Annotated in this window: 45 protein-coding genes, 1 tRNA gene, 2 other RNA genes, 3 pseudogenes and 1 riboswitch; of the genes and pseudogenes, 24 read left to right on the plus strand and 27 right to left on the minus strand. The window is 66.4% G+C overall.

What is annotated here, in order from left to right; translation table 11 throughout:
• The 3 genes and pseudogenes from B447_RS16510 to B447_RS16520 all read left to right on the plus strand — a co-directional run.
• A pseudogene (locus B447_RS16510) lies at positions 1 to 541 on the plus strand (DNA primase); the annotation flags it as partial.
• Between the two features lie 48 nt (positions 542 to 589).
• Entirely contained in the window at positions 590 to 2,587 is a 1,998-nt protein-coding gene (gene rpoD / locus B447_RS16515; protein ID WP_002924650.1) for an RNA polymerase sigma factor RpoD, read from the plus strand.
• A gap of 16 nt (positions 2,588 to 2,603) precedes the next feature.
• Positions 2,604 to 2,682, plus strand: a tRNA-Ile gene (locus B447_RS16520).
• Between the two features lie 211 nt (positions 2,683 to 2,893).
• On the opposite strand, the gene ssrA is transcribed toward B447_RS16520, so the two are convergent.
• Positions 2,894 to 3,221, minus strand: a transfer-messenger RNA (tmRNA) gene (ssrA, locus tag B447_RS22290).
• A 180-nt stretch (positions 3,222 to 3,401) separates the two neighbouring features.
• Here ssrA and B447_RS16525 point away from each other — a divergent pair.
• Both B447_RS16525 and B447_RS16530 read left to right on the plus strand, forming a co-directional pair.
• Positions 3,402 to 4,646, plus strand: coding sequence for a nitronate monooxygenase (locus B447_RS16525; RefSeq protein ID WP_002924652.1), 1,245 nt, complete (start codon positions 3,402 to 3,404; stop codon positions 4,644 to 4,646).
• 86 nt (positions 4,647 to 4,732) lie between these two features.
• Positions 4,733 to 5,812, plus strand: a complete 1,080-nt coding sequence (locus B447_RS16530; protein ID WP_002942966.1) for an HD domain-containing phosphohydrolase — start codon at positions 4,733 to 4,735, stop codon at positions 5,810 to 5,812.
• Positions 5,813 to 5,843: 31 nt separating this feature from the next.
• Here the strand turns inward: B447_RS16530 and gloA are convergent, their stop codons facing one another.
• Genes gloA through ffh form a run of 5 tightly spaced genes read right to left on the minus strand, consistent with a single transcriptional unit; the run spans position 5,844 to position 9,961 of the window.
• On the minus strand, positions 5,844 to 6,230 hold the full coding sequence (gene gloA / locus B447_RS16535) for a lactoylglutathione lyase (protein ID WP_002924655.1): 387 nt from the start codon (positions 6,228 to 6,230) through the stop codon (positions 5,844 to 5,846).
• A gap of 29 nt (positions 6,231 to 6,259) precedes the next feature.
• Positions 6,260 to 7,039, minus strand: a complete 780-nt coding sequence (locus tag B447_RS16540) for a M48 family metallopeptidase (RefSeq protein WP_002942968.1) — start codon at positions 7,037 to 7,039, stop codon at positions 6,260 to 6,262.
• Positions 7,040 to 7,047: 8 nt separating this feature from the next.
• Positions 7,048 to 7,797 (minus strand): competence/damage-inducible protein A, encoded by a 750-nt coding sequence (locus B447_RS16545; RefSeq protein ID WP_002924659.1) that lies wholly within the window; start codon positions 7,795 to 7,797, stop codon positions 7,048 to 7,050.
• Complete coding sequence (locus tag B447_RS16550; RefSeq protein ID WP_002942970.1) at positions 7,794 to 8,579, minus strand: EI24 domain-containing protein; 786 nt, start codon at positions 8,577 to 8,579, stop codon at positions 7,794 to 7,796. Before B447_RS16550 ends, B447_RS16545 begins: the two co-directional genes overlap by 4 nt.
• An 11-nt stretch (positions 8,580 to 8,590) precedes the next feature.
• On the minus strand, positions 8,591 to 9,961 hold the full coding sequence (gene ffh / locus B447_RS16555) for a signal recognition particle protein (RefSeq protein ID WP_002924663.1): 1,371 nt from the start codon (positions 9,959 to 9,961) through the stop codon (positions 8,591 to 8,593).
• Between the two features lie 48 nt (positions 9,962 to 10,009).
• Here ffh and B447_RS16560 point away from each other — a divergent pair, with 48 nt between their 5' ends.
• The 11 genes from B447_RS16560 to B447_RS16610 all read left to right on the plus strand — a co-directional run bounded on the left by B447_RS16560 (position 10,010) and on the right by B447_RS16610 (position 21,665).
• On the plus strand, positions 10,010 to 10,843 hold the full coding sequence (locus B447_RS16560) for a cytochrome C assembly family protein (RefSeq protein ID WP_002924665.1): 834 nt from the start codon (positions 10,010 to 10,012) through the stop codon (positions 10,841 to 10,843).
• Between the two features lie 77 nt (positions 10,844 to 10,920).
• Positions 10,921 to 12,213, plus strand: coding sequence for an HlyC/CorC family transporter (locus B447_RS16565; protein WP_037983036.1), 1,293 nt, complete (start codon positions 10,921 to 10,923; stop codon positions 12,211 to 12,213).
• Between the two features lie 76 nt (positions 12,214 to 12,289).
• A complete protein-coding gene (gene pilB / locus B447_RS16570) occupies positions 12,290 to 14,008 on the plus strand; it encodes a type IV-A pilus assembly ATPase PilB (protein ID WP_002942984.1) in 1,719 nt (572 codons plus the stop codon).
• 19 nt (positions 14,009 to 14,027) lie between these two features.
• Positions 14,028 to 15,260 carry a type II secretion system F family protein gene (locus tag B447_RS16575; protein WP_002942986.1) on the plus strand — a complete coding sequence of 411 codons (1,233 nt, stop codon included), beginning with the start codon at positions 14,028 to 14,030 and terminating at the stop codon, positions 15,258 to 15,260.
• Entirely contained in the window at positions 15,261 to 16,112 is an 852-nt protein-coding gene (locus B447_RS16580) for a prepilin peptidase (RefSeq protein WP_002942988.1), read from the plus strand.
• A 129-nt stretch (positions 16,113 to 16,241) separates the two neighbouring features.
• Positions 16,242 to 16,505: an FmdB family zinc ribbon protein gene (locus B447_RS16585; protein ID WP_002942990.1), complete on the plus strand. Its 264-nt coding sequence runs from the start codon at positions 16,242 to 16,244 to the stop codon at positions 16,503 to 16,505.
• Between the two features lie 40 nt (positions 16,506 to 16,545).
• A complete protein-coding gene (locus B447_RS16590; protein ID WP_002924678.1) occupies positions 16,546 to 17,172 on the plus strand; it encodes a DUF502 domain-containing protein in 627 nt (208 codons plus the stop codon).
• Between the two features lie 94 nt (positions 17,173 to 17,266).
• Entirely contained in the window at positions 17,267 to 19,066 is a 1,800-nt protein-coding gene (gene aspS / locus B447_RS16595; protein WP_002942993.1) for an aspartate--tRNA ligase, read from the plus strand.
• Between the two features lie 150 nt (positions 19,067 to 19,216).
• A complete protein-coding gene (locus B447_RS16600; RefSeq protein WP_002942994.1) occupies positions 19,217 to 20,863 on the plus strand; it encodes a tetratricopeptide repeat-containing response regulator in 1,647 nt (548 codons plus the stop codon).
• A gap of 56 nt (positions 20,864 to 20,919) precedes the next feature.
• Positions 20,920 to 21,282: a ribonuclease domain-containing protein gene (locus tag B447_RS16605; protein ID WP_002924683.1), complete on the plus strand. Its 363-nt coding sequence runs from the start codon at positions 20,920 to 20,922 to the stop codon at positions 21,280 to 21,282.
• On the plus strand, positions 21,279 to 21,665 hold the full coding sequence (locus B447_RS16610; protein ID WP_002942997.1) for a barstar family protein: 387 nt from the start codon (positions 21,279 to 21,281) through the stop codon (positions 21,663 to 21,665). Before B447_RS16605 ends, B447_RS16610 begins: the two co-directional genes overlap by 4 nt.
• On the opposite strand, the gene B447_RS22295 is transcribed toward B447_RS16610, so the two are convergent.
• Positions 21,604 to 21,957 (minus strand): cysteine-rich CWC family protein, encoded by a 354-nt coding sequence (locus B447_RS22295; protein ID WP_332306969.1) that lies wholly within the window; start codon positions 21,955 to 21,957, stop codon positions 21,604 to 21,606. The two genes, B447_RS16610 and B447_RS22295, sit on opposite strands and share 62 nt — an antisense overlap.
• Positions 21,958 to 21,977: 20 nt before the next feature.
• Here B447_RS22295 and B447_RS16615 point away from each other — a divergent pair, with 20 nt between their 5' ends.
• On the plus strand, positions 21,978 to 22,415 hold the full coding sequence (locus B447_RS16615; protein ID WP_002924685.1) for an Hsp20/alpha crystallin family protein: 438 nt from the start codon (positions 21,978 to 21,980) through the stop codon (positions 22,413 to 22,415).
• A 72-nt stretch (positions 22,416 to 22,487) separates the two neighbouring features.
• Here the strand turns inward: B447_RS16615 and argB are convergent, their stop codons facing one another.
• The gene (argB, locus tag B447_RS16620; protein ID WP_002924686.1) at positions 22,488 to 23,390 is read right to left on the minus strand and encodes an acetylglutamate kinase; all 903 of its coding nucleotides are present in this window, start codon (positions 23,388 to 23,390) and stop codon (positions 22,488 to 22,490) included.
• A gap of 212 nt (positions 23,391 to 23,602) precedes the next feature.
• Between argB and B447_RS16625 the strand changes: the two genes are divergently transcribed.
• On the plus strand, positions 23,603 to 24,505 hold the full coding sequence (locus tag B447_RS16625; protein WP_002943001.1) for a ZIP family metal transporter: 903 nt from the start codon (positions 23,603 to 23,605) through the stop codon (positions 24,503 to 24,505).
• Between the two features lie 60 nt (positions 24,506 to 24,565).
• On the opposite strand, the gene ffs is transcribed toward B447_RS16625, so the two are convergent.
• Positions 24,566 to 24,664, minus strand: an RNA gene (gene ffs, locus B447_RS22300) — signal recognition particle sRNA small type.
• A 207-nt stretch (positions 24,665 to 24,871) separates the two neighbouring features.
• Positions 24,872 to 26,563: an AMP-binding protein gene (locus B447_RS16630; protein ID WP_002943002.1), complete on the minus strand. Its 1,692-nt coding sequence runs from the start codon at positions 26,561 to 26,563 to the stop codon at positions 24,872 to 24,874.
• A 280-nt stretch (positions 26,564 to 26,843) separates the two neighbouring features.
• Here B447_RS16630 and B447_RS16635 point away from each other — a divergent pair, with 280 nt between their 5' ends.
• From B447_RS16635 to cls, 4 genes are all read left to right on the plus strand, one after another.
• Positions 26,844 to 27,686: a nitroreductase family protein gene (locus B447_RS16635; protein WP_002943004.1), complete on the plus strand. Its 843-nt coding sequence runs from the start codon at positions 26,844 to 26,846 to the stop codon at positions 27,684 to 27,686.
• A gap of 29 nt (positions 27,687 to 27,715) precedes the next feature.
• Positions 27,716 to 29,131 carry a hypothetical protein gene (locus tag B447_RS16640; protein WP_002943005.1) on the plus strand — a complete coding sequence of 472 codons (1,416 nt, stop codon included), beginning with the start codon at positions 27,716 to 27,718 and terminating at the stop codon, positions 29,129 to 29,131.
• Positions 29,132 to 29,254: 123 nt separating this feature from the next.
• A complete protein-coding gene (locus B447_RS16645) occupies positions 29,255 to 31,963 on the plus strand; it encodes a cation-transporting P-type ATPase (protein WP_037983037.1) in 2,709 nt (902 codons plus the stop codon).
• Between the two features lie 181 nt (positions 31,964 to 32,144).
• The gene (gene cls, locus B447_RS16650) at positions 32,145 to 33,578 is read left to right on the plus strand and encodes a cardiolipin synthase (RefSeq protein ID WP_002943007.1); all 1,434 of its coding nucleotides are present in this window, start codon (positions 32,145 to 32,147) and stop codon (positions 33,576 to 33,578) included.
• On the opposite strand, the gene B447_RS16655 is transcribed toward cls, so the two are convergent.
• The 15 genes and pseudogenes from B447_RS16655 to bluB all read right to left on the minus strand — a co-directional run bounded on the left by B447_RS16655 (position 33,559) and on the right by bluB (position 51,036).
• The gene (locus tag B447_RS16655; protein ID WP_083491488.1) at positions 33,559 to 36,270 is read right to left on the minus strand and encodes a nitrate reductase; all 2,712 of its coding nucleotides are present in this window, start codon (positions 36,268 to 36,270) and stop codon (positions 33,559 to 33,561) included. The two genes, cls and B447_RS16655, sit on opposite strands and share 20 nt — an antisense overlap.
• A gap of 70 nt (positions 36,271 to 36,340) precedes the next feature.
• On the minus strand, positions 36,341 to 38,089 hold the full coding sequence (locus B447_RS16660) for a bifunctional protein-serine/threonine kinase/phosphatase (protein ID WP_002943009.1): 1,749 nt from the start codon (positions 38,087 to 38,089) through the stop codon (positions 36,341 to 36,343).
• Positions 38,090 to 38,125: 36 nt separating this feature from the next.
• Entirely contained in the window at positions 38,126 to 39,340 is a 1,215-nt protein-coding gene (locus B447_RS16665) for a nitrate/nitrite transporter (RefSeq protein ID WP_002943011.1), read from the minus strand.
• 276 nt (positions 39,341 to 39,616) lie between these two features.
• Positions 39,617 to 40,846: pseudogene (locus B447_RS16670) on the minus strand (NAD(P)/FAD-dependent oxidoreductase); the annotation flags it as partial.
• 13 nt (positions 40,847 to 40,859) lie between these two features.
• On the minus strand, positions 40,860 to 41,720 hold the full coding sequence (locus B447_RS16675; protein WP_002943013.1) for an ABC transporter ATP-binding protein: 861 nt from the start codon (positions 41,718 to 41,720) through the stop codon (positions 40,860 to 40,862).
• Between the two features lie 7 nt (positions 41,721 to 41,727).
• A complete protein-coding gene (gene ntrB, locus B447_RS16680) occupies positions 41,728 to 42,588 on the minus strand; it encodes a nitrate ABC transporter permease (RefSeq protein WP_002924725.1) in 861 nt (286 codons plus the stop codon).
• Between the two features lie 51 nt (positions 42,589 to 42,639).
• Entirely contained in the window at positions 42,640 to 43,947 is a 1,308-nt protein-coding gene (locus B447_RS16685; RefSeq protein WP_002924726.1) for a CmpA/NrtA family ABC transporter substrate-binding protein, read from the minus strand.
• Between the two features lie 349 nt (positions 43,948 to 44,296).
• Complete coding sequence (locus B447_RS16690; protein ID WP_002943014.1) at positions 44,297 to 45,568, minus strand: nitrate regulatory protein; 1,272 nt, start codon at positions 45,566 to 45,568, stop codon at positions 44,297 to 44,299.
• A gap of 116 nt (positions 45,569 to 45,684) precedes the next feature.
• A complete protein-coding gene (locus tag B447_RS16695; protein WP_002943015.1) occupies positions 45,685 to 46,635 on the minus strand; it encodes a dihydroorotate dehydrogenase in 951 nt (316 codons plus the stop codon).
• 11 nt (positions 46,636 to 46,646) lie between these two features.
• Complete coding sequence (gene serC / locus B447_RS16700) at positions 46,647 to 47,834, minus strand: 3-phosphoserine/phosphohydroxythreonine transaminase (RefSeq protein WP_002943016.1); 1,188 nt, start codon at positions 47,832 to 47,834, stop codon at positions 46,647 to 46,649.
• 19 nt (positions 47,835 to 47,853) lie between these two features.
• On the minus strand, positions 47,854 to 48,357 hold the full coding sequence (locus tag B447_RS16705; protein ID WP_002943017.1) for a hypothetical protein: 504 nt from the start codon (positions 48,355 to 48,357) through the stop codon (positions 47,854 to 47,856).
• Positions 48,358 to 48,464: 107 nt separating this feature from the next.
• Positions 48,465 to 49,682, minus strand: a complete 1,218-nt coding sequence (gene pqqE / locus B447_RS16710) for a pyrroloquinoline quinone biosynthesis protein PqqE (RefSeq protein ID WP_002943018.1) — start codon at positions 49,680 to 49,682, stop codon at positions 48,465 to 48,467.
• A complete protein-coding gene (pqqD, locus tag B447_RS16715) occupies positions 49,651 to 49,950 on the minus strand; it encodes a pyrroloquinoline quinone biosynthesis peptide chaperone PqqD (RefSeq protein WP_002943019.1) in 300 nt (99 codons plus the stop codon). Before pqqD ends, pqqE begins: the two co-directional genes overlap by 32 nt.
• Before the next feature lie 63 nt (positions 49,951 to 50,013).
• Complete coding sequence (gene pqqA, locus B447_RS22760) at positions 50,014 to 50,151, minus strand: pyrroloquinoline quinone precursor peptide PqqA (RefSeq protein ID WP_198291826.1); 138 nt, start codon at positions 50,149 to 50,151, stop codon at positions 50,014 to 50,016.
• A gap of 117 nt (positions 50,152 to 50,268) precedes the next feature.
• A complete protein-coding gene (gene bluB, locus B447_RS16720; RefSeq protein ID WP_002943020.1) occupies positions 50,269 to 51,036 on the minus strand; it encodes a 5,6-dimethylbenzimidazole synthase in 768 nt (255 codons plus the stop codon).
• Between the two features lie 49 nt (positions 51,037 to 51,085).
• Positions 51,086 to 51,278, minus strand: a riboswitch (cobalamin riboswitch).
• A 435-nt stretch (positions 51,279 to 51,713) separates the two neighbouring features.
• On the opposite strand from bluB, the gene nirB reads away from it, so the two are divergent.
• On the plus strand, positions 51,714 to 54,245 hold the full coding sequence (nirB, locus tag B447_RS16725; RefSeq protein ID WP_037983038.1) for a nitrite reductase large subunit NirB: 2,532 nt from the start codon (positions 51,714 to 51,716) through the stop codon (positions 54,243 to 54,245).
• 20 nt (positions 54,246 to 54,265) lie between these two features.
• Complete coding sequence (nirD, locus tag B447_RS16730; protein ID WP_002943022.1) at positions 54,266 to 54,604, plus strand: nitrite reductase small subunit NirD; 339 nt, start codon at positions 54,266 to 54,268, stop codon at positions 54,602 to 54,604.
• 7 nt (positions 54,605 to 54,611) lie between these two features.
• Here the strand turns inward: nirD and rlmB are convergent, their stop codons facing one another.
• Positions 54,612 to 55,364 (minus strand): 23S rRNA (guanosine(2251)-2'-O)-methyltransferase RlmB, encoded by a 753-nt coding sequence (gene rlmB / locus B447_RS16735; RefSeq protein WP_002943023.1) that lies wholly within the window; start codon positions 55,362 to 55,364, stop codon positions 54,612 to 54,614.
• A pseudogene (locus B447_RS22895) lies at positions 55,357 to 55,609 on the minus strand (hypothetical protein); the annotation flags it as partial. The gene rlmB and the pseudogene B447_RS22895, both read right to left, overlap by 8 nt.

Below are 55,609 nucleotides of genomic sequence, written 5' to 3' on the forward strand. Positions count from 1 at the left end.
GACCACCGCCTCGCCTGACGAGCCGAGCGCTGCACCGCCGCGCCCGCGCCGCAACCCGCAGCCCGCCCAGCGTTCGCGACCGCACGGCCGCCGCAAGCCGCCGTCGACGACGGGAACGCTGCTGCGCCTGGTCCTGCAGCACCCGACCTGGGCCGCTCGCCTGCCCGTGAGCCTGGTACCCGACAGCAGCCCCGAAGGCCTTGCACTGATCGCCATCATCGACATGCTGAGCCTGGGCGAACCCATCCCCGCGGGCGGCCTGGGCGCCCTGATAGAGCGCTTCCGCGACACGCCGCACGCCGAAACACTCTCCCGCGTCGCGGCGGAACTCGTCGAATCCGAATTTGACGAAGCCGTGGTCGAGACGCTTTTCGAGGACGCATTGCGCAAGCTGCACGCCGACAGCGTCGGCAATGAGATCGCCGCCCTGCTACAAAGAGATCGTGAATCCGGCCTGGACGCCGCCGGGCGCCACCGGCTCGGCGAACTGCTGATCGAGAAACGGAACCTCGCCAGCAGCGGCAAAGTCTCAGATTTATAGTACAATTTCGGGTTTCTCATTTTCTTACACCCTCACCTGAGGAGTGCTATGGCACGCGAAAAAGCCAAGGATCCGCGCAAGGACGGCGCCACGAAGGGCCGCCCCTCGAAGGCGAAGGACAAGGCATCACCGGTCGTCGAAAGCCCCGCAGCCACCCCGTTGGATGCGGAGGTGCGGCGCACGCGCCTGAAGACCCTGATCACGCTCGGCAAGGAACGTGGCTACCTCACCTACGCCGAGATCAGCGACCACCTGCCCGACGACGTCGCCGACGCCGAACAGATCGAAGGCATCATCGCCACGTTCAACAACATGGGCATCCAGGTCTACGACGAGGCTCCGGCCGCGGAAGACCTGCTCATGTCGGACAGCGTCGCGACCAACGTCGACGAGGACGTCGCCGAAGAGGAGGCCGAGCAGGCACTGTCGTCGGTCGACTCCGAGTTCGGCCGCACCACCGACCCGGTGCGCATGTACATGCGCGAGATGGGCACGGTCGAGCTGCTCACCCGCGAGGGCGAAATCGAGATCGCCAAGCGCATCGAGGACGGCCTCAAGCACATGGTGCAGGCCATCTCCGCCTGCCCCACCACGATCGCCGAGATGCTCGAGATCGTCGACCGCATCGCGCGCGACGAAGCCAAGATCGATGAACTCGTCGACGGTCTGATCGACCCCAACGCCAGCAGCGAAGAAGGCGCGGACGACGACGCCGCAGCCAGCGCCGAGGAGGAGGACGAAGACAGCGAAGACGAGGATGGCGCCGACGACAGCGAGGACGAGGAAGACGATGCCGACAGCGCCGAGCGCGCCAACGCTGCCTCGCTGCTCCAGCTCAAGAACGACGCGCTCGCCCGCTTCGACGTCATCCGCGAACTGTATGCCCGCAAGATGACGGTCCTCGACAAGAAGGACTCGCAGGACAAGGCCTACCTCGAGCTCAAGCAGCAGATCTCGGACGAACTGCTCAACATCCGCTTCACCGCCAAGGCCATCGAGAAGCTATGCGATTCGGTCCGCCACATGGTCGAGCAGGTGCGCAGCCACGAACGCCAGATCCTGCAATTGTGCGTCGACCGCGCCGGCATGCCGCGCCAGCACTTCATCAAGGTCTTCCCCGGCCAGGAAGTGAACCTCGACTGGCTCAAGGACGAGATTGCCTCCGGCAAGAACTACGCCGAAGGCCTCATGCGAATCCACCCGGCGGTGCTCGAGGAGCAGCAAAAGCTCATCGACCTGCAGGACAGGATCGGCATTCCGCTCAAGGAGTTGAAGGACATCAACCGCCAGATGTCCACCGGCGAAGCCAAGATGCGCCGCGCCAAGCGCGAAATGACCGAAGCCAACCTGCGCCTGGTGATCTCGATCGCCAAGAAGTACACCAACCGCGGGCTGCAGTTCCTCGACCTGATCCAGGAAGGCAACATCGGCCTGATGAAGGCGGTCGATAAATTCGAATACCGCCGTGGCTACAAGTTCTCGACCTACGCCACGTGGTGGATCCGCCAGGCCATCACGCGCTCGATCGCCGACCAGGCGCGCACCATCCGCATCCCGGTGCACATGATCGAGACGATCAACAAGATGAACCGCATCAGCCGCCAGATCCTGCAGGAAACCGGGCAGGAACCGGACCCGGCGACGCTGGCCGAGAAGATGGAGATGCCCGAGGAGAAGATCCGCAAGATCATGAAGATCTCCAAGGAGCCGATCTCCATGGAGACGCCGATCGGCGACGACGACGACTCCCATCTGGGCGATTTCATCGAGGACACCGCCACCCTGGCTCCGGCCGAGGCGGCGATGTACTCCGGCCTGCGCGACGCCACCTGCGAGGTGCTCGACTCCCTGACCCAGCGCGAAGCCAAGGTGCTGCGCATGCGTTTCGGCATCGAGATGAACACCGACCACACGCTGGAGGAGGTCGGCAAGCAGTTCGACGTCACCCGCGAGCGTATCCGCCAGATCGAAGCCAAGGCGCTGCGCAAGCTGCGTCACCCGAGCCGCTCGGAGAAGCTGCGCAGCTTCCTCGACAGCGACGCATAGAGATTCCAGTAGCACCGGGCCTCTAGCTCATGCCTGGTTAGAGCAGCGGACTCATAATCCGTTGGTGCTGGGTTCGACTCCCAGGGGGCCCACCAATCGCATCAAGCACTTACGCCAGCCCTTCGGGGCTGGCGTTTTGCTTTTCGGCGCACCATTGCGTCGTTCGCGCGCAGGGCAAGTGCGCCCGTTCGCAATGCCAGCGCACAGACCTGTCGTCGTAACCGCGAATAATCGACACGAAGGGCCGTGATGTCGAAGGCGTCGACACATCGGTCGGCGCCGACGCGAAAAGCCGTGTCGTAGACGTGACGATGGGGACCGAAGTCCCCACCGGCTTTTCTTTGGTAACAAGGCTCAAGCAGCCTCGGCATAGACCTTAAGCGGCCAGTGCGAAACGCTCATCGTTGGCGTTTATGGATTTGCGCGGATTACGTCCGTCGCCTCTCGGGTTGCCTGCTCACCTTTGCCCGCCCTGTCGAAACCAGTACACCCCCACCCAAACGCACTCCCGAATGCCCTTGGGTGGAGGTGAGGGGAATCGAACCCCTGTCCAGAACGCCTCCAGATTGCCGGGATTACAACCATGACCGTGATGGTACGCAGTTCGGCTCACGCATTCAATGCCTGAGCCCGCTCAACGCCTCACGCTTTTGTAAGCGGATGCCACACCCCGCCCGCAGCACGGCGGACGCGGGAAACACGGGCTCGCGGCCAAACCGCCGCTACGTCGCGCATCGGAAGCCTCACGCAACGCTGGGCCCGGAGGCCGGGAAGAGCGATAATGGCGGACTTCCGACAAAGCGGACACGATTCGATGAAGCGCGTAGATGACTTTCGCCTGCGACTGGGCGCCGATGAACTGGTACCGATCATGGTGGGCGGCATGGGCGTGGACATTTCCACAGCCGACCTCGCGCTCGAAACAGCCCGGCTAGGTGGCGTCGGTCACATTTCGGACGCGATGCTCCCGACCGTGTCCGATCGTCGCTACAACACCAAGTACGTCAAGAACAAGCTGCAGCAGTACAAGTTCAACGTTGCCAACGCCGACAAGTCGGTGGTGCAGTTCGATCTTGGCCTGATTGCCGAAGCCACCGCCACCCATGTCGCGCGCACCATGGAACGCAAGCGCGGACCTGGCATGGTGTTCATCAACTGCATGGAGAAGCTGACCATGAACGCGCCCAAGGACACCCTCCGGGTGCGCCTGCGCACGGCCATGGACCACGGCATCGACGGCATCACCCTGGCGGCTGGCCTGCATCTGGGGTCCTTTGCGCTGATCGAGGACCATCCCCGCTTCAAGGACGTCAAGCTCGGCATCATCGTCAGCTCGCTGCGCGCGCTGCAGCTGTTCCTGAAGAAGAGCGCACGCACTGGCCGCATGCCCGACTACGTAGTGGTCGAGGGGCCGCTCGCCGGCGGCCACCTCGGCTTTGGCATGGACTGGGCGCAATACGACCTTGCTGCCATCGTCGCCGAGATCACCGACTGGCTGCGCGAACAGCAGCTCGACATCCCGCTGATCCCGGCCGGCGGCATCTTCACTGGCACGGACGCGGTGAATTTCCTCGAGGCCGGAGCGAGCGCGGTCCAGGTCGCGACTCGCTTCACCGTAACCAAGGAGTGCGGCCTGCCCGACGAGGTCAAGCAGGACTACTTCAAGGCCAAGGAAGACGAGATCGAGGTCAACCAGATCTCGCCCACAGGCTATCCGATGCGGATGCTCAAGAGTAGTCCGGCAATCGGCTCCGGTATCCGCCCCAACTGCGAGGCTTACGGCTACCTGCTCGACTCCAGCGGCAACTGCCAGTACATCGAGGCCTACAACCGCGAGGTGGCTGCTCACCCGGACGCGAAGAAGGTCAAGGTGTTCGACAAGACCTGTCTGTGCACCCACATGCGAAACTTCGACTGCTGGACCTGTGGTCATTACACCTACAGGCTCAAGGACACGTCCTCGCTGGACGACAATGGAGACTACCGCCTGCTCAGTGCCGAGCACGTCTTCAACGACTATCTCTACAGCACTGACAACAGGATCGCGCTGCCGGACTGAGCGTACGCGCGGGCAGTCGCCTCGACGATGCCCGCGGTGCGAACTAATTCCTCGGCGGGACGGCTGTGGAGACCAATACTGCCACCATGGACAGTCGCGAATCCGCTCCGATGAAAGTCGTCGTCGTCGACGACACGCCGCTCAACCTTGTGTTGATGGGCAAGCTCGTCGACCGTCTGCCGGGCACGCAGGCCCACACCTTCGAGCGCCCCATCGAGGCGCTGACCTGGTGCCTCGAGAACGAGGCCGACCTGATCATCGTCGACTACATGATGCCGGCGATGGACGGCGTGGAATTCATCCGCCGCATCCGCGCCAACCGCCGCGCCGACGACCTGCCGATCCTGATGGTCACCGCCAGCCACGAGCGCAGCGTGCGCTACGAAGCGCTCGAATGCGGCGCCAACGACTTTCTCACCAAGCCGATCGACGGGCACGAGTTCGAGCCTCGTGTGCGCAACATGCTCAAGTTGCGCGAGGCGCATCTTGCCACCCGCCAGCGCGCCGAGACCCTGGCAGAGGAGGTGCGCAAAGCCACTGCCGAAATCGTAGACCGCGAACGCGAGACGATCACCCGCCTGTCACGCGCCGCAGAGTTCCGCGACCCCGAAACCGGCGCCCACATCCAGCGCATGTCGCACTACTCAGCGCTCATTGCCGAGCGCCTTGGGCACGGCCACGCATTTGCCCAGGACCTGCTGATGGCAGCACCGATGCACGACGTCGGCAAACTGGGGATCCCCGACACGATCCTGCTCAAGCCGGGGCGGCTGACTACCGATGAATTCGAAGTCATGAAACGCCACCCGCAGATCGGCTACGACATTCTCAAGGAGTCGTCCTCCAGCATCTTGCGCCTGGGCGCCACCATCGCGCTCACTCACCACGAGAAGTTCGACGGCAGCGGCTACCCGCGAGGCCTTGCAGGCGACAGCATCCCCCTCGAAGGGCGCATCGTCGCGGTGGCCGACGTGTTCGACGCACTCACCTCGGAACGCCCCTACAAGCCCGCATGGCCGCTCGCACGAGCGATCGGCCTGTTGCGCGAGGGTCGCGGCAGCCATTTCGATCCCAATTGCGTCGACGTCTTCCTGCAGTCATGGGACGAAGTCCAGCTCATCCGCCAGCGCTTCCAGGACGAGCACGAAAGCGCAGCGGTTGCCTGACCCCCAGCGGGCCCGCAAGAGTCACTCACTCTCAGCTGCGGCGCTCGATCAGCTCGACCTTGTAGCCGTCCGGATCCTCGACGAAGGCGATGACCGTCGTGCCATGCTTCATCGGCCCTGCCTCGCGAACCACCTTGCCGCCGCGCGCACGAATGTCCTCACAGGCCTTGCGCGCATCTTCGACCTCGAGCGCGATGTGGCCATAGGCGTTGCCGAGCTCGTAGCGGTCTACGCCCCAGTTGTGCGTCAGCTCGAGCACCGCGCCGTCCATTTCGTCCTGATAGCCGACGAAGGCGAGCGTGAACTTTCCGTCCGGGTAGTCCTGTCGGCGCAGCAGGCGCATGCCGAGCACTTCGGTGTAGAAGGCAAGGGAGCGATCGAGATCGCCGACGCGCAGCATGGTGTGAAGGATTCGCATGGTTTGTTGTCCTTGTGCTTGGGTTGGGTTCAGTCTTCCTGCATGAGCGGCACCCCCACCGCCGGCGCCTCAGGACCGATGACGGGCAAGGTCGCCGCGGCCCGCCGCAATGCGGCACGCGCCTCGCGCCAGTCCGGATACAGCCGTTCGACGACCGCCCAGAAGCGCGGCGAATGGTTCATCTCGGCCAGGTGGGCCACCTCGTGGGCGACCACATAGTCGATCAGCTCGGGGACGAGGTGTATCAGTCGCCAATGCAGGCGGATGCCGGAGCGCTGGCTACAGCTCCCCCAGCGCGTGCGCGCATTGGACAGTCGCACCGCAGGCACGGCGTGGCCGAGCCTCAGGCAGTACTCCTCGACACGGGCACGATACCAGCCCAGCGCCCGTGCCTGAAGGGCGCGCAGAAGTGCCTTCTGGGTACTGCTGCAGGCGGCCGGCAGCAAAAGCTCCTCGCCACCGCCCTCGCCCACACGCCAGCGCACGCCCCGCCCCGCCACGAGCCGCAAGGTCAGCGGCTTGCCGAGGACGGGAAGTTGCACCCCGTCTGCGATCTCGATGCGCACTTGGGCTGGTGCACCGGCATGCGCCCGCAGCCGGTCGAGCAACCAGCGGCCATGGCCGCGCACGAAGCGCTCGACCTCGCCCAGGGGCATCTGCAATGGCACGGCAACACGCGCACCACGGTGGTCGACCTGCAGCGCCATCGAACGTCGCGCGGAACGTCGCAGCACGAGGGCCACCGGTGTGCCATCGATGACCAGGTGGTACGCCTGGTGCTGCGACGAAGGCGCCGCGACCGCCGCCAATGCCCCGCTCAAGCCTTGTCTTCCCACTCCACGCCACGCGCATCGAGATCGGCCCTGATGCAGGCCATCGCCTCGGCCACGCGTGCCGCCGTGCCCTTCATGCCGAGCTCGATCGATCGCCGCTGACCCTCGGAGGCGATCGTCGGCAGGCTGAACAGCGTCGCATCGGGGAAGTCCGCGGTGATCCTGCGCATCAGGCCGATGAGCTGGCCCTCATAGGCATCCCACACGGTGACGGCCGCCTCGACATAGTCCTCGGCGTGATGCAGGTGGCCATAGTGCGTGTCCAGCACCCACTCGACCATCGGCCAGGCCATCACCGGAAAGCCCGGAGCGAAGTAATGGCGGCGGATCGAGAACCCGGGAATACGGTTGAAGCTGTTGGGGATGATGTCGCTTCCCACGGGGTACACACCCATCTGCAGACGCTCGGCGGTGATCTCGTCACCGAAGCGGGCGCGAATCTCGCGCTCTGCCTCGGGATGAAGGGCGAGATCCAGCCCGAGCGCCGCAGCGGCGGCCTCACGCGTGCGGTCGTCCGGCGTGGCGCCGATGCCGCCGAAGCTGAAAACCACATCGCCGGTGGCGAAGGTCTGGCGCAGGGTGTCGACAAGGCGATCGAGGTCATCTCCCGCGTAACGTGCCCACGACAGCTTGAGCCCGCGCGCGCCGAGCAGTTCGATGAGCTTGGCGAGGTGCTTGTCGCTGCGGCGCCCCGACAGGATCTCGTCACCGATGATGAGTGCGCCAAAGTTCATGACAGCTCCCGCGAACCGGATCCCCGAGCAACTGGCTCGGCATCGAGCACGGTCACGCCGTGCTGCAGCCGATGCTTACGCAGGGTTTCCAGCATGTAATGGACAAAGGCAAGGCCGGCAAAGGCCGGCGCCACCAGGTTGATCACCGGCACATAGGCCAGCAGCGCACTGCCGCCGCCCACCAGCAGCATCTGCGGCCGCCAGTCGGTGCGCAGGCGCAGCATCTCGTCACGGTCGGCATGCAGCATGAGAGCGTCGTAGCCAAACGCACGCTGGTTGAGCCAGCCGGTCAGCACCACCGAGGCGAGCAGGCCGACACCGGGGATCAGCCAGAACGGCAAGGAGACGATCAAGGCCACGAGAAAGAGCACCCCGGCGACGATCGAGTTCCAGGCGCTGCCAAGGTTCGAGCCGCCACGACGCTGCTCGATGTCCGCATAGTCGCTGCGGCCGATGCGCTCGAGCATCAGCGGCAGCGAAATCGTGGCCACCAGCAGCGCCGCTGTCACGTAAATCAGGGGTACGAGGAGCAGCGCAACCGCAAACTTGATCAGCACCAGCATCACCGCCGCCGCTGCCTCGGATGCCGACAGCCAGCTACCGACGAAGGCCCAGCCGCTGACCCAGCCGAACACGCCCTCGGTAACCGGCGTCCACAGCAGCACCGCAAGTACGGACCACAGCACCGTCGCCAGCACGCCCGGCCATACCAGGTGCCAGAAGATGTCCCGCCTCAGCAGGCTGCGGCCAGCGCGGCCGAAGGCAAGCACGATGTCCTTCATGGCGCCTCCACTCAGCGCGGCAGCCCCGGGAAGCCGCCGGGCATCATGCCCTTCATGGCTCGCATCATCTTGCCCATGCCGCCCTTGGAGAACTGCTTCATCACCTTCTGCGTCTGTTCGAACTGGTTGAGCAGGCGGTTGACCTCCTGCACCGTCACACCCGCACCCGCGGCGATGCGACGCTTGCGGCTGGCCTTGAGCAGTTCGGGCTTGCTGCGTTCGAGCGGCGTCATCGAGTTGATGATGCCTTCGATGCGGCTGATCGCCTTTTCCTCTGCACCGCCCTGAAGCTTGTCGGCGGCCGCCGCAAACTGCGCGGGCAGCTTGTCCATCATCGAAGCCAGGCCACCCATCTTGCGCATCTGGGCGATCTGTTCCTTGAAGTCGTTGAGGTCGAAGCCCTTCCCGGTCTTGAGCTTTTGCGCGAAAGCACGGGCCTTTTCCTCGTCGACCCCGCGCCGGGCTTCCTCGACCAGCCCGAGAATGTCGCCCATGCCGAGGATACGGCTGGCCATACGGTCGGGGTGGAAGGGTTCGAGCCCGGAAAGCTTCTCGCCGACACCAGCGAACTTGAGCGGCTTGCCGGTGACGTGGCGCACCGACAGGGCTGCACCGCCGCGCGAATCGCCATCGAGCTTGGTGAGCACGACGCCGGTGAGGGGCAAGGCCTCGTTGAAGGCACGCGCGGTATTGACGGCATCCTGGCCCAGCATGGCGTCGACCACGAACAAGGTCTCGATCGGCGTCACCGCCGCATGCAAGGCCTTGATCTCGGCCATCATCGCCTCATCGACCGCCAGCCGGCCCGCGGTGTCGACGAGGAGGACGTCCATGTGGTGCTTGCGCGCGTGATCGAGCGCGGCAAGCGCAATATCCACCGGCTTCTGCTCGGCCGAAGACGGGAAGAAGCCCACGCCGGCCTGCGCGGCCACGGTCTTCAGCTGCTCGATGGCCGCCGGTCGATAGACGTCCGCCGACACCACCAGCACCTTCTTCTTGTGCTCTTCGTGCAACAGCTTGGCAAGCTTGCCGGTGGTTGTGGTCTTGCCTGCGCCCTGCAGGCCGGCCATCAGCACCACGGCCGGCGGCTGGGTCGACAGGTTCAGGCCCTCGTGGGCCCCGCCCATCAGCGCCTTCAGTTCGTCGTGGACCACGCCCACCAGCGCCTGGCCGGGCGTCAGCGAACCGACGACCTCCTGGCCGACGGCCTTTTCCTTGACGCGGGCGACGAAATCCTTGACCACGGGAAGTGCGACGTCGGCCTCGAGCAGGGCCATGCGCACCTCGCGCATCGCGTCCTGGATGTTGTCTTCGGTCAGGCGGGCCTGGCCGCGCAGCGTCTTGACGACTTTGGACAGGCGTTGAGTGAGATTGTCGAGCATTCTGGGGCAGGCCTTGGGCGCGTGACTTGGAGTAAACTGCAGCTACGTATGCGCACAATTCTACTTCATCTGCTTCCCGCCTCGCTTTATGCCGGCATCGGCGTCCTGTTCTGGCGCCAGTGCATGCTCGGCAAAGCCACCCCCGGCACCCGTCGCGAATGCATGAGCGGCCGAGAACGCGGCCTGCTGCTGCTCGCGCTGCTCGCACACGGCTTCGCCCTGCATGTCGGGATCTTCCCGGGCAACGAGATGCGTTTCGGTTTCGGTGTCGCACTATCGCTGATGGTGTGGCTGGCCGTCTGCTTCTACTGGGTCGAGACCTTGTACACGCGACTCGACGGGCTCCACGCCGTGGTCATGCCGGCGGGCGCGGTGGCCAGCCTGGTGCCGCTAGTCTTCCCCGGCGAGCACGTGCTCACCAACGCGGCATCGCCAGCATTCCGCGCACACTTCGTCGTCGCCATGCTGGCCTACAGCCTGTTTACCCTTGCAGCCTTGCACGCGATGCTGATGGCGGTCGCCGGCCGCCAGTTGCACAACGCACGCTTCAGCCGCCTGCTGTCGGGCTTGCCGCCGCTGCTCACGATGGAGGCCCTGCTGTTCAGGCTCATCAGCATCGCTTTCGTGCTGCTGACGCTGACGCTGGCGAGCGGCGTATTGTTCTCCGAGTCCCTGTTCGGCCAGGCCCTGCGCGTGGATCACAAGACCATCTTCGCGTTCATCTCCTGGCTGCTGTTCGGCAGCCTGCTGGTCGGCCGCCGGCTGTGGGGCTGGCGTGGCCGGATCGCGCTGCGGTGGACGCTCGCTGGCTTCGTGGCCCTCATGCTGGCCTACGTCGGCAGCCGCTTCGTGATCGAGGTCGTACTCAAGAGCCCGTACTGAGCGTCAAGGTCGGCCCCAGGTTGACAGCGTCCTAGCCGGCACCAATACTCGGACGCTTTCCACTCCCTTACCGCTCCGTGTCGGATCTCACCCTGACGTTGCAGGCCGCAGCCCTGGTCGTGCTGCTCGTTCTCTCCGGCTGCTTCTCGATGTCCGAGACGGTCATGATGGCAGCCAACCGCTACCGGCTGCGCTCCCTGGCCAGCCAGGGCAACACCGGCGCCACGCTGGCGCTTGACCTGCTGGCGAAAACGGACCGCCTGCTAGGCGTCATCCTGCTGTTCAACAACCTGGTGAACACCGCCGCCGCAACACTGGTGAGCGTGATCACGCTCGAGTTGTTCGGCAACGAGCGCTGGGCGCTCGGCGTCGCCACCCTGCTCGTCACCTTCGCCATCCTCGTCTTCGCGGAGATCACGCCCAAGGTCATTGGTGCAACCTACGCCGATCGCCTCGCACCCATCGTGGCCTACCCGCTCGCCGGCCTGCTGCGCGCGTTCTATTTCGTGGTGTGGTTCGTCAACCTGTTCTCCCGCGGTCTGCTATGGACGATCCGCCTGCAGCCCAAGGAAGGCGACAACGGTGCGTTATCAATCGATGAACTGCGCGCCATGGTCATCGACTCCGGCCAGTACATACCGCACAAGCACCGCAGCATGCTGGTTAACCTGTTCGACCTCGAGAACATCACGGTCGAGGACGTGATGACGCCGCGCGGCGCCATCGAGGCGATCGACCTCAGCGACCCGGAGGAACAGCTCCGCCGCCAGATTGCCACCAGCTTCCACACCCGCCTCGCGGTGTACGACGGTGACAGCGAGCACGTGATCGGCGTACTCCACCAGCGCCGGTTGCTCAGCGACACACTCCAGGACACCTTCTCGGTGGAGCGCATCCGCGAGCTGCTCACCCGCCCCTACTTCGTTCCCGCCGACACCCCACTCTATTCGCAGATCCAGTTCTTCCAGGAAAACCAGCAGCGCCTGGCCTTCGTTGTCGATGAGTATGGTGAGATCCTCGGCCTGATCACCCTGGAGGACATCATCGAGGAACTCATCGGCAAATTCACCACCAGCATCCCTGATGCCGGCAACCGCATGGCCTGGAGCGAGGAAGGCAACGTGCTGGTGGACGGCTCGGCGAACCTGCGCGAGCTCAACCGCCGCCTCGACCTGGCGCTGCCCACTGACGGTCCCAAGACACTCAACGGGCTGATCATCGAGTACCTTCAGGACATCCCGGAAGCCGGCGTATCGATGAAGATTGCCGACACGCCGATCGAGGTCGTGCAGACCCAGGACCGCATGATCCGCACGGCGCGACTGTTCCGCCCCCTCGCTCCGACACAGGCAGAAAGGAGCGGACCATGACGCTCGACACCTCGCAAACCTTTACAAGGGCGGGTGCGCGGTGCAACATCCGCCGCACTCCGGACAAGAGCATGGCATGGCGGCAGCGACAAAACCGACCCTGAGCGGGTTCGCCAGGGCACTGATACAGCACGGACATCTGCAGGAAGCAGATGCGCAGGCCTGTTCCTCCCATGCCAACGAGGGCAGCAACGCGTTCATCCTCGAGGTCGCCAGCCGCGGCCTGATGAAGTGCGCCGACATGGCGCGCTTTGCGGCCGAGACCTTCGGTTACCCCCTGCTCGACATCGCAGCGGTCGACGCCTCCTCATACGCACGTGACGCAGTCGATCGCAAGCTGATACAGAAGCACCAGATCGCACCTCTGGCCAAACGCCAGAATCGCCTCACGCTGGCTACCGCCGATCCGTCGAACATGCGGGCGCTTGACGAGATCCGCTTCCAGACCGGAATGCAGCTCGACCTCGTGATCGCCGAGGCCGACAAGCTCAAGCGCGTCATCGATGCGCTGGTCGAATCCGCGGCGGACACGCTGCGCGACCTCACGGGTGAAGCCTTCGACATGGACCTGCTGCAGCAGGACACGCCCGCGCAGCAGCAGCGCGACGAGGACGAGGCCTCAGAGGTCGATGACGCCCCCGTCGTCAAGTTCATCCAGAAGGTCCTGATCGACGCAATCAACGAGGGTGCCTCCGACATCCACTTCGAGCCCTACGAGAAGTTCTATCGCATCCGCGTACGCACCGATGGCATCCTGCGCGACATCGCCCAGCCGCCATTGGTACTCAAGGAGAAGATCGCTGCCCGCATCAAGGTGATCTCGCGCCTCGACATCTCCGAGCGACGCGTCCCCCAGGACGGCCGCATGAAGCTGGTTTTGTCAAAGAACAAGGCCATCGACTTTCGCGTATCGACCCTGCCGACACTGCATGGCGAGAAGATCGTCATGCGCATCCTCGACCCGAGCTCGGCGATGCTCGGCATCGATGCGCTCGGCTACGAGCCCGACCAGCGCAAGGCGCTGCTCGCAGCGGTCGAACGCCCCTACGGCATGATCCTCGTCACCGGCCCGACGGGCTCGGGCAAGACCGTGTCGCTCTACACCTGCCTCAACCTGCTCAACAAGCCGGGCGTGAATATCTCCACGGCAGAGGACCCGGCCGAAATCAACCTGCCCGGCATCAACCAGGTCAACGTCAACGAGAAGGCGGGGCTCACCTTTTCGGTCGCACTCAGGGCCTTCCTGCGCCAGGATCCCGATATCATCATGGTCGGTGAAATTCGCGACCTCGAGACCGCGGAGATCTCGATCAAGGCGGCGCAGACCGGCCACCTGGTGATGTCGACCCTGCACACGAACGACGCCCCCACCACGCTCGAGCGACTCAAGAACATGGGCGTGGCGCCGTTCAACATTGCATCGTCGGTGATCCTCATCACGGCACAGCGCCTCGCGCGCCGGCTATGCTCGTGCAAGAAGGCCGCGGACATTCCCTTCGAGGCGCTCATCGAGGCGGGATTCAGCGCCGAGGAACTGGACGGCAGCTGGCAACCCATGGGGCCGGTCGGCTGCGACCGCTGCAAGGGCAGCGGCTACAAGGGGCGCCTGGGCATCTACCAGGTCATGCCGATCAGCGAGGAGATCGCCCACATCATCATGACCGGCGGCAACTCGATGGACATCGCGGCGCAGGCGGAACGCGAAGGCGTGCGCGACCTGCGCAAGTCCGGGCTTCTCAAGGTCAAGCAAGGTATAACCTCGCTCGAAGAAGTCCTGGCGACGACCAACGAATAGAACAAGGACATCCGATCTCATGGCCACAGCAAGCCGGGCACCACGTGCCAAGGGTCCCAAGGAAGACCTGTACACCTGGGAAGGCAAGGACAAGACTGGCAAGGTCGTTCGCGGCGAGATCCGTGCCAACGGCGACGCCATGGTCCAGGCGATGCTGCGCCGCCAGGGCATCCAGGTCAGCAAGGTCAAGAAGCAGAAGATGTCTCGTGGTGGCCGCATCAGCGACAAGGACATCGCGCTCTTCACCCGCCAGCTCGCCACCATGATGAAGTCCGGCGTACCGCTGCTGCAGGCCTTCGATATCGGCATGAAGGGTTCGGCCAACCCGGCGCTTTCGCGCCTGCTCAACGATATCCGCAACGACGTCGAGACCGGCTCCAACCTGTCGCAGGCTTTTGCCAAGCACCCTCAGCATTTCGACAAGCTGTTCTGCAATCTCGTCGCCGCCGGCGAACAGGCGGGCATCCTCGACTCCCTGCTCGACCGCATCGCGACCTACAAGGAAAAGATTCTCGCCATCAAGAGCAAGATCAAGTCGGCGCTGTTCTACCCCGCTGCGGTGGTGGTGGTTGCCGGCCTGGTGATCTCGATCATGATGCTGTTCGTCATTCCCGAGTTCAAGAACGTGTTCGCCGGTTTCGGTGCGGACCTGCCGGCGCCAACGGAGATGGTGATCGCGATCTCGGATGCCTTCGTTGCCTACTGGTATCTCATCTTTGGCGGCCTGTTCGCAGCCATTGCGGCGATCGCCTGGAGCTACAAACGCTCGACGGCCATGCAGATCGCACTGGACAAGGCCATTTTGCGCTTCCCGGTGATCGGCCCCATCATCCGCAAGGCAACGGTCGCACGCTGGACGCGCACGCTGTCGACCATGTTCGCCGCGGGGGTGCCGCTTGTCGAGGCGCTCGATTCGGTGGGCGGCGCCTCGGGCAACCATGTGTATCTGGTTGCGACGCGCGAGATCCAAGCCGAGGTCAGCAGCGGCACCAGCCTGACCATTGCCATGCAGAACGCCGAGGTCTTCCCAACGATGGTGGTCCAGATGGTGTCGATCGGCGAAGAGTCAGGCCAGCTCGATTCGATGCTGAGCAAGGTCGCCGACTTTTTCGAACAGGAGGTGGACGACGCCGTCGCTGGCCTGTCGCAACTGCTCGAACCGTTGATCATGGTATTCCTGGGCACGGTGATCGGCGGCCTGGTCGTCGCGATGTACCTGCCCATCTTCAAGATCGGCGCGGTGGTCGGCTAGATGGAGGCCCTGCTGCAAGACCCGCTCGTATTCGCAGGCCTCGCTGCACTGCTGGGCCTGTTCGTGGGCAGCTTCCTCAACGTCGTCATCCACCGCCTGCCAAAGATGATGGAGCGCGACTGGCATGCCCAGGCGGCGGAATTACGCGGGGAGGCAGCCACTGAAGGCGAGCGCTTCAACCTCGCGACGCCGCGCTCGCGCTGCCCTCATTGCGGCCACCAGATCAGCGCACTCGAGAACATCCCCGTGGTCAGCTACGTCCTGCTGCGTGGCCGCTGCCGACACTGCGGCGCCGGCATCAGCAAGCGCTACCCCATCGTGGAGGCCTGTACGGCGCTGCTGTCGGGCTATGCGGCATGGCACTTCGGATTCGGACTCGCCGCGCTGGGCGCCCTGCTCTTCGTCTGGGCAATGGTCGCGCTCACCTTCATCGACCTCGACACCCAGCTTCTTCCCGACGACATCACACTGCCCCTGCTCTGGCTCGGCCTGGCCTTCAACCTCGCCGGCACCTACACCGAGCTTGCCGATGCCGTGGTGGGCGCCATGGCGGGCTACCTGGTGCTGTGGTCGGTGTTCTGGCTGTTCAAGCTCGCCACGGGCAAGGAGGGCATGGGCTATGGCGACTTCAAGCTGCTCGGCGCGATCGGTGCCTGGCTCGGCTGGCAGGTACTGCCTCTGACCATCCTGCTGTCCTCCCTGGTCGGTGCGGCGGTAGGTATCGTGCTCATCCTGTTCGCCCGCCACGGCCGCAACGTCCCCATCCCTTTCGGCCCCTACCTGGCAGCCGCAGGGCTGATCGCCCTGTTCTGGGGCGAACGGCTCACCAGCCACTACCTGGGTCTGCTCTGAGGCGCCCGCGGCGCGCTTGAAAGACACCGCGGGCACCCCCATATCACCAGCGCGCTGCGGCTTACCCGGCGCGCTTTTTCCTTATGCTGCATTGCGTTAGACTTGCGCACTTGTTTTCGGGAGCTCGTCATGCCCATCTACGAATACCGTTGTCCGAGCTGTGGTTTCCAGAAGGAACACCTGCAGAAAATGAGCGATCAACCGCTGAGCACCTGCCCGTCCTGCGGCAGCCAGGGCTACGCCAAACTGCTCTCCGCAGCCGGCTTCCAGCTCAAGGGTTCGGGCTGGTACGCCACCGACTTCAAGGGCGGCAGCACCGCCCCGGCAGCGACATCCGCGACCGAAACCCCCGCCGCACCGGCCTGTGCCGGCGGTGGCTGCGCCTGCCACTGAGCGCACGCGCTCAAGACAGCGGGATCGATACGGTCACGACGTGAAAAAATACTTCATCACCGGGCTGCTGATCTGGATCCCGCTAGCAATCACCTTCATGGTGCTGGCCTGGATCGTCAGCACCCTCGACGCAATCCTGCTCTGGCTGCCCAACGGCTTCCAGCCGCGCGACTACATGGGCTTCGACGTCCCCGGCGTCGGCGTGGTCGCAAGCCTGCTGATCGTGTTCCTCACCGGACTGGTGGCTGCCAACGTGCTCGGCCAGAAGCTGGTCAAGCTGTGGGAGGCGCTGCTCGCCCGCATCCCGGTGGTGAAGTCGATCTACTACAGCGTCAAACAAGTCTCCGATACCCTGTTTTCCAGCAGCGGCCAGGCCTTCCGCAAGGCCTTGCTGGTGCAGTACCCGCGCCAGGGCGCATGGACGATCGCCTTCCTGACCGGCCAGCCCGGCGGCGATGCGGCCAGGCACCTGGTCGGAGACTACGTCAGCGTCTATGTTCCAACCACGCCCAACCCGACTTCGGGCTTCTTCCTGATGATGCCGCGCGCCGACGTCATCGAGCTCGACATGAGCGTGGATGAAGCGCTCAAGTACATCATCTCCATGGGGGTGGTCGCACCGCCGCCGCGCAGGCCGCAGGCGCGTGCCGCCCTGCTCAACGAATGATGAGCGCGGGATAGGCCCGGAACCCCCCGAAGCGAACACAAGCCATTGAATCGAAGCGGCGCCCTGCGCCGCACAACCTGCCCGGAATCTTCACATGCGAACTCACTACTGCGGCAAAGTCACCGCTGCCGAACTCGACCAGATCGTCACCATCTGCGGTTGGGTGCATCGCCGCCGCGACCACGGCGGCGTGATCTTCATCGACCTGCGCGACCGCGAGGGCCTGGTTCAGGTCGTGTGCGACCCCGACCGCGCCGACATGTTCAAGACTGCCGAATCGGTGCGCAGCGAGTTCGTCCTCAAGATGAGCGGCAAGGTGCGTCGCCGCCCGGCCGGCACCGAGAACGCCAACCTCACTTCGGGCGAGATCGAGGTGCTGTGCCACGACATCGAGGTGCTCAACGCCGCGGCCACGCCGCCCTTCCAGGTCGATGACGACAACCTGTCCGAAACGGTGCGCCTGACCAACCGCGTCATCGACCTGCGCCGCCCGCAGATGCAGAAGAACCTGATGCTGCGCTACAAGACCACGATGGCCTTCCGCCGCTTCCTCGACGCAGCCGGCTTCATCGACGTCGAGACGCCGATGCTCACCAAGAGCACGCCGGAAGGCGCACGCGACTACCTGGTACCGTCGCGGGTGCACCCGGGCCAGTTCTTCGCCCTGCCGCAGTCGCCGCAGCTCTTCAAGCAGTTGCTGATGGTGGCCGGTTACGACCGCTACTACCAGATCGTCAAGTGCTTCCGCGACGAGGACCTGCGCGCCGACCGCCAGCCCGAGTTCACCCAGGTCGACCTCGAGACGTCCTTCATGGACGAGCACGAGATCACCGCCCTGGTAGAAGAGATGATCCGCTTCGTGTTCAAGGAAGCGATGGCGGTCGAGCTGCCCGCGCCCTTCCCGCGCATGACCTATGCCGAGGCGATGCGCCGTTACGGCTCCGACAAGCCCGACCTGCGCGTGACGCTGGAACTCACCGACGTCACCGACGCGGTGCAGGACGTCGCCTTCAAGGTCTTCAGCGGCCCCGCCACCTCGGGCGGCCGCGTGGCGGCCATGCGTGTTCCCGGCGGCAACAGCCTCACCCGCGGCGAAATCGACGAGTACACCAAGTTCGTCGGCATCTACGGCGCCCGCGGCCTGGCCTACATCAAGGTCAACGACGTCACCCAGCCCAACGAGCAGGGCCTGCAGTCGCCGATCGTCAAGAACCTGCACGAGACCGCGCTGCGTACCATCCTCGAGCGCACCGGTGCGCAGTCGGGCGACCTCATCTTCTTTGGCGCCGACAAGACCAAGGTGGTCAACGACGCCATGGGTGCGCTGCGCATCAAGCTCGGCCACGAGAAGGCTTATGTGACGGGCGAAGCCTGGTGCCCGCTGTGGGTGGTCGACTTCCCGATGTTCGAGTACGACGAGGACGACAAGCGCTGGACCGCCTGCCACCACCCCTTCACCAGCCCGAAGGACGAGCACATCGACCTGCTCGAGTCCAACCCTGGAGAGTGCCTGGCCAAGGCCTACGACCTCGCGTTGAACGGCTGGGAAATCGGCGGTGGCTCGGTGCGTATCCACCGCGCCGACGTGCAGGCGCGCGTGTTCGAGGCGCTCAACATCGGCGCCGAGGAGCAGCAGGCCAAATTCGGCTTTCTGCTCGACGCGCTCAAGTACGGCGCGCCCCCGCACGGCGGGCTGGCCTTCGGCCTCGACCGCATCGTCACCATGATGACCGGCGCCGAATCCATCCGTGACGTGATCGCCTTCCCCAAGACCCAGCGCGCCCAGTGCCTGCTCACCGACGCGCCGAGCGGCGTGGACGAGAAGCAGCTGCGCGAACTGCACATCCGCCTGCGCCAGAAGGTGCAGACCGATGTCGAGATCGGCCGCGACTGAGACGACAGGCCGCAACAGCACCACCGGAAGCCCCTGCGGCGAGGAAGTCCCCGATTTCCCGCCGCAGGGGCTTCAGCCTTTGCGTCGGCTGCCGTAATCTATGGTCATTGCACGCTCAATCGTGCCTTTGACCGCGAGACCGAGCACCCCATGCTGCTGCCCCACGAGATCGATGTTCTCGTTGTCGAGAGCCAGGCGACGATGCGCACGCAGCTGCGCACGATGCTGAACTCCATTGGCGTCGAATCACCGCAGTTCGCCGTGTCGGCGACGATGGCGATGCGCAAGCTGCGCGAGCAGCGCTTCGACCTCATCCTGTGCGAGTACAACCTGGGCGATGGCCAGGATGGTCAGCACCTGCTCGAAGACCTGCGCCAGCACGAGATCATCCCGCTCGACACCTTGTTCGTGATGATCACCGGCGAGCGCAACTACGAGCGCGTCACAAGCGCCTGCGAGCTGCTACCCAACGACTACATCCTCAAGCCGCTGACCGCGGAGACGCTTCGCGTGCGGCTGCTGCGCGCACTCGAAAAACGCGATGCCTTCCTGCCCGCGTGGCAACTGATGCGTATCGGCGACCCGGTGGGCGCAATCGAATACTGCCGCATCGCGCGCGACGAACATCCGACGCTTCTGGTGGATTTCATGCGGCTGGAGGCAGAACTGCACGCCAGCATCGGCCAGGTCGCGGAGGCCGAATCGCGCTACCGCGAGATCCTGTCCGCACGCAGCATCCCCTGGGCGGTGCTCGGCCTCGCCCGCATGCTGCTGCTCAGGAAGGCCTACATCGAGGCCGAGCACGTGCTCGACGAGGTTCTCGCCCGTCACGAGCGCTTCATCGAGGCCTACGAACTGCTCGCGCGCCTCTACGAGGAAACCGGCCGTCCGGAACAAGCCTGCACGACCCTCGAGAAGGCGACCAGCCTGTCGCCCTACCGCAGCCGCCGCCTGCGCCAGTTGGGTACCCTTGCACTATCGACCGGTGATGCGGCAAGCGCGGAGCGCAACCTGGCCGAGGTCGTTCAGCGCGGCAAGTACTCGGAGTTCCGCGACCCCGAGGATCACATCCGCCTGCTCCAGGCCCAGCTCGCACAGCAGAAGGTGGATGATGCTCGCAGCACGCTGAGCGACCTCGAACGCAACATGGGCAGGCAGGCCAAGGGCGAGCTGTGCGCCGCCGTTGGCAACGCCCTGCTGCACGCGCATCAGCAGGACAAGGCCGCCGCCCGCCAGGCGATGGTCAGCGCCCTGCGCCACGGCGACCGTATTCGCGAGCTGTCGGTCGGATTGCGCCAGGACCTGATCAGTTCCTGCCTCGACCAGCAGCTCGACGACCAGGGCAGCGCCCTGCTCGCCGACCTGATGCGCACCTCGGCCGACGATCGCACGCTCGAGACGACGCGCGCGGCCTTGAAGGCACGTGGCCTCGACCAGCTCTCCCGTGAAATCGAGGCTCAGATCCAGGCCGAGGTGAAGTCGCTTGTCACCACGGGCGCAGAAAAAGCCCACGCGGGTGATTACGAAGGCGCGGTGAGCGAGATGATGAACGCCGCCCGCAAGATGCCGGGCAATCCGCATGTGCTGTTCAATGCCGCCCTCGCGCTACTGCGCCACATCGAGCACCGCGGCTGGAATGATGCATTCGCCGTCCAGGCCCGCAACCTCATTCAGCGTGCCCAGCGCCTGTCCCCCGCGAATCCGCGCCTGGCGGCCATCACCGCCTTCATGCACGAACTGATCAAGCGCTACGGCATCCGCCCCGAGCGCGTGATGCAGAAGACGCGCACCGCCTGACCCCCTTTTCTTTGCCCCTTTCCTTACCCCTTTTGCTGCCCCATCAGGTAACCCGGATGCTGATTCGTCGCTTGCTCCTGCTGCTTGGCCTGCTCGGCCTGCTCACCGCCTGCTCACCCGCCGACTCTCGCAGCACCCTGCCCTCGCACGCAGGACTGCCAGCGGAGGCAATCGAGACGCTTGCCCTGATTCAGCGCGGCGGCCCCTTCCCGTATCGCAAGGATGGCACCACCTTCCAGAATCGCGAGCGCCTGCTCCCCATCAAGCCACGCGGCTACTATCGCGAATACACGGTCCCCACGCCCGGCGCACGCGATCGCGGCGCGCGCCGCATCGTCACCGGCGGCGATCCACCCGAAGTGTTCTACTACACCGCCGACCACTACCGCAGTTTCCGCCAGATCGAAGCACTGCCATGACAGCCGACGCCCCACGCTTCAACGCCGCCGATGCGGCCCTCGAATGCCGCATCGACCTCAACGACTGCAGGGACAAGGCAACGCTGCTCGCACGCCTCGCCAGCGCGCTGCAGTTCCCGGACTGGTTCGGTCACAACTGGGATGCACTGGCAGATTGCCTGACCGACCTTTCATGGTTGCCGGCACCCGGCTATCGAATCATCCTCACCCACGCCGAGGCACTGCGTGCGGCCGACCCCGAAACGCTGGCGACCGCGGTGGAGGTCCTCGACACCGCCGCCGCGTGGTGGGCCGAAGAAGGCATCACCTTCGAAGTGGTGTTCAGCGATCTTGCGCCGGAGTCGCCGCCGCCCCACCCTGCAGCGCCCGCTTCTGATCGATGAGCTCAGCAAGGCAACGCGGGCAGTAGCACCCCAAGGCCGGATCAACGGAGCCCACAGAAGGCACCGCGAATGCCGACGGAAAGGCTGCACACCAGCATGCAGCCTCGCCCGCCTGCATGCCGCAGGTGAACGTCGCAGCGCAGCGCGGACAGCGGTTGGTCGAAAGTGCAGGCTTTGAATTCATGCTCGAAGCGCCTTTGGATAGTGGCTTGCAACTGGGGGACTCGCCGGTCTTGAAATGCGATCGCGAGCACCTATATTCGTGTTGAGGCCGGGATCGACCGGCAAACATCGAACACAGGAGATCGCGCCATGAGCAACAACCTCACCCGCCGTCCCGACCCGCTGGAGGACTTCTTCCGTGGCTTCTTCGTTCGCCCGGTCGACTTCGGCGGCAGCAACGTCGCCAACGTGAGTGCCGACGCCCCGCAGATGCGGGTCGACGTCCGGGAGAACACCGACGCCTACGAGGTCCATGCCGAACTGCCGGGAATGAAGAAGGAAGACATCCACGTTCATATCGACGGCCCTGTGGTGTCGATCAGTGCCGAGCGCAAGCAGGAGAAGGAAGTCAAGGACGGCGAGAAGGTGCTGCGCACCGAACGCTACTTCGGCAAGGTCTCGCGCAGCTTCCAGCTTGGCCAGGAGATCGACGAAGCCAAGGCTTCGGCCCGGTTCAACGATGGTGTGCTCGAACTCAAGCTGCCGAAGAAGGCCGAGGCGCAGGCCAAGCGGCTGACCATCGACTGAGTATCGCGGCGTCTCGCGTAAGGTAACGGCGGCCAAGGCCGCCGTTTTTCTTGCTGACCTGGAAGCGAGCGCTTACTTGCTCTTGATCATCGTGCCGACGCCGTGGTCGGTCAGGATCTCGAGCAACAGGCAATGCTCCACGCGGCCGTCGATGATGTGCACCGACTTCACGCCGTTGCGCGCCGCATCCAGCGCCGAACCGATCTTTGGCAACATGCCGCCCGACAGCGTACCGTCGGCCACCAGATCGTCGATCTGGCGCGGCGTCAGCCCGGTGAGCAAGTTGCCCGCCTTGTCGAGCACGCCGGGGGTGTTGGTGAGCAGCACCAGCTTCTCCGCCTTGAGGATCTCGGCCAGCTTGCCCGCGACCACGTCAGCGTTGATGTTGTAGGTCTCGCCCTCCTCACCGACACCGATCGGCGCGATGACGGGGATGAAGTCGCCCTGGTCCAGGAAGGCGATGAGGCTGGGATCGATGCCGGTGATCTCACCCACCTGGCCTACATCGATCAGGTCTCCCTCGGGCGCATCCTTCTTCTGCATCAGCAGCTTCTTGGCACGGATGAAGCCGGCGTCCTTGCCAGTCAGGCCCACAGCCTTGCCACCGTGCTTGTTGATCAGGTTCACGATCTCCTTGTTGACCTGACCGCCCAACACCATCTCCACCACTTCCATGGTCTCGGCATCGGTCACGCGCATGCCCTGGATGAACTCGCCCTTCTTGCCGACACGGGCAAGCAGGTTCTCGATCTGCGGGCCGCCCCCGTGCACCACGACCGGGTTCAGACCGACCAGCTTGAGCAACACGACGTCGCGCGCGAAGCAGTCCTTGAGGTGAGGGTCGGTCATCGCGTTGCCACCGTACTTGATGACGATGGTCTTGTCGAAGAAGCGCTTGATGTAGGGCAGGGCCTCGGCCAGGATCTCGGCCTTGCGGGCGGGGGTTACGTCTTGCTGGAGGGCGGTCTGGGTCATCGGGAAACTCCTTGAGCGAACAGCCGGATTCTAGTGGCCCGCCGTGCGAACCGAAAGCAGCACGTAACCGCAGTGCACAAATCGAGTCGCCACGCCCCTCCGCATACCCTGAAGTAATCGACAAATTGAAATCATTTAATTGGAGCTATTAACGCAGCAATTCCATACTGATTCTGTGTGGGGCGTTCACCGCCTCGTGGAGGAGCCCGATCATGGTCGACAAAGTTGCCCGCCTGCATTTCCAGCCTGCCAGCCCGGCCGGCGCGTTGCGCGCGCTCAGTGGCTGGCTCATCGCCCTCACCGGCCTTGCCCTGATCGTCGCCCAGTTCGTGCGCAGCATCGAAGGCTTCGAACTCCCGGTGTCCGGTGCCGTCTCCGGTGGCGCGATGGCCGCAGCCGCCACTGCGCTCGGCGCCGCACCGCTGCTGGTGGTGCGGCGCATCGGCGCCAGCGTGCAGGGCATCCTGCTTGGCTTCGGGGCTGGTGTGATGCTTGCGGCCAGTATCTTCTCGTTGCTGCTGCCTGCCTTCGAGGCTGCCCAGGCGCAAACCGGGTCGGCGCTCAGCGCCATCACCCTGGTCGCGTTCGGCGTGCTGCTCGGCGCTGGCGGGCTGCTGGCGATGGACCGCGCCCTGCCCCACACCCATGCCCCCGAAGGCCGCCGCAGCGCCGGCGCGGTGTGGCTGTTCGTGTTCGCGATCGCGGTGCACAACGTCCCCGAGGGCATGGCCATCGGCGTGGCCGCAGGCCTCAATGGCAGTGGAGTCGGTTCGGGCGACGCAGTGGCCGCAGGGATCTCGTTGCAGAACGTCCCCGAAGGTCTGATCGTGGCAATCGCCCTGGTCTCGGCCGGCTACAGCCGCTGGCTGGCTTTCGGCGTCGCCGCGATGTCCGGGCTGATCGAGCCGATTGCTGCCATCGCCGGCTCGATGATGGTGTCGGTGTCGGCGATGATCCTGCCTTGGGGGCTGGCAGGCGCAGCAGGTGCGATGCTGTTCGTGGTCAGCCACGAGATCATCCCGGAGTCGCACCGCCGTGGCCATGAGACACTCGCCACGGCCGGGCTGATGGTGGGCTTCGTGCTGATGATGGTGATGGACACGCTGCTCGGCTGAGCACGGGCACGAAAAAACGAAGGGCGCCGCAATGGGCGCCCTTCGTCATTCAGGAATGAGGGTGGCGAGCCTGACCCCCGGCACTTGCAGGAAACGGCTGTGGCTGCTGCCTTCCGGCCCTGACCAGGTTCACCGCGCTGCAATGCGGGGAGACCCGCCACGGCTGGCATTGTAGCAGCACAACGCCGCGCCGGGCGACCGCCAATGTACGGCAGCGAGATTCTCCCCGGCTGAACAGCTCGCGGCTCACGCCGCTCCTACAGCACCTCGCCTCGCGCTTACCCCGGTGGGAGCGGCGCGAGCCGCGAGGGTCTGAAGGCGGCACGCGCCGCGGGGGGCGCTAGGGGAAGCTCGCCACAGGCGTCGTCAGCCCTTGAGCTCGGGGAAGTCCTCTTCGAAGAACTCCAGCTCGCCGCGAGCCGCCTCGCCACGCGCCTCTTCGGCCTTGCGCAACTCCACACGGCGGATCTTGCCCGAGATGGTCTTGGGCAGGTCGGCGAAGGACAGGCGGCGGATGCGCTTGTACGGGGCCAGGCGTTCGCGGGTGAAGGCGAAGATATCCTTGGCGAGCTCCTTGCTGGGCTCCTGGCCGGCGACCAGGATCACGAAGGCCTTGGGCACAGCCAGGCGCACCGGATCCGGGCTCGGCACCACTGCGGCTTCGGCCACCGCCGGGTGCTCGATGAGCACGCTCTCGAGTTCAAAGGGGCTGATGCGGTAATCAGAGGCCTTGAACACATCGTCTGCGCGACCGACGTAGGTGATGTAGCCTTCCTCGTCGATGCTGGCAACGTCGCCGGTGCGGTAGTGGCCGTCTCGCATGACCTCGGCGGTCTTGGCCGGATCACCCGAGTAGCCGACCATCAGGCCGACCGGACGATGCTCGCCCATCACCAGCGAGACCTCGCCCTCGACCGAAGGCTTGCTGTCGGCGTCGAGCAGGGCAATCCTGTAGCCGGGCAGCGGGCGGCCCATGGAGCCAGGCTTGAGCGGCTGGTCGGGCGTGTTGCCGATCTGCGCGGTGGTCTCGGTCTGGCCGAAGCCGTCGCGGATGGTGATGCCCCAGGCCTTCTTCACCTGCTCGATCACTTCGGGGTTGAGCGGCTCGCCGGCGCCGATGAGTTCGCGCAGCTTGGTCTTCACCGCGGCCAGATCCTGCTGGATCAGCATGCGCCATACGGTCGGGGGCGCACACATGGTGGTGACTTCGTACTTCACCAGCACGTCGAGCAGGGCCTTGGCGTTGAAGCGGTTGTAGTTGTACAGGAACACGCAGGCACCAGCGTTCCAGGGCGCGAAGAAGCAGCTCCAGGCGTGCTTGGCCCAGCCCGGCGAGGAGATGTTCATGTGACGGTCGTTGGGCTTCAGGCCGATCCAGTACATCGTCGACAGGTGGCCGACCGGGTAGGACTGGTGGGTATGCAGCACCAGCTTGGGCTTGGAGGTGGTACCCGAGGTGAAGTAAAGCAGCAGCGGGTCGTCGACGCGGGTCACGCCGTCCGGGGTGAACTGGTCGGATTCGGCCGCGGCCTCTTCGAAGGCCTTCCAGCCAGCGGGCGCGCCGCCCACTGCGATGCGGCCAAAGGCGCCAGGGAGATTCTCGAACTTGTCGGTGTGCGCCTTGCCGATCACCACATGCTTGACCTGGCCGCGCTCGACGCGGTCCACCAGGTCATCCGGGGTCAGCAGCGTGGTCGCCGGGATCACCACTGCCCCGAGCTTGATCGCGGCGAGCATGGTTTCCCACAGCGGCACTTCGTTGCCGAGCATGATTAGGATGCGCTCGCCGCGCTTGACGCCCTGCTTGCGCAGCCAGTTGGCGACGCGGTTCGAGCGCGCCGACATCTCGGCAAACGACAGCCTGGCCTCGCTGCCGTCCTCTTCGATGATCCACAGTGCCGGGCTGTCGTTACCCTTGGCCATGGTGTCGAAGTAGTCCAGCGCCCAGTTGAACTCCTTGAGTTGCGGCCACTTGAAGCCGGCATAGGCGGTGGCGTAGTCGCTGCGATGCTGCAGCAGGAAGTCGCGTGCAGCCAGGAACTCGGTAACAGCGCTCATGTGCTCTCCTCTCCAGGACGTCATTGAAATCGATATTGCGTGACCGGGGCGGCGTCACCCCCTGCGCCAGGGGCATCCACTGTCGTCACGCCGGCCTCCAGGGCCGGAATTTTACGTTGACGTTAACGTAATGCAACGACCGAGATCAAATCGCGCCCGGATTTCTGCCCTCCACCGCAAGCGGCCGTATCCACGGCACGCGCACGAGAGCCGAGTTATCTTCGGCTGCCGCAGCAGAGTCGCTATACTCGCATGGTTTGCCCACTCGAGCGGAGCGCCCATGTCCGTCACACCTGGCCCCCATCGCGCACCTCATCCAGGCCTGGAGGCGCGCTATGGCAGCACAGCATGCCCTGCCGCCGACGCGCTGAACCCATTCATCGAGCAGCTCCTGTCGCATCGGTCGGTGCGCGCCTATCTGCCCGACCCGGTCAGCGAGGCGGAACTTGCCGCCATCATCGCCGCGGCGCAATCGGCCGCGAGTTCGTCCAACCTCAACCTGTGGTCGGTGGTGGCGGTGCGTGACGCCGACACCCGCGCGCAGCTGGCGCACTGTGCCGGCGACCAGGTTCATGTCCGCGAGGCCCCACTGCAACTGGTGTGGCTGGCGGACCTCGCCCGCCTGAGACACGTTGCCGCCCAGCTCGGACGCCCCTCGGCAGGACTCGACTACACCGAGCTGTTCCTGACCGCGGTGATCGACGCCGCGCTGGCCGCGCAAAACGCGGCGGCTGCTGCCGAGTCGCTCGGTCTGGGCACCGTCTATATCGGCGGCATGCGCAACCAGCCCGAGCAGGTTGCAACGCTGCTCGGGCTACCGAGCGAAGTGTTCGCAGTGTTCGGCATGTGCGTCGGCAGGCCCGACCCCACCAAGCCTGCAGCGGTCAAGCCCCGCCCCGCGCAGTCGGTGGTGCTGCATCACGAACGCTATTGCCAGGACCCGCTGGACGCCGGGGTCGAAGCCTACAACCAGGCGATGGCGCGGTTCTACGAAGCACAACAGATGAAGGTGCATGGCACCTGGGACGTCCATTCCGCCAAGCGCATCGCCGGACCAGAGAGCCTCTCCGGGCGCGACCGCCTGGTCGAGGCCCTGCACGCACTCGGCTTCAAGCTCAAGTAATCCCCCGCCCGCATTCGCCGGAGACCGCCATGCGCAGCCGCAACACTTCCCTGACCACCGACCAGAAGGCCCTCGCAGTCAACCTCGACAAGTACAAGTACGGCTCGATCGTCGAGATCGGCGCCGGCCAGGAGGTGGCGCGCCGCTTCTTCCAGGTCGGCGCGGCTGCGGGCACCATCGCCAAGACCATGTCGGCCTACGACATGGCGGTGAGCGACGACATCTACGGCCATGTCGACCGCTACGTGAGCCGCGCTCGCCTGCTGCAGATGCTGGACAAGGAGTTCACCCAGGTCGTCGCCCGCCTCGCCCACGTGCGCGCCAAGAACACCACCTTCTTCGCTTATGCGGCCACCGTCACCGCGCGCAGCTTCAAGCAGAAGAACGAATGCCACGGCTGGGTCGGCATCCGCCTTCAGCTGCACCCGGGCGCCGAGCCGAGCGACGTGATCATGCACGTGCGCATGCTCGACAACGACAACGCGCTGCAGTCGGAAGCGCTCGGCATCCTTGGCGTCAATCTCATCCACGGCGCCTTCTTCCACCACCAGAGTCCGGAGTGGATCGTCGAGGGTCTGGCCGACGGGCTCGGCTCCGAGCGCATCGAGGTCGACCTCATCCACTTCTCCGGCCCCTACTTCGAGGAGGTCGAGAACCGCCTGATGAACCTGCACCTGATCCGCAGCTGGCTCACGCGGGCGGTGGTGTTCAACCCGCAGGGCGAGGTGGTGGTGCCGGGCGAGCTCTTCTACCGCAAGCCCGTGATGGTGATGCGCGGCAGCTTCAAGCCGGTGACCTACGTCAACGTGGACATGATGAGCGCCGGCCTGCGCCAGTTCAGCCAGCTCGCCGCGGTGGACGAGAACGAGATCCTGTCGCTGGCGGAAGTGACGATGAACTCGCTGATCAGCGGCGATAACGTTGACGGTGCCGACTTCCTCGCCCGCATCGACCTGCTCGCCTCGCAGGGCTACACGGTGATGATCTCCGACTACGTGCGCTTCTTCCGCCTGCGCGCCTACCTGCGACGCTACACGCAGAAGCCGATCGGCATCGTGCTGTCCGTGCGCGACTTCCAGTTCCTGTTCGATGAGAAGTACTACGAAGGTCTCGAGGGCGGCATCCTGGAGGCCTTCGGCAAGCTCTTCCCTGACAACACCCACGTGTACGTTTACCCCTCGCGTCCGCGCGGCACCGACGCCGCCGCCACCGTCACCCTCGACAACGTGCAGGTACCGGAGAACCTGCGCCACCTGCTGGCCTACCTGAAGGCGAACGACAAGCTGGTGGCCGTGCAGCCGCGTGACGACAGCCATCTCCACATCGATATCGCCGAGGTACTCACCGGCCTGCGCCGCGGTCGCGGCGAGTGGGAAGCCGATGTGCCCGAGGGCGTTGCAAAACGCATCATCGAATCGCGACTGCTGGGCTACGACACCGAATAGCCCGACGGCCGCGCGCACGCCAACCGCGCTGCGCGCTTGCGGAACTTTCGCGACAACGGCATGCTCTTTATTGCGCCGCAACATCAACACCGCGCCCCAACGGGCTAACTCGCGAGCAAGCGCATGAGCCTCAATCCCCCCGTCCAAATGCAGATCGACCGCCCCCACGCCCTCGAAGCCGATGCCGTCCTCGACCAGCTCGGCGCCAGAGGCAAGGGCCTGAGCAACGCGGAGGCGGCCCGCCGCCTCGCCGAGGTCGGTCCCAACCGCCTGCCCCAGCCACCCAAGGACGGGCTGCTCAAGCGCTTCTTCAAGCACTTCCACGACATCCTCATCTACATCCTGATCGCCGCAGCCGGCATCACCGCGCTGCTCGGGCACTGGATCGACACCGGCGTCATCCTCGGCGTGGTGGTCATCAACGCCATCATCGGCTTCATCCAGGAAGGCAAGGCCGAGGAAGCCCTCGAAGGCATCCGCAAGATGCTGTCGGTACATGCCCACGCGCGGCGTGACGACCAATGGTCCGAGGTCGAGGCCGACGGCCTGGTGCCGGGCGACATCGTGCGCCTGCGCTCGGGCGACCGCGTACCCGCCGACCTGCGCCTGATCGAGGCCACCAATCTGCGTATCGAGGAGTCCGCCCTCACCGGCGAGTCCGTGCCAGCAGACAAGAATACCGCGCCGGTGGCCGCCGATGCCGGCGTCGGCGACCGTTTCGGCATGGCTTACTCAGGCACCCTGGTGGCCGCCGGACGCGGTATCGGCGTGGTCACCGCCACCGGCCCCAACACCGAACTCGGCCGCATCAACCGCATGATTGCCGAAGTGCAGACCCTGCAGACGCCACTCACCCGGCAGATGGCGCAGTTCAGCAAGGTCCTGTCCGTGGTCATCGTCGCCCTTGCGTTGCTGATGCTGGTGATCGGGGTCAGCCTGCACGACTTCCCGCTGGCCGAGGTCTTCCTGGCCGCGATCGGCTTCGCGGTGGCGGCCATTCCCGAGGGCCTGCCCGCCATCCTCACCATCACGCTCGCCCTCGGCGTGCAGCGCATGGCACAGCGCAACGCCATCACGCGCAAACTCACCGCGGTCGAGACCCTGGGCTCGGTCACCGTGATCTGCTCGGACAAGACCGGCACGCTGACCAAGAACGAGATGACCGCCCGCCACGTCGTCACCCGCGGCGGCTTCTACGACGTCAGCGGCACCGGCTACCGCCCCGAGGGCGAGATCACCCTCGAGGGCCGCGCCGCCAGTATCGACAGCCACGGTCACCTGCACGCCGTGATCGAGGTCGTCGCAGTGGCCAACGACACCCACGTCGCCGAGGAAGACGGCCAGTGGCGGGTTACCGGCGAACCGACCGAAGGCGCGCTGCGCACGCTTTCGCACAAGGCCGGCTTCGACGCCGACACCCACGAGCGCCACGCCAGCATCCCCTTCGAGTCGGCCAACAAGTTCATGGCCACGCTCAACACCACCCCCGCTGGCCAGCGCCGAATCCTGCTCAAGGGCGCACCCGACCGCCTGCTCGAGCGCTGCCACCACGAACTCGGCGCCAGCGGAGAGCTCGAACCGCTCGACCGCAGCTTCTGGGAGGCACAGATCGATGCGCTCAGCGCCGAAGGCCTGCGCGTGCTGGCCGCTGCCGCGCGCGACGTTCCCGACAGCAAGCTCGCGCTGGAGATCGAGGACCTGGAGGAGGACATGGTCTTCCTCGGCCTCATCGGCATCATCGACCCGCCGCGCCCGGAGGCGATCACCGCCATCAAGTCCTGCCACGAGGCCGGCATCCGCGTAAAGATGATCACCGGCGACCATGCCGGCACCGCACGCGCGATCGGCATCGAAATGGGCCTGGGCACGGCCGACAGCCTCAAGGTGATCACCGGCGCCGAGATCGAGGCTGCCAGCGACGAAGCGCTCAAGGCCATCGCCCATGACTGCGACATCTTTGCCCGCACCAGCCCGGAGCACAAGCTGCGCCTGGTCAAGGCCCTGCAGGCGCGCGGCGAGGTGGTGGCGATGACCGGCGACGGCGTCAACGACGCGCCCGCACTCAAGCGCGCCGACGTCGGCGTGGCGATGGGCATCAAGGGCACCGAGGCCACCAAGGAGGCCGCCGAGATCGTGCTCGCCGACGACAATTTTTCCACCATCGAGCGCGCGGTCGAGGAGGGCCGCACGATCTACGACAACCTGCGCAAGGCCATCCTCTTCATCCTGCCCACCAACGGCGCCCAGGGCCTGGTCATGCTCGCCGCGGTGGTGCTTGGCCTCACGCTGCCGCTCACTCCGGTGCAGATCCTGTGGGTGAACATGGTGGTGGCGGTCACCCTGGCGCTCGCGCTCGCCTTCGAGCCGGCCGAGCCCGGCGTCATGCAGCGCCCGCCGCGCAAGCCGGGAGCGCCGATCATGGGCCGGGTGATGCTGTGGCGGGTGGCGATCGTGTCGATTCTGATCGGCGGCGCCACCATCGCCATGTTCGAGGTCGAGCTGATGCTCGACATGGAGCTCGGTGTGGCGCGCACCATGGCGGTCAACACCCTGGTCATCGCGCAGGCCTTCTACCTCTTCAACAGCCGTTTCCTGGTCGCCTCCAGCCTGCGCGCCGAGTTGCTGTTCACCAACCGCGCCGCGCTCATTGCGGTGGGCGTGCTGGTGCTGCTGCAACTGGGCTTCGTGTACCTGCCGTTCATGAACACCTGGTTCGGCACCGCGCCGCTCGAACTGCGCCACTGGCTGGTGCCGCTGGGCATCGGTCTGGTGGTGTTCCTGCTCATCGAGGCGGAGAAGGCCTGGGTCAGGCGGCTCAACGCCCAGGGTTAAGCCACCGCCGGGGGGTACCGGGCCATCGAGTTTGTGACAAGAGTCCAGGCCAATTCGTGAACCTCAGGTGCAGTGTCATCCCTCGTTCCTGAGGGAGAGGAGGAGGTCGGGTCCGGCGACCTTTGCATGCCGGCCCACGCGCTAGTAGAGTCCAAGCGCGCCCACCCTTGCAGAGCACATCATGCCGATCACCCGCAAGCGCGCCGTGTTTGCGGCGGTCTTCGTCGCCCACACGCTCGGCGTCTTGTCCTCCATCGACGCACTGATGTCCACCCGCACCGCACCCGGCGCTGTGGCCTGGATCGTGTCGCTGAGCACCTTCCCTTACGTCACCGTGCCGGCCTACTGGGTTTTCGGGCGGAACCGTTTCAACGGCTACGTGATCGGCCGTCGCGAGGACGACAGCCTGCTCTACCGTGAGCTCGCGCAGAAGATGTCACACGTGGGACAGTACGCAATCACGCCGCCCGACGCCCAGCAGCAACTGCAGGCCATGGAGCGTCTGGCCAAGCTGCCACTGCTCGGCGGCAACGAAGCCGAGTTGCTGATCGACGGAGAGGCCGCGTTCGCCAGCATGTTCGCCGGCATCGATGCAGCCGAGCGTTATCTGCTGGTGCAGTTCTACATCGTGCGCGACGACGCCCTCGGCCGCGAACTCAAGCGCCGCCTCGAAGCCCGAGCGCGTGCGGGAGTGAAGGTGCATTTCCTGTATGACGAGATCGGCAGCTACCGGCTGCCGCGGCGCTATGTGCAGGAGTTGCGGGCCGCGGGTGTCGAGGTGCGCCCCTTCCACTCCACCCAGGGCTCAGGCAATCGCTTTCAGCTCAACTTCCGCAACCACCGCAAGATCATCGTCGCCGACGGCCGCGTGGGCTGGGTAGGCGGCTTCAACGTCGGTGACGAGTACTTGGGTCGCGACCGCCGCATCGGTCCCTGGCGCGACACCCACATGAAGCTCATCGGCCCGGCCGTGTTCAGCCTGCAGCTGTCCTTCCTCGAGGACTGGCACTGGGCGAGCGGCGAAATCCTGGACTTCGACTGGCAACCAGCCACGGCGGCAAACGGTGGCATGCCGGTCCTGATGCTGCCGAGCGGCCCCGCCGACCGCTTCGAGACCGCCAGCCTGATGGTGCAGCATGCGCTCGCATCGGCGCGCCACCGCGCCTGGATCGCCAGCCCCTACTTCGTACCTGACGAATCGGTGCTCAACGCGCTCAAGCTCGCCGCGCTGCGCGGGGTGGACGTTCGCATCCTCATCCCTGAGCGTCCGGATAACATCCTCACCTGGCTCGCGGCCTACGCTTTCGTCGGGCCGCTGCTCGAGGCCGGCGTGCACATCCATCGCTACCAGGCGGGCTTCCTGCATGGCAAGACCATGCTCATTGACGACGGCGCCGCGGCAGTGGGCACGGTCAACCTCGACAACCGCTCCTTCCGCCTCAACTTCGAGATCACCGCCTGGGTGCTGGACGAGGGCTTCGGCCGCGACGTGGCGGCCATGTTCGAGGCGGACTTCGCGCGCTCGCGCGAGATGACGCTGGCCGAGGTGCTCGACCAGCCGTGGTGGTTCCGCGCCGCCTCGCGCGCTGCCCATCTCACCGCACCGGTGCTGTGAGCATGCGCCTGATCTCAGGCACACAGGACCCACAAGACGTGCCGCAGCCCAACTTCGCCTGCAAGGCATCGAGATCGGCGCCGGCGCCGATGGCGGCGGCGATCTCGTTCTCGGACACGTTCAGGCAGTTGCACACGATCCGGCCCCGTCCCGCCGCCGCCGCGGGCGGCACCGACAGCGGCGCCAGCAGCCAGCGCCGCAGCTCGGCGGTGGACTGCGCCTCCACCATCAGTTCGCGCAGCCAGGCGCCCGCCACCGTGTCTCCAGCCAGGCGCACGCCGACCAGGCATTCGTTGTCGATCCGCGCGCGCTTGCTGATGCCCCGCCGCCGATCCTCGAAGCTCAGCACGCAGTCGTCGTCCAACCCGAGCAGGGCATCGAGCTCAGCCAGCCAGGCCGGCGGGATCGGCTGGTCATGCGCGACCCGCATCACGACTGCAGCGGTATCGCGACCGGCAAGCGCGAGCGAGGCATAGGCGAAACGTTCGAGCCACGGCACCACGGACTCGGCTTGCTCGATGGCTGCGCATTCGTCACGCTCGACACGCATCAACAGCATCTGCCAGGGCAGCTCGGCGCGCTCGATGGCAATCGCGCTGTGCTTGAGCTCGGGTTGTCTGGAGAATGGGTCCACGTCGCCACCAACCAGTACGTTGATCCCGCCCGAGTCGAGTACGTTGCGCCCCCAGTGCATGGCCACGAAGGCCTGGCCGCGCCCGACCTCCTCCGACGCATGCGCACGCAGCACCAGTTCGCCGCGCCGGCTCGACACCCGCAGCAGTTCCCCACTGTGCACGCCATACGCCTGCAGGTCGGCGGGGTTGAGATCGATGCGGGCCTCGTCCACATGGCTGTACAGGCGTGCGACCTTGCCCGTGCGGCTCATGCCGTGCCACTGATCGCGCAGGCGGCCGGTGGTGAGGTGCAGCGGATAGCGGGCATCGACCTGCTCCGCCGTGCTCGCCTGCACAGGCACCACGAAACGTGCACGGCCGCTCGCGGTCGGGAAGCGCCCATCGGCATACAGACGCACACTGCCCGCCGCCCCTGCCGCGCGCATCGTGGCCGTGAGCGGCCATTGCTGCGGCCCCGCGCTGTCGAGCAGGGCATAGTCGAGGCCGGTGATGTCGAGATCACGACCTGCGGTGCTCGCCACGTGCTCGGCAAAGATCGCCTCCACGCCGTCATAGGCGAACATGTGCGCCGCGTGCGGCTTGCCGATCAACGGTCCGAGCGCACGTGCGAAGTCGCACACGATGCGCCAGTCGGGCCGCGCCTCGGCGGGCGGCGGCAAGGCCCGCTTCACATGCGTGATGCGGCGCTCGGAATTGGTCACCGTACCCTCCTTCTCGCCCCAGGTCGCCGCCGGCAGCATGAGATCGGCAAAGGCTGCGGTCTCGGTGCTGCGAAACGCCTCCTGCAGCACGACGAAGTCGCAGCACTGCAAGGCCTCGCGCACCCGCTCGAGTTCGGGCATCGACTGCGCCGGATTTGTGCAGGCGATCCACAGCGCCTTGATGCGGCCCTCGCGCACGGCCTGGAACAGCTCCACCGCGGTCAACCCCGGCGTGGCGGGCACGCTGTCGACGCCCCACAGGCGGGCGACCTCCTCGCGATGGGCCGGGTTGGCCAGGTCGCGGTGGGCGGACAGCAGGTTGGCCAGCCCGCCCACCTCGCGCCCGCCCATCGCGTTGGGCTGGCCGGTGAGCGAGAACGGGCCGCAGCCCGGCTTGCCGATCTTGCCTGTGGCGAGCGACAGCGCGATCAGCGCCGCGCCGTTGTGGGTACCGTGGGTGGACTGGTTGAGGCCCTGGCACCACAGCGACAGCGCCGCCGGCGACTGCCCCCACCAGCGCGCAGCGGTGACGATGTCGGCCTCGGCGACGCCGCACACGCCGGCCGCCACAGCCGGCGTGATCGTGTCCACATGCGTGCGCAGCGCATCGAAGCCCTCGGTATGGGCGGCGATGAAAGCGGCGTCGACCAGGCCCTCGCGCAGCAGCACATGCAGCATTGCGTTGTACAGCCAGATGTCGGTGCCAGGCAGGATGGCGAGGTGAAGGTCGGCACTGGCGGCGGTGTCGGTGCGGCGCGGATCGACCACGATCAGCTTCATGTGCGGGCGCGCCTTCCTCGCATCCTCGATGCGACGGAAGGCGACCGGATGGGCGTAGGCCGGATTGGCGCCGGCGATCAGGATGCAGTCGGCGTGGTCGAAGTCCTCGTAGGCGCAGGGCGGGGCATCCGCGCCCAGGGTCTGCTTGTAGGCAGCGACCGCACTCGACATGCACAGCCGCGAGTTGGTATCGACGTTGTTGCTGCCGATCAGGCCCTTCATCGCCTTGTTGAAGACGTAGTAGTCCTCGGTCAGCAACTGGCCGGAGATGTAGAAGGCCACTGCGTCCGGGCCATGGGTGTTGATGACCTCGGCAAAACGGTTCGCCGCGGTGGCGATGGCCTCATCCCAGCCCACGCGCTGGCGTGGCTCGCCGCGCGTGCGCCGCAGCTCCGGGTACAGCAGCCGTGTCTGCGGCCGTGCAGTGAGGTGCAGGGTCGAACCCTTGGTGCACAGGCGGCCGAAGTTGGCCGGATGCGCGGGGTCCCCGCGCACGCCGGTGATGCGTTCGCCGTCGTGCTCGATCAGCACACCGCAGCCGACGCCACAATAGGGACAGGTCGCACGGGTCTGCATCGGAGATGGGGATGGCGACGGGGCTGTGGTCTTCGCTGGCAGATCGGAAGTCATGATGGAGCCTTGTGTTCTAGTGGCGGCTGAGCAGGTACAGCAGCACGACGTTGAGTGCGAGCGATAGCGCGGCGACGATCTTCAGCGCCAGGCGCGGGTTGCGCTCGAGCAAGGGCACGCGGCGGCGGGTGGCAAGCGGACGGCTCGCACCGCGTTCGAGTGCGAGCAGAAACTCCTCGGCGGTCTCGAAGCGATCCTGCGCCTCGCGCGCGCAGGCCTTCAGCAAGACGCTCTCGAGCCACTCGGGGGTGTCGGGGCGGTAACGCGTCGGCGGTACCGGGGCGGCAAAGCGCGGGTGCTGGAAAGGCTCCACCTCGCCATAGGGGTACTTTCGCGTCAGCAGCTCGTAGAGCGTGACACCGCAGGCGTAGAGATCGGAAGACTCGCTTGCCTGAGCGCCGGCAAACAGTTCGGGCGCCATGTAGGACGGAGTGCCCGGGTTGTTGATCTCGGCCAGGTCCTCGGCGTCGGTCGCGGCCACACCGAGGTCGAGCAGGCGCAACTCGCCACTGCGGTCGATATGGACATTGTCGGGCTTGATATCGCGGTGCACGATGCCGAGCCGGTGCAGCACCGCCAACCTGCGCAGCAAGGCACGACCGATGCCGACCAGTTCATGCGCCTCATAGCGGTGCCCACGGGCAAGGCTGGCCTTCAGCGTTTCGCCCTCATGCCAGCTCATCAGGTAGTACAGGTGCGCACGCGCATGGTCGCACACGCGCGGAAAGCCCTTGCCCGGGACACGGCGGGCCAGCCACTCCTCGCGCACCAGAGCGCTCACCGCCTCGTCGTCGTCCGCCTCCGGGCGCAGCGTCTTCAGCACCAGGGCCTCACCGCTGCTCAAGCGCGTGACCCGGTAGAGCAGCGTCACGCGCGATTCGTGCAGCACCTCTTCCACACGCAGGCCGTCGATCGCCTGCCCTGGCTTGAGCCGCGGCGGCAAGGGCAGGCGGTGACTGTCGGCGAGGCGGTCGCGCAGGTTGTCGGCAGGCAGCGCGTCGACATTGGCCACCAGCGCAGTGGCGTTGTCGGTGGCACCGCGGCGCAGCGCACCCTGGGCAAGCGCATCGGCAGCCCGTTGGGCATCCGGCTGCGCCTGCAGTACGGCGGCGATGCCGGCATCGCCGAGCGTGGTCCATACGCCATCTGTCGCCAGCACGAAGCGGTCGCCGGCAGCCAGCTCGCCATCGTCGTGGTCGACCAGCAGGCGTGCCTCCAGACCGATCGCACGGCGCAGCACGTTGTCGAACTCGGGGTGCGCCCAGGTGTGGTCCTCGGTCAGGCGCAGCAGTTCGCCCGCCCGCCAGCGGTAGGCGCGCGAATCGCCCACGTGGGCGACGTGATAGCGCCGACCGCGCAGCACCACCGCCGTCAGCGTGGTTGCCATGCCGGCATACTCGCGCGCCTTCGCCGACTGGCCGAGCAGCCAGCGATTGACCGCACCGAGCACGGTATCGACCGACTTGTCGACGCTCCAGGTCTGCGGCGTCGAAAAGTAGTCGGCGAGCAGGCTGCGCACCGTCTGCTCGGCGGCCTCGCGGCCATGGGCATGACCGCCGACACCGTCGGCCACGGCCAGCAGCATGCCCTTGACCTCGAGCTCCTCGCCTTCGGGCGTGGCAGCGCCGACGAAATCCTCGTTGCGCGGGCGCGGCCCCTGCGCGCTGGCGTGGCCCAGGCTGACCCGCAGGGCGGACCCAGCACGTGCCTGCGGCGACACGCTGCCCGCCACGGCGGGTTGTGTGATTGCATTGAGCGTGTGCACGATGCCTCCGTTACGGATCTGGCGGACGGGCCGGGCTCAGATCTTTGCCGAGGTCAGGTGCGCCGCACCCCAGGTGGTGCGCCAGCGCGTCTTCACTGCAGTCAGGCCGATCAGTGCGAACACGGCAAGCGCGGCGAACACCAGGAAACCGATCTGGTAGCTGCCGGTGACCTGCTTCGAGTAGCCGAGGGATGACGCCAGGTAGAAGCCGCCGACACCGCCCGCCATTCCGACCAGGCCGGTCATGACGCCGATCTCGCGCCGGAAGCGCTGCGGCACGAGCTGGAACACCGCACCGTTGCCCATGCCCAGCGCCAGCATCGCACACACGAACACCACCAGCGCCATCCATGCCTCGGGCAGGCCGATGCTGACGATGGCAAGGAAGATCGCCGCAAACACGTACATCACGCTGAGCGACTTGACCCCGCCGATGCGATCCGCCACGTTGCCGCCAATCGGTCGCACCAGCGAACCGGCAAACACGCAGCCTGCGGTGAAGAAGCCCGCCATCTTCGGGTCCAGCCCATACTGGGTATTGAAGTAGATCACCAGCGAGGACGCGAGGCCGACAAAACCACCGAAAGTGACGGCATAGAAGAACATGAACCACCACGCATCCTTGTCCTTGAGCACCTTCAGGTACTCGGCGAAGGTCTTGGGCGGCGGCGCGTCCGGCGCGTCCTTGGCCATGAAGCAGAAGGCGACGAGCACGATCACCAGCGGGATCAGCGCAATGCCGAAGACGTTGTGCCAGCCGAAGGCCATCGCCAGGCCGGGGGCGAACAGCGCAGCAAAGGCGGTGCCGGAGTTGCCCGCCCCGGCGATGCCCATCGCCGTGCCCTGGTGCTCGGGCGGATACCAGCGCGAAGCCAGCGGCAGCGCGGCAGCAAACGATGCACCGGCGACGCCGAGGAAGATGCCCAGCACCAGCACCTCGGCAAAGGAATGAACGCCTGCGACCCAGGCATAGGCAAGCGCGGCGATGACGATGATCTGGCCGATGATCGCCGCCTTCTTCGGCGACAGGCGATCAACCGCCACGCCCATGACGATGCGCAGCAGCGCCCCGGCCAGCACCGGCGTCGCCACCATCAGGCCCTTCTCGGAGTGGGACAAGCCAAGGTCGGCCGAGATGCCCACCGCCAGCGGGCCAAGCAACACCCACACCATGAAGGCGAGGTCGAAGTACAGGAATGCGGCAATGAGGGTCGGCGTATGGCCGGCCTGCAGGAAGGACTTCTTATCCATTTCGGGCTCCAGAGTTCTTGATCACGCGCCGCTTTGGCGCAATAAACCCCAGCGCATGACTCCGTTGCCCGAAGGCCCGCCCTCGATGGCGGGCCAGACGCTGTTTCAAACACATAAAGCAAGCATCGTGCCAAATATAAAACAGATGCTTTTCAATAGCTTGACGGTTTCATTGACCACGGCTTGCGCACGACTTCGGGGCATCGCCAAGCGTCATCGCGCACAACAACGGTGCATTCACCGCGGTCCGGGCTACGCCATAGCAGCGGCAACAGGACGTCCGAACAGCAGATGATCGCGGAACGCACTGACGTCCTCACCATCCTTCATGAGCTGGAAGTGCCAGGCGCCATCCGCCGTATCGCCATACAGCACCGAACCGACAATACGGTCGTTGCGAAGCACGACTCGCTTGTAGACACCCCCCTGGCGATCGCGCAGCACGATCTCCTCGGTCCCTTCGCCGCCGCTGAAGTCGCCCGCGGAGAACACATCGATACCGGTCACCTTGAGCTTGGTGGAGGTCACCGAGCCGGTGTAACGGCCGACACCCACATTGGCGAGATGGCTGGCACACACCCGAGCCTGCTCGAACAACGGTGCAACCAGGCCATAGGCCACGCCACTATGGGCGACACACTCGCCCACCGCGTAGATGCGCGGGTCGGTGACGGTCTGCAAGGTGTCCGACACGTGGATACCACGCACCGGACCGCTGCCGCAGTACAGGCCGGCAGCTTCGGCGAGCGCGACATTGGGGCGGATGCCGGCTGCGATCACGACCAGGTCGGCAGGGATCTCCGCCCCGTCGGCAAGGCGTAGCGCGCCGACACGCCCCCCCTCGCCGCCATCCTGGGCGGCAGGCAACAGCGCCTCGGTCTGGCATGCGAGCAGGAACTTCATGCCGCGGGCCTCGAGCTCGGCCTGGAGCATGTCGGCAGCGGCCTTGTCGAGTTGGCGCTCCATGATCCAGTCGCCCTTGTGCACGACGGTCACCGCCATGCCGCGCCGCATCAGGCCGTTGGCGGCCTCGAGGCCAAGCACGCCGGCACCGATCACCACCGCATGGCGGTAGCGGCCGGCCGCCGCGATCATCGCCTCGGTATCGGCGATGTCGCGGTAGCCGAGCACCCCCGGCAGCGCGCTGCCCGGAATCGGCGGAATGAAGGGCGTCGAGCCGGTGGCCAGCAGCAGGCGGTCGTAGCGCGCCTCGGTGCCGTCCTCGGCGACCACCTTGCGCCCGACGCGGTCGATCTTCACCACCCGCTTGCCCGCATGCAGCGTCACGCCCCGGTCGCGGTACCAGTCAAGGTCGTTGAGCATGATCTCGGGCAGGTCCATCTCACCTGCAAGCACCGGTGACAGCAGGATGCGGTTGTAATTGCCCTGCGGCTCGGCGCCAAACACCGTGATGTCATAGAGCTCGGGGGCGAGCTTGAGCAACTCCTCGAGCGTGCGCACCCCGGCCATGCCGTTCCCAACCAGGACAAGCTTGATCTTCTCCATGGCCTTGCTCCGCTCAGGCCCGCAGGGCCGCCGCCTCGCGGGTGCCCGCCGCCCCGCGCGCACGGGCGTTGGCAATGGGCTCGACCTTGCGCTGCTTCTCGTAGAGGAAGCTCAGCACCTCGTGGCGGTAGTGGGTGTAGCGTGGATCATCGGCAAGCGCCAGGCGGTCGCGCGGGCGCGGCAGGTCGATGTCGAGCACCTGGCCGATGGTGGCCGAGGGGCCGTTGGTCATCATCACGATACGGTCGGACAGCAGCACCGCCTCGTCCACATCATGGGTGATCATCATCACCGTGTTCTGCAGCTCGGACTGGATGCGCATGACTTCGTCCTGGAGGTGGGCGCGGGTGAGGGCATCGAGCGCGCCGAAAGGTTCGTCCAGCAGCAGCACCTTGGGCTCCATCGCCAGCGCACGGGCAATGCCCACGCGCTGCTTCATGCCGCCGGAGATCTCCGCGGGCAGGCGGTCGAGCGCGTGGCTCATGCTCACCATGTCGAGGTTGTGCAGGATCCAGTCGCGCTGCTCGGCCGCGCTGCGCTTGCCCTTGAAGATCTTCTGCACCGCGATCTCGACGTTCTGATACACCGTCAGCCAGGGCAGCAGCGAGTGGTTCTGGAACACCAGGGCGCGGTCCGGCCCCGGCGAGTTGACCTCGCGGCCATCGACGATGACGCCACCCGAGGTGGCGCGCAGCAGGCCGGCGACGATGTTGAGCACGGTCGACTTGCCGCAGCCGGAATGGCCGATCAGCGAAATGTACTCGCCGCGCTGGACGTCGAGATTGACGTCCCGGAGGACTGGGTTGGTGACGCCGCCACGGCTGAAGTCCATGTCGACGCGGGAGATGCTGAGATAGGGCTGGCTCATGATCATATGCTCCTTAAGCGGGACTGGTGCCACGGGTGACGCGCTTGCCGACCCAGGCGACCATGCGGTCGAGCAGGAAGCCGACGATGCCGACATAGACGAGGGCGAGGATGATGTCGCTGACCAGCGACGAGTTCCACGCATCCCAGATGAAGAAGCCGATGCCCACGCCGCCGATCAGCATCTCGGCGGCGATGATCGCCAGCCAGGACAGGCCGACCCCGATGCGCAGCCCGGAAAAGATGTAGGGCGCGGCCGCCGGCAGCATGATCTTCCAGAAGTACTCGACGCCATTGAGGCGGATGACGCGGGCGACGTTGCGGTAGTCCTCGGGGATGTTCCTGATGCCCACCGAGGTGTTGATGATGATCGGCCAGATCGCGGTGATGAAGATCACGAAGATGGCCGAGGGGTTGCTGTCCTGGAAGCCGGCCAGCGAGATCGGCAGCCAGGCCAGCGGCGGCACCGTGCGCAGCACCTGGAACAGGGGATCGAGCCCGCGCAGCGCCCAGGTCGATTGCCCCACCAGCACGCCCAGGCTCACCCCGGCTACTACCGCGAGCAGGTAACCGTAGGCCACGCGCTCGAGGCTGGCGAGGATCTGCCAGGCCAGGCCGACGTCATTGCCGCCGTTGTCGAAGAAGGGCTGGGTGATGAGCTCCCAGGTCTCGCTGACCACCTGGCTGGGCGCGGGCAGCGCCGCGCCGGGGCGCGAGCACAGCAGCTCCCACACCGCGCACAGCAGGCCGATGACGACCAGCGGCGGCAGGACGTGGTTCATGAAGTGGCTGTAGGCCGCACCGGCGCGCACGCGCAGCATGGAGGGCGGCGCGCTGGCCGGCGCCGGGGCGGCGATGGAATGGGTGTTGTCCATGACGGGCTCCTGTGGATGTCAGGCCTGTGTCCAGGCCCGGTCGGTTCGGTCTCAGCTGCGCACGGTCTTGATGGCGAGGCTGTCGAGGTAGGCCATCGGGTTCTCGGGATCGAACACCTTGCCGTCGAAGAAGGTTTCCAGCCCGCGCGAGGTCGAGGCCGGAATGTCGCTCGCCGCCACGCCCAGCTCCTGCGCGGCCTGGCGCCACAGGTCCTCGCGGTTCACCTTGCCCACCCAGGCCTTCATGTCGAAGTCGCGCGGCAGGTAGCCCCAGCGGATGTTCTCGGTGAGGAACCACAGGTCGTGGCTCTGGAAGGGGTAGGAGGCCTGGTCCTTCCAGTAACGCATCTGCTGCGGGCTGTTCTCGACCACGCGACCGGTGCCGTAATCGAAGTCGCCGCGCATGCGGTCGACGATGTCCTCGAAGGGGGCGTTGATCCAGCGCCGCTTGGCACAGATGCGCGCCACTTCCTCGCGGTTGGCCGGGTCTTCGCAGAACATCTGCGCCTCCATCACCGCCTTGATCAGCGCCTTGGTCGAGTTCGGATGTGCGTCGACATAATCGGCGCGCATGGCGAAGGCCTTCTCGGGGTGGTTGTGCCACAACTCGCCGGTGGTGTTGGCGGTGTAGCCGATGCCCTGGTTGATGAGCTGGCGGTTCCATGGCTCGCACACGCAGAAGGTGTCCATGCTGCCGACCTTCATGTTGGCCACCATCTGCGCCGGCGGCACGACGATGGTCGAGATGTCGCGCGTGGGGTCGATGCCGCCGGCGGCCAGCCAGTAGCGGATCCACATGTCGTGGGTGCCGCCGGGGAAGGTCATCGCCGCATTGACCGCCTTGCCGCTGGCGCGCTTGGCGGCGAGCGCGTCCTTGAACGCGGTGGTGTCGGTGCCGACCTTGAGATCCTTGTACTCGTTGCCCACCGAGATGCACTGCCCGGCCAGGTTCAGGCGGGCGAGGATGTACATCGGCACCTGCACGTTGTTGGCCGTCATCGCCCCGCTGCTGATCAGGTAGGGCATGGGGGTGAGGATGTGGGCGCCGTCGATGCCGTTGCGCTGCGAGCCCAGCACCAGGTTGTCGCGCGTGGTGCCCCAGGACGACTGCTTGAGCACCTCGACCTCGGTCATGCCGTGCTTGGCGAAGAAGCCCTTCTCGTCGGCGACGAAGAGCGGCGCGGCGTCGGTGAGCGCGATGAAGCCGAGCTTGGCCTTCTTTGTCTCGAGCGCGCCCCCCGCAGCCCGCGCCGTACCTGTCCACAGTCCGCCCATCATCGCTGCGCCGCCGAGCGCCATGGCACCGCGGATGAAGTGACGACGACTGACCGCTGCCTGCTTGATTGTCTTGCTGCCCATGATCGACTCCTGACTATGAACCACTGAAAGCAACAAGGCGCCCATCCCTGCCCAATTGGTATTGGCAATGGATGGACGCCTTTGTCCGGGATGCGACAGCCGCCGGGCTGCGCCTTGAGTCTCGAACCGCCTTTGGTTTCGCCTCGATCAAGCTATTGCAGGACTCGTGCCAGCTCTTGAATAAGGCCCCTATCTTTTTTAAATCATGGACTTGAAGCAATACTACTGGAGTGCCGAGTCATACATCCACGCACTGCTGCAGTGCAACAGATGGACATGGCGCACAGCCGCAGTGCGTTGCGCACCACGAGTACCCCTGCAGGCCGGACGCCTTACGCAACACGCAGGTTCAGCTGCGCGGCGGAAGCAGGTCGGACATCGCCAGCACGGCCTGGGCCACATCTACCAGGCGCCGCCCCTGGTTCATCGCGGTCCGGCGCAGCAGGCGATAGGCCTCATCCTCGGCCAGGCCCTGGTGCCGCATCAGCTCCCCCTTGGCGCGCTCGATGAGCTTGCGCTCGTCGAGCGCAGTACGCACCGCAGCCAGCTCGTCGTTCATCGCTTGCAGACGCTGCGCCTGCGCATGCAAGGCATCTACAATCGAACGCCGCAGGCGCGGCCCGAGGGCCTCCACCCCATCCTCCATGGGCAGCACACCGCTCGGCGACACCGGCTCGGGCTGCGCTGCGAGTGCGCGCAACAGGCTTTGCGGATCGTCCGGATCGGCCTGCAAGGCGGCGATGCGCTGCAGGCAGGCGGCGCGCAAGCCCTGCGCAAGCGCCGCCTCGGTGTCACGAATCAGCTCCAGGCGCTGCGAGCAGCAGGCGAACCAGGCCTGTGCCTGCGCGGGATCGAGCACCGCGCCCTGGGCGGCAGCCAGCAACCTGCGCCGCATGCGTTCGAGTTCGCCCATCGGCATCGCGGCCTTGGCCTGGGCCCAGGTGCCGAGCAGTTCAGTCGGACAGAAGGCCTCGAAGCGCTCGAAGCAGGCCTCCTGGGCATCGATCAGGTGGAGCAGGTCCTGGCCGCCAGCGGCCGCCGTGCTCGCAGCCGCCGCACCCGCCGCGAACGCCGCGGCGCCGGCTGCACGCTCCTGACCAGCATGCTCCTTGCCTTGCATGAGGTTGAACAGCGCCACCAGCAAGCGTGACACTGCCGGATCGGCCGCGACATCGGCCGCCTCGAACACGAGCGCCAGCAAGGCTGCAACCATGCGGTTGAAACGCAGCGTGGCATCTGCGGCCTTGCAGCGCCGGGCAGCGACCTCCGCGCGCAGTTCGGCCAAGCCGTCGAGCGCATGCAGCGCCACCGCAATCCGCGTGAACAGCCTTGCACCACCGGGCACCGCCACGATGGGCGCATCCTGACCGCCCTCGACCTGAGCGAGCCAGCTGCGCAGTGCAGCCTCTGCTTGTGCGCTGAGGGCAACGCAGGCTTCGCGCTGGGAGACGAACACCTCGCCACCGGAAGCCAGGAACAGGTTGGAAGCACCACGCTCGCCCTGCAGCCGATGCACGAGTTCGCTCACGGCCTGGACGAGGTCGCAACTGCGGGCAAGGTGTTCGAGGTCGTGGATCTCGCACTGTCGGGCAGCGGCGAGGAAGGCAAGCGTCGAGTTCATGAGCGGTTCCAGCAAAGGGCTGTTGGCAGGCCAGAAGGCGGAGAGACTACAAGCAACAACCGTGCAATGCACGCGTCACGCCCGGCCATACCCGCACGCGACAGCCGCCGCCGACCTCAGCCTTGCGCGCAAGCCCCCGTACAGGCGCCCTGCCGACGCCCCCGCCGCACACCCAGACCGGCGATGCCCAGGCTCAGGGACAGCGCCCGTCGCGGCGCAGCGATCAGGGCGCGATGCACCTGCACCAGGTCGGCTCCCGCAGCCAGACGCGCAGCCGCCTCGCGCACCGAGCCGACACCCCCCACGCTGATCAGGGCCGTGCGCTCGCCCACTTCCGCAGCGACCCTGGCGATGCGAAGCGCCGCTGGCATCGAATCCCCTTCAGCCGACAGCAGAAGGCCATCCGCACCCGCGTCGATCATATGGTGTGCCCAGCGCACGCCCCCCGCAGCAGCCAGCCAGGGCGCAGGCAGCTTGGCCACGAGGGCGAGGCGGATGGGACGCGCCAGGCGGTCGCGTACCTTGGCCAGTGCGGCCAGCAACTCGACGCACTGGGCTGGGGTGGCGCCACTGCGCCCCGGGTTCAGCACGACATAGTCGGCCGTGGCATGGCAGGCTGCAAAAAGGGCTTGCAGCCGTTCCAGCGCGTACCCTCCGCGCCTGGTGTCGCCCCTCCCTTCAAGACGCGGTACGAGCAGACTCAGACCATGCAGGCAGACACCCATCCGGCCGCCGCCCGCTGCCACATGCCGGCGCGCCGCAGCCACCCGCACACGGGGCGACGGACAGGCTGACGATGTCCGCAGGCTCCCCGTTTCGACGGCGCCCAGACCGAGTCGCGAGGCATTCTCCAGCAGCACGCCATGACGGTCGAAGCCGGCCGCGAGCAGCAGCGGCGAACCGAACCGCAACCCCATCACCTCGACCACGGACGCAGTCATGCCTCGGCCATGCACGACGCCGTCGGCGCGCGCAACCAACTCGGCCGGCTCAACCCCATGACGCGCCAGCCGCAGTAGCGACCAGCGTGTGCGCAAAGCGCGTGGACTCAGGGCCGGAAGCGTCATCCACGCGTCACTCAAGGTGCCTGGTGGCACCGGCCAGCCTCGCTGCAGGCGAAGCCGCTCAGCAGGCCTGCGAGCGCCGCCACCGCGTCGTCGGCGAGTCCGTTATAGAGGCTCAGGCGTACACCGCCGCGTTCGGGATGGCCACCCAGGTCGTGCAAATCCGTCGCGTCCGCAGCCGCGAAGAAGCGCCGGGCGGTCTCCTCGTCGGGCAGCTGGAAGCAGGGATTGACCTGCGAGCGCCAGGCGCTGGGCGCGCTCCAGCGATAGAGACCGACACCCTCACCGGCGGCCATGGCCGCGGTCACCAAGGCATGGCGGTGCGCGAGCCGGACCGCCATGGCCGCCACGCCGCCGGCCGCCTCGATCCAGTGCAACATGCGGTGGGCGACGAAGACCGGCAGCACCGGCGGCGTACACAGGCGGGACTCCGCCTCGGCCTGGGCGCCGTAGTCCATGACCCGCGGCGTACCTGCTCGGGCATGTCCGAGCAGGGAACGGCGGATGATCACCAGGGTGAGCCCCGGTGTGCCGATCGTCTTCTGCGTTCCTGCATAGCCGACGTCGAGCCGCTGCCAGTCGATCGCGCGGGTGAGCAGTTCGGACGTGAGATCGGCCACCAGCGGCGCCTGCGTAACCGGGAGCCGGGCGAACTGCAGGCCGTCGGCAGTCTCATTGGGCGTGACATGGACGTAGGCGGGGCGGTAGCCAACCGCGTCCTCCAGAACGGACATGCCGACACGCGCCTGCGCAGCCGCAGTCTCAGGCACGCCACCGCACCCCCACGCCGCCGTCAGCGCCGCCAACGCGAACACATGCACCGGGCAGTGGCGCCGCGCCTCGGCAATGGCCCGCCGCGACCAGTGCCCACTGTCGATATAGACTGCCCGCGCTCCAGTGTCTGCGCCGTACAGGTTCATGGGCACCAGGGCGAACTGCGTGCTCGCACCGCCCGCCATGAACAGGACCACGAACTCATCCGGGATCGCCAGCAGCCGGCGCAGGCATGCTTCGGTCTCGGCCTGCAGGCTGCGATAGGCCGATGTGGTGAAGGGCAGGCTCAGGATCGATCCCGGCCCCGGCCGGCAGGCCTCGGCCACCTCGTCCGCAACCGCCGTGGGCAGCGGTCCCGCCGCCGCGGAAAAACTGAACCCGGGCCGCGTACGCCAGGCCGCAAGGCCGGTGGGGACGCGCCCGGACACTGATGTCGACAGCTGCGGGTCAGGAGAAGAGCGCGATCCCATGCGTTCCAGCCCCCATCAGGAAGACCACCGGGATCGACAGCATGGTGTTGACCCGTGCCGACAGGAAGGTAACGCGGGAGCAGCGCAAGCGCTCGTCCAGCGGCGCGGGGACGAAGCCGAGTACGCGCTTCTGGTGCGGCCACAAGACGAACCACAGGTTGCACACCATGATCACCCCCAGCCAGACGCCCAGCCCGAGCGGCGCCAGGCTGCCCTGCAGGCTGAGTGCATCGAACAACCAGCCGCGCTCCCACAGGATCGCCAGGCCGGTTCCCAGCACCACCAGCGAGCCATGGCGGAAGGTGCCGTGCTCGCGCTGCATGAGCGCACGCTGGCGCGGGCTGTCCGGGTCGGACAGGTCGGCGGCGGTGAGCGGGACGTAGCGCGCGCGCGTGACCGCGGTGGCGTAGTTGTGTCCGACCCACACCAGTGCGCCAAGCACATGCAGCCAGCGCGCCACCGTCTCGAACAGGATCTCCATCGTCATCCGCCTAGCCCGACACGCGCAGCAGTAGCGTCAGCACTGCAGTGAGCACGACGCCATACGCCACCGTCACCACCGAGGAGTCAAACACACGCAGCAGCAGGTCAGACATCGGACGGCTCCACGACGGCAACGGCAAGGTCCGCGCGCCCCGCAGCGCCACAACCTCCGCCCGTGCCGCTGCCTTCGCCGAGCAGGCGCGAGTTGCGATCGTTGCGCAGCACGAGCGGCTGGATCCTGCGCCCGGGTGCGTGCGCCTTGGCGATCGCCTCGGCAATCAGGTGGTGGTGCGGCGAGCGCGAACAGGCGGGGTCGGTGTTTGCTGCGTCGCCGGTGAGCAGGAAGGCCTGGCAGCGGCAGCCGCCGAAGTCCTTCTCCTTCTCGTCGCAGCTGCGGCAGGTCGGGCTCATCCACTCGTCGCCGCGAAATTTCCGGAAGGTCGGCGACTCGTTCCACAGCCACGCCAGGCTCTTGTCGCGGATGCTGGGAAATTCCAGCCCCTCGATGACGCGCGCCTCCTGGCAGGGCATGGCAACACCGTCGGGCGCAATGGTGAGGTGGATCGAGCCCCAGCCGTTCATGCACGCCTTGGGGCGGCCCTCGTAATAGTCGGGGATGACGAAGTAGATCGTCATGCGGTCGCCAAGACGTTCGCGCGCGGCCTGGACCGCACGTTCGGCGGCCTGCAGTTGCTCGCGCGTCGGCAGCAGTTCGTCGCGATTGACCATCGCCCAGTTGTAGTACTGGATGTTGGCAAACTCGAGGTAATCGACGCCGATTTCCTCGGCCAGGCGCAGGATGTCCTCAACCTGGCCGATGTTCTGGCGGAACACCGGCACATTGAGCACCATCGGGAAGCCATGCGCCTTGATCATGTGCGCGACCTTCACCTTGAGGTCGTGCGCCCGCGCACCAACCAGGGTGTCGGTGAGTTCGCGCTCGCTCGACTGCAGCGAAAGCTGGATCTGGTTGAGGCCGGCGGCCTTGAGCGCGCTGAGGCGCGCCTCGCTCAGGCCGACACCCGAGGTGATCAGGTTGGTGTAGTAGCCCAGTGCGCGCGCATCGGCGACCAGTTCCTCGAGGTCGTCGCGCAGCAGGGGCTCGCCACCGGTAAAACCGAGCTGCAGCGCGCCCAGTTCGCGGCCTTCGCGCAGCACGCGCTTCCACTCGGCGGTGGACAGCTCTGCGGTCTCGTCGCGGGCGTAATCGACCGGATTGCTGCACCACGGACACTTCAGCGGACAGCGGTAGGTGAGCTCGAGCACCAGCCACAGGGGCTTGCCCTGCCCATCAAGCCTGACGACGGATCCATCCTTTGGCACGGAACACCTCCAGGAATTTGTAGACGCCCTCGGCCACGCGTTCCTCGTCGCCCGGGTAGCGCTGCTGCAGCTCGGCGACGAGTTCGGCGACGGTGCGTTTGCCGTCGCAGCGCTCGATGATGTCGCCGGCGGTCTGGTTGAGCTTGACGATGCCTTCCGGGTAGAGCAGGACATGAGCGTCCTGAGTGGGCTCCCAGCGGAAGAGATACATCGGGTTGAGCGCGTAGCGCTCGCCCGCGGCAGGCGGGCTGACGGCTGAGTCGTTCATGCGGGCATCCGCTCCGGGCAGGCGCCGGCCGGCCGCCCGCAGGCAGGCCGGGCGGCCGGACTTTCAGCGTACGTAGACGTAGGCGGTGACTTCGAAGCCGAGACGGATGTCGCAATAAGCGGGGTCGGTCCACTGCATGATGTGTCTCCTCTTGAATGATGGTGGCTGAACCGGCTTGTTTGCCGGCTCAGGGGCCATCATCCCGGTGACAGCAGCCGGCGGGATCCGCAGGATCGCGACCCCGCCATCGACGCGATCACCAGCGCGAACTGGCGAATATCATGATTCTTCCGCCACTGGCGCCGGTTTTGATGCAGATCAACGCAGAATCGGCACGACCTGGTCAATCGCCTCGACCAAGCGCTCACCCGCGGCATCTGCCCTGCCCTGCCAGCCATCGAAATGCAGCAGTTCGGGCAAGGGCACGCGCCTGAGCCAGCCGGCCGCCTCCAGTTCGGGGCGGGCATGGAAGTCGCGGACGTAGCCGATGCACAGGTAGGCGATGGGCACGATCTCGGGCGGAATGCCGAGCGCCTCACGCAGCGCCGGCGGGTGCAGGATGCTCACCCAGCCTACGCCGAGGTTCTCGGCCCGTGCCGCGAGCCACAGGTTCTGCACTGCACACACGGCGCTGTAGACGTCCATGGCGCCGATGTGGGTGCGGCCGATCACCACCGGGCCGTGACGGCTGCGATCGCAGGTGATGCAGATATTGACCGGCGACTCGAGGATGCCCTCGAGCTTGAGATTGCGGTAGGTGGCGCGCTTGCCCTCCTCGAACATCTGCTCGGCCTCGGCATGGGCGGCGAGGAAATCGGCATGGATCTTCGCGCGCACCGCGCGCGCGCGCACGACGATGAAATCCCACGGCTGCATGAAGCCGACCGAGGGCGCGTGATGGGCGGCCGTGAGCACGCGCGCCAGCACATCGTCCGGGATCGGGTCGGGGAGGAACTCGCCGCGTACGTCACGGCGGGTATGGATGGCGCGATACACCGCGTCGCGCTCGGCGCTGCTGAACCGAGGGTTGGCCTGGAAACGGGTGTCCTGCGGCGGTGCGCAATGCACCTGGGTCTGGCTGCTCATGAAGTAGTCCCCTTGTCGACGAGCAGTGGGCAGCCGCCGACCAGACGGCTGCAGGAAACACTTCGAGGCCGGTCTTCCGGCTGCGGATCATCTCGTCCGGACGCCTTCCCGATCCTGACGACCAGTGGCTGGGCGAACCTTGCCCGGACAATCCCCTTCACGGCGCTGGGCGCGCGGCGGATTGGCACCGCCTTCCCGATTCTCCCGCACAAAGCGCGGGCACCTCGAAGTCGAGAGGGCCAGATTCTAGCCACATGCCCGCCATCTCGCGACACCTGTGCGCTGGCTCGTGCCGCGGTATTGAGCCTGCCCCTTCGCTCCACCCTTCACGCCCCCTTCGCCGCCCGGCACGGTGCACCAGCTTGGTGACAGGCGCACCAACACAGTGCGCCAGGCGCATCTGCCATCGCGGCAGATCCAGTCAATCCGGGGCTTTCAAGGCGTTGAAGTGCATGGCACGGTCCGTGCTTATTGCAAACCAGCCCAGCACGCAAGGATGCGAACAGGGCTTGCCTCCGCCAACGCAGGTGGGGGCCGGCGGATACGAATACGTATGTCGCCGGCCATTTCCATCCGATGTCGAACCGCGTCCCGCGGAGGCCGTCATGCTTGAGCCGGACTCACCCCGTGCCCAGGTATCGCCAGGCCCAACGCGGGGCCGAATGAGTGATACCAGCATGAAGATCGTTCTCGTTGGCCATGGCATGGTCGGCCACAAGTTCCTCGAGGAACTCCGGCAACTGCAGATCCCCGGTGCGGAAGTCACCGTACTGTGCGAGGAGCCGCGGGTCGCCTACGACCGTGTGCACCTCTCCGAATTCTTCGCCGGCAAGACGGCGGAAGACCTCTCGCTGGTCGCCCCCGGCTTCTTCGCCGAGGCAGGCTTCACGCTTCGGCTGGGCAGCCGCGCGGCGGCGATCGACCGCCGCGCACGCACGGTGACGACGCAGGACGGCGTCACCCTGCCCTACGACAAGCTGGTGCTGGCCACGGGGTCCTATCCCTTCGTGCCACCGGTCAAGGGCAGCGAGCGCGACCAGTGCTTCGTCTATCGCACCATCGAGGACCTCGAGGCGATGAAGGCGGCTGGCGCGATCTCGCGCAAGGGCGTCGTGGTGGGCGGCGGCCTGCTCGGCCTGGAGTGCGCCAAGGCGCTGCGCGACCTCGGCCTCGAGACCCACGTCGTCGAATTCGCGCCCCGCCTGATGGCGGTGCAGGTGGACGACGAAGGCGGCCGCATCCTGCGCAACAAGATCGAGGCCCTGGGCGTGCAGGTGCACACCGAGCGCAACACGGTCGAGATCACCGACGGCCGCAGCGCCCGCCACCGCATGGTGTTTGCCGACGGTACCCACCTGGAGACCGACATGATCGTGTTCTCCGCCGGCATCCGTCCGCGCGACGAGCTCGCGCGCCAGAACGCACTGGCCGTCGGCGCCCGTGGCGGCATCGCGATCGACGACCACTGCCGCACCAGCGATGCGGCGATCCTCGCCATCGGCGAGTGCGCGGCCTGGCGCGACCAGACCTTCGGCCTGGTGGCCCCGGGCTACGAGATGGCGCGCATCGCCGCCCGCCAGCTGGCAGGTGACGCCCAGGCCGCCTTCGGCGGTGCGGACATGAGCACCAAGCTCAAGCTGATGGGCGTGGATGTGGCCAGCATCGGCGACGCCCACGGCAGGACGTCGGGCTGCCGCAGCTTCCGTTACGCCGACGAATGCAAGCAGGTCTACAAGAAGATCGTCGTCAGCGCCGACGGCAAGCACCTGCTCGGCGCAGTGCTGGTCGGCAACGCCGACGAGTACGGCACCTTGCTGCAGATGGCACTGAACAGCATCGCGCTGCCGGCCGACCCCGAGTTTCTGATCCTGCCCGCCAGCGACGGCAAGGCCAAACCCGGTCTCGGCGCCGACGCCCTGCCCGACAGCGCGCAGATCTGCTCCTGCAACAACGTGAGCAAGGGCCAGATCTGCGCGGCGGTCGGCGAAGGCGCAACCACCATCGGCGAGATCAAGGCCTGCACCAAGGCCGGCGCCACCTGTGGCGGCTGCGTGCCGCTGGTCACCCAGGTCATGAAGGCCGAGATGGCCCGCCTCGGCCTGTCGGTGAACAACCACCTGTGCGAGCACTTCCCCTACTCGCGCCAGGAGCTCTACCACCTGATCCGCGTCGGCGAAATCAGGAGTTTCGAGGACCTGCTCGCGCGCCACGGCCAGGGCCTGGGCTGCGACATCTGCAAACCGACGGCGGCGTCGATCTTCGCCTCGTGCTGGAACGACTTCGTGCTCAAGGGCGAGCTTGCCAGCCTGCAGGACAGCAACGACTACTTCCTCGGCAACATCCAGAAGGACGGTACCTATTCGGTGGTGCCGCGCATGCCCGGTGGCGAGGTCACGCCAGAGGGGCTGATCGCAGTCGGCCAGGTGGCGAAGAAGTACGGCCTGTACACCAAGATCACCGGTGGCCAGCGGGTGGACCTGTTCGGCGCCCGCGTCGAGCAGTTGCCAGCGATCTGGGAAGAACTGATCGCCGCCGGCTTCGAGTCCGGCCATGCCTACGGCAAGTCGCTGCGGACGGTGAAAAGCTGCGTCGGCAGCACCTGGTGCCGCTACGGCGTGGATGACTCCGTGGGGCTGGCGATCGAACTGGAGAACCGCTACAAGGGGCTGCGCGCGCCGCACAAGATCAAGTTCGGCGTCTCGGGCTGCACGCGCGAATGCGCCGAGGCCCAGGGCAAGGACGTGGGCATCATCGCCACCGAGCGCGGCTGGAACCTCTACGTGTGCGGCAACGGCGGCATGAAGCCGCGCCATGCCGAGCTGATCGCCTCCGACCTCGACAAGGCCGCCCTGGTGCGCCTGATCGACCGCTTCCTGATGTTCTACGTGCGCACGGCCGACCGCCTGCAGCGCACCAGTACCTGGCGCGACAACCTGGAGGGTGGCCTCGACTACCTGAAGGCCGTACTGATCGACGACTCGCTGGGCATCGGCGACGAGCTCGAGCGCCAGATGCAGCACGTGGTCGACACCTACCAGTGCGAATGGAAGACGGCGATCACCGACCCGGCTGTGCGCAAGCGCTTCCGCACCTTCGTCAACGATCCGCGTGCCGATCAGCGCATCGTCTTCGTCGAGGAGCGCGGACAGATCCGCCCGGCGCGCGCCGAGGAACGCCCCGCAATCGAGAACGCCGAGGTGGAAGCATGAGCCCCGCGAGGACAGCCCCCATGAGCAGCGAAGAACTGAACTGGACCGCCGTGTGCAAGCTCGGCGACATCCTGCCCGGCACCGGCGTGTGCGCGCTCGTCGATGAGCGCCACGTCGCCGTTTTCCGCATCGGCGACAGCGGCGTCCATGCCATCGACAACATCGACCCACGCTCGGGCGCGAGCGTGCTGTCGCGCGGCCTGGTCGGCAACCTCGGCGAGCACATCGTCGTCGCCTCGCCGCTGTACAAGAACCACTTCGACCTGCGCACCGGCGAATGCCTGGAGGCCCCCGAGCACTCGGTGCGCGCGCACCACGTCAGGGTGCGCGGCGACGAGGTGTGGGTCGCGCTCGCCTGACGCGGCCTCAGCCGCGCTGGCGGCGGGCCTCGAACAGACAGATGCCGCTCGCCACCGAGACGTTCAGGCTCTCGACGCTGCCATGCATCGGGATGCGCGCGAGCTCGTCGCAGGTGTCGCGGGTGAGCCGGCGCAGGCCGTCGCCTTCGGCGCCGAGCACCCAGGCGACCGGCACCTTCTGGTCGATGTCGTAGAGCGTCTTGTCGGCCTCGCCGGCGGCACCGACCACCCACACGCCGGCCTCCTGCATCTCGCGCAGGGCACGCGCGAGGTTGGTGACGGTGATGTAGGGAACGGTGTCGGCCGCACCGCTGGCGACCTTGACCGCGGTGGCGTTCAGCCCCACCGCGCGATCCTTGGGCGCCACCACCGCATGCGCCCCGGCAGCATCGGCCACGCGCAGGCAGGCGCCGAGGTTATGCGGGTCCTGCACACCGTCGAGCACCAGGATGAGCGCGTTCTCCTCCAGGCTGTCGAGCACGTCGGCGAGCTTGATGTCGCGCCGGGTGGCGTCCACCTTGGCCACCACGCCCTGGTGGCGGCGGGTGCCGACCAAGCCATCGAGCTTGTCGCCCTCGGCCTGGCTGATGCGCACGCCGGCGGCCTCGACCTGGGCAAGGAACTTGCGCACACGCGCATCCTTGCGGTCGGCCGACAGATAGACCTCGAGCACCGCATCGGGCGCGTGGCGCAGCTTGGCGGAGACGGCGTGGAAGCCGTAGATCAGCTTGGTGGGGGTGTTCTCAGGTGCTTTAGCCACGGTCGGTGCCCTTGGTGGTGGTCTTGCGGGCGGCACGTCGCGCCGGGGCCGCAGTCGGGGGCGCGGATTCTAACGCTTCGGCTGCAGGCGCGGCAGCGGGTTCGGCGACCGCCTTCTTCGCGCGCGTCTTGCGCGGCTTCGGCGCGACGGGCTCCGGACTTGCAGGCGCGGCCACGGGGGCGGCGGCCGGCTCGGCGGCGGCCTTACTTGCCCGTGACTTGCGGGGCGCGGGCGCGACGACCGCC

Origin of the sequence: Thauera sp. 27, from assembly GCF_000310125.2 — a bacterium.
GTDB lineage: Bacteria > Pseudomonadota > Gammaproteobacteria > Burkholderiales > Rhodocyclaceae > Thauera > Thauera mechernichensis.

Excerpts from the sequence above, each read along its gene's own strand:
- rpoD (WP_002924650.1), top strand. The coding sequence starts at position 590 with ATGGCACGCGAAAAAGCCAAGGATCCGCGCAAGGACGGCGCCACGAAG.
- B447_RS16525 (WP_002924652.1), top strand. The coding sequence starts at position 3,402 with ATGAAGCGCGTAGATGACTTTCGCCTGCGACTGGGCGCCGATGAACTG.
- B447_RS16530 (WP_002942966.1), top strand. The coding sequence starts at position 4,733 with ATGGACAGTCGCGAATCCGCTCCGATGAAAGTCGTCGTCGTCGACGAC.
- gloA (WP_002924655.1), bottom strand. The coding sequence starts at position 6,230 with ATGCGAATCCTTCACACCATGCTGCGCGTCGGCGATCTCGATCGCTCC.
- B447_RS16545 (WP_002924659.1), bottom strand. The coding sequence starts at position 7,797 with ATGAACTTTGGCGCACTCATCATCGGTGACGAGATCCTGTCGGGGCGC.
- B447_RS16550 (WP_002942970.1), bottom strand. The coding sequence starts at position 8,579 with ATGAAGGACATCGTGCTTGCCTTCGGCCGCGCTGGCCGCAGCCTGCTG.
- ffh (WP_002924663.1), bottom strand. The coding sequence starts at position 9,961 with ATGCTCGACAATCTCACTCAACGCCTGTCCAAAGTCGTCAAGACGCTG.
- B447_RS16560 (WP_002924665.1), top strand. The coding sequence starts at position 10,010 with ATGCGCACAATTCTACTTCATCTGCTTCCCGCCTCGCTTTATGCCGGC.
- pilB (WP_002942984.1), top strand. The coding sequence starts at position 12,290 with ATGGCGGCAGCGACAAAACCGACCCTGAGCGGGTTCGCCAGGGCACTG.
- B447_RS16575 (WP_002942986.1), top strand. The coding sequence starts at position 14,028 with ATGGCCACAGCAAGCCGGGCACCACGTGCCAAGGGTCCCAAGGAAGAC.
- B447_RS16580 (WP_002942988.1), top strand. The coding sequence starts at position 15,261 with ATGGAGGCCCTGCTGCAAGACCCGCTCGTATTCGCAGGCCTCGCTGCA.
- B447_RS16585 (WP_002942990.1), top strand. The coding sequence starts at position 16,242 with ATGCCCATCTACGAATACCGTTGTCCGAGCTGTGGTTTCCAGAAGGAA.
- aspS (WP_002942993.1), top strand. The coding sequence starts at position 17,267 with ATGCGAACTCACTACTGCGGCAAAGTCACCGCTGCCGAACTCGACCAG.
- B447_RS16600 (WP_002942994.1), top strand. The coding sequence starts at position 19,217 with ATGCTGCTGCCCCACGAGATCGATGTTCTCGTTGTCGAGAGCCAGGCG.
- B447_RS16605 (WP_002924683.1), top strand. The coding sequence starts at position 20,920 with ATGCTGATTCGTCGCTTGCTCCTGCTGCTTGGCCTGCTCGGCCTGCTC.
- B447_RS16610 (WP_002942997.1), top strand. The coding sequence starts at position 21,279 with ATGACAGCCGACGCCCCACGCTTCAACGCCGCCGATGCGGCCCTCGAA.
- B447_RS22295 (WP_332306969.1), bottom strand. The coding sequence starts at position 21,957 with ATGTTTGCCGGTCGATCCCGGCCTCAACACGAATATAGGTGCTCGCGA.
- B447_RS16615 (WP_002924685.1), top strand. The coding sequence starts at position 21,978 with ATGAGCAACAACCTCACCCGCCGTCCCGACCCGCTGGAGGACTTCTTC.
- argB (WP_002924686.1), bottom strand. The coding sequence starts at position 23,390 with ATGACCCAGACCGCCCTCCAGCAAGACGTAACCCCCGCCCGCAAGGCC.
- B447_RS16625 (WP_002943001.1), top strand. The coding sequence starts at position 23,603 with ATGGTCGACAAAGTTGCCCGCCTGCATTTCCAGCCTGCCAGCCCGGCC.
- B447_RS16630 (WP_002943002.1), bottom strand. The coding sequence starts at position 26,563 with ATGAGCGCTGTTACCGAGTTCCTGGCTGCACGCGACTTCCTGCTGCAG.
- B447_RS16635 (WP_002943004.1), top strand. The coding sequence starts at position 26,844 with ATGTCCGTCACACCTGGCCCCCATCGCGCACCTCATCCAGGCCTGGAG.
- B447_RS16640 (WP_002943005.1), top strand. The coding sequence starts at position 27,716 with ATGCGCAGCCGCAACACTTCCCTGACCACCGACCAGAAGGCCCTCGCA.
- B447_RS16645 (WP_037983037.1), top strand. The coding sequence starts at position 29,255 with ATGAGCCTCAATCCCCCCGTCCAAATGCAGATCGACCGCCCCCACGCC.
- cls (WP_002943007.1), top strand. The coding sequence starts at position 32,145 with ATGCCGATCACCCGCAAGCGCGCCGTGTTTGCGGCGGTCTTCGTCGCC.
- B447_RS16655 (WP_083491488.1), bottom strand. The coding sequence starts at position 36,270 with ATGCAGACCCGTGCGACCTGTCCCTATTGTGGCGTCGGCTGCGGTGTG.
- B447_RS16665 (WP_002943011.1), bottom strand. The coding sequence starts at position 39,340 with ATGGATAAGAAGTCCTTCCTGCAGGCCGGCCATACGCCGACCCTCATT.
- B447_RS16675 (WP_002943013.1), bottom strand. The coding sequence starts at position 41,720 with ATGATCATGAGCCAGCCCTATCTCAGCATCTCCCGCGTCGACATGGAC.
- ntrB (WP_002924725.1), bottom strand. The coding sequence starts at position 42,588 with ATGGACAACACCCATTCCATCGCCGCCCCGGCGCCGGCCAGCGCGCCG.
- B447_RS16685 (WP_002924726.1), bottom strand. The coding sequence starts at position 43,947 with ATGGGCAGCAAGACAATCAAGCAGGCAGCGGTCAGTCGTCGTCACTTC.
- B447_RS16690 (WP_002943014.1), bottom strand. The coding sequence starts at position 45,568 with ATGAACTCGACGCTTGCCTTCCTCGCCGCTGCCCGACAGTGCGAGATC.
- B447_RS16695 (WP_002943015.1), bottom strand. The coding sequence starts at position 46,635 with ATGACGCTTCCGGCCCTGAGTCCACGCGCTTTGCGCACACGCTGGTCG.
- B447_RS16705 (WP_002943017.1), bottom strand. The coding sequence starts at position 48,357 with ATGGAGATCCTGTTCGAGACGGTGGCGCGCTGGCTGCATGTGCTTGGC.
- pqqD (WP_002943019.1), bottom strand. The coding sequence starts at position 49,950 with ATGAACGACTCAGCCGTCAGCCCGCCTGCCGCGGGCGAGCGCTACGCG.
- pqqA (WP_198291826.1), bottom strand. The coding sequence starts at position 50,151 with ATGATGGCCCCTGAGCCGGCAAACAAGCCGGTTCAGCCACCATCATTC.
- bluB (WP_002943020.1), bottom strand. The coding sequence starts at position 51,036 with ATGAGCAGCCAGACCCAGGTGCATTGCGCACCGCCGCAGGACACCCGT.
- nirB (WP_037983038.1), top strand. The coding sequence starts at position 51,714 with ATGAAGATCGTTCTCGTTGGCCATGGCATGGTCGGCCACAAGTTCCTC.
- nirD (WP_002943022.1), top strand. The coding sequence starts at position 54,266 with ATGAGCAGCGAAGAACTGAACTGGACCGCCGTGTGCAAGCTCGGCGAC.